Annotated in this window: 42 protein-coding genes; 29 read left to right on the forward strand and 13 right to left on the reverse strand. The window is 70.9% G+C overall.

Annotated features, from left to right (window positions below; genetic code table 11):
• The 4 genes from ispG to IG84_RS0134480 form a co-directional block, all read left to right on the forward strand.
• The coding region (ispG, locus tag IG84_RS0134465) for a flavodoxin-dependent (E)-4-hydroxy-3-methylbut-2-enyl-diphosphate synthase (RefSeq protein WP_245659706.1) at nt 1–1,081 on the forward strand (1,081 nt) is incomplete at its 5' end.
• A gap of 69 nt (nt 1,082–1,150) precedes the next feature.
• On the forward strand, nt 1,151–1,993 hold the full coding sequence (locus IG84_RS0134470) for a GNAT family N-acetyltransferase (RefSeq protein ID WP_031066445.1): 843 nt from the start codon (nt 1,151–1,153) through the stop codon (nt 1,991–1,993).
• Nucleotides 1,994–2,112: 119 nt separating this feature from the next.
• Nucleotides 2,113–2,646, forward strand: coding sequence for a GNAT family N-acetyltransferase (locus IG84_RS0134475; protein ID WP_031066447.1), 534 nt, complete (start codon nt 2,113–2,115; stop codon nt 2,644–2,646).
• Nucleotides 2,647–2,801: 155 nt separating this feature from the next.
• Complete coding sequence (locus IG84_RS0134480; protein WP_031066449.1) at nt 2,802–4,502, forward strand: proline--tRNA ligase; 1,701 nt, start codon at nt 2,802–2,804, stop codon at nt 4,500–4,502.
• Between the two features lie 131 nt (nt 4,503–4,633).
• On the opposite strand, the gene IG84_RS0134485 is transcribed toward IG84_RS0134480, so the two are convergent.
• The 3 genes from IG84_RS0134485 to IG84_RS0134495 all read right to left on the reverse strand — a co-directional run bounded on the left by IG84_RS0134485 (nt 4,634) and on the right by IG84_RS0134495 (nt 6,737).
• Nucleotides 4,634–5,548 (reverse strand): aminoglycoside phosphotransferase family protein, encoded by a 915-nt coding sequence (locus IG84_RS0134485; protein WP_031066452.1) that lies wholly within the window; start codon nt 5,546–5,548, stop codon nt 4,634–4,636.
• An 80-nt stretch (nt 5,549–5,628) separates the two neighbouring features.
• Nucleotides 5,629–6,126 carry a ferritin-like domain-containing protein gene (locus IG84_RS0134490; RefSeq protein ID WP_031066453.1) on the reverse strand — a complete coding sequence of 166 codons (498 nt, stop codon included), beginning with the start codon at nt 6,124–6,126 and terminating at the stop codon, nt 5,629–5,631.
• On the reverse strand, nt 6,126–6,737 hold the full coding sequence (locus tag IG84_RS0134495; protein WP_382467315.1) for a hypothetical protein: 612 nt from the start codon (nt 6,735–6,737) through the stop codon (nt 6,126–6,128). The genes IG84_RS0134490 and IG84_RS0134495 overlap by 1 nt, the downstream gene beginning before the upstream one ends.
• Before the next feature lie 118 nt (nt 6,738–6,855).
• Here IG84_RS0134495 and rimP point away from each other — a divergent pair, with 118 nt between their 5' ends.
• From rimP to IG84_RS0134535, 9 genes are all read left to right on the forward strand, one after another.
• Entirely contained in the window at nt 6,856–7,395 is a 540-nt protein-coding gene (rimP, locus tag IG84_RS0134500) for a ribosome maturation factor RimP (protein ID WP_031066457.1), read from the forward strand.
• A gap of 2 nt (nt 7,396–7,397) precedes the next feature.
• Nucleotides 7,398–8,390, forward strand: coding sequence for a transcription termination factor NusA (gene nusA / locus IG84_RS0134505; protein ID WP_030266413.1), 993 nt, complete (start codon nt 7,398–7,400; stop codon nt 8,388–8,390).
• A 120-nt stretch (nt 8,391–8,510) separates the two neighbouring features.
• The gene (locus IG84_RS40295) at nt 8,511–8,789 is read left to right on the forward strand and encodes a YlxR family protein (protein WP_078601110.1); all 279 of its coding nucleotides are present in this window, start codon (nt 8,511–8,513) and stop codon (nt 8,787–8,789) included.
• A gap of 149 nt (nt 8,790–8,938) precedes the next feature.
• On the forward strand, nt 8,939–12,007 hold the full coding sequence (infB, locus tag IG84_RS40300) for a translation initiation factor IF-2 (protein WP_078649790.1): 3,069 nt from the start codon (nt 8,939–8,941) through the stop codon (nt 12,005–12,007).
• A 123-nt stretch (nt 12,008–12,130) separates the two neighbouring features.
• Nucleotides 12,131–12,427 carry a DUF503 domain-containing protein gene (locus tag IG84_RS0134515; RefSeq protein WP_030266404.1) on the forward strand — a complete coding sequence of 99 codons (297 nt, stop codon included), beginning with the start codon at nt 12,131–12,133 and terminating at the stop codon, nt 12,425–12,427.
• 88 nt (nt 12,428–12,515) lie between these two features.
• Nucleotides 12,516–12,968: a 30S ribosome-binding factor RbfA gene (rbfA, locus tag IG84_RS0134520; protein WP_031066459.1), complete on the forward strand. Its 453-nt coding sequence runs from the start codon at nt 12,516–12,518 to the stop codon at nt 12,966–12,968.
• Nucleotides 12,965–13,891: a tRNA pseudouridine(55) synthase TruB gene (gene truB / locus IG84_RS0134525; RefSeq protein WP_031066461.1), complete on the forward strand. Its 927-nt coding sequence runs from the start codon at nt 12,965–12,967 to the stop codon at nt 13,889–13,891. Before rbfA ends, truB begins: the two co-directional genes overlap by 4 nt.
• A gap of 256 nt (nt 13,892–14,147) precedes the next feature.
• Nucleotides 14,148–18,158: a hypothetical protein gene (locus IG84_RS41735; RefSeq protein WP_063761909.1), complete on the forward strand. Its 4,011-nt coding sequence runs from the start codon at nt 14,148–14,150 to the stop codon at nt 18,156–18,158.
• A 183-nt stretch (nt 18,159–18,341) separates the two neighbouring features.
• Nucleotides 18,342–19,295, forward strand: a complete 954-nt coding sequence (locus tag IG84_RS0134535) for a bifunctional riboflavin kinase/FAD synthetase (protein WP_031066464.1) — start codon at nt 18,342–18,344, stop codon at nt 19,293–19,295.
• Between the two features lie 91 nt (nt 19,296–19,386).
• Here IG84_RS0134535 and IG84_RS0134540 read toward each other — a convergent pair whose 3' ends face one another.
• The 3 genes from IG84_RS0134540 to eccE all read right to left on the reverse strand — a co-directional run bounded on the left by IG84_RS0134540 (nt 19,387) and on the right by eccE (nt 25,126).
• A complete protein-coding gene (locus tag IG84_RS0134540) occupies nt 19,387–22,506 on the reverse strand; it encodes an SCO5717 family growth-regulating ATPase (RefSeq protein ID WP_031066466.1) in 3,120 nt (1,039 codons plus the stop codon).
• 557 nt (nt 22,507–23,063) lie between these two features.
• The gene (locus tag IG84_RS0134545; protein WP_031066469.1) at nt 23,064–23,777 is read right to left on the reverse strand and encodes a hypothetical protein; all 714 of its coding nucleotides are present in this window, start codon (nt 23,775–23,777) and stop codon (nt 23,064–23,066) included.
• Nucleotides 23,777–25,126: a type VII secretion protein EccE gene (eccE, locus tag IG84_RS0134550; protein ID WP_078649793.1), complete on the reverse strand. Its 1,350-nt coding sequence runs from the start codon at nt 25,124–25,126 to the stop codon at nt 23,777–23,779. The genes IG84_RS0134545 and eccE overlap by 1 nt, the downstream gene beginning before the upstream one ends.
• A 300-nt stretch (nt 25,127–25,426) precedes the next feature.
• On the opposite strand from eccE, the gene eccB reads away from it, so the two are divergent.
• From eccB to IG84_RS0134585, 7 genes are all read left to right on the forward strand, one after another.
• The gene (gene eccB / locus IG84_RS0134555) at nt 25,427–26,959 is read left to right on the forward strand and encodes a type VII secretion protein EccB (protein ID WP_031066479.1); all 1,533 of its coding nucleotides are present in this window, start codon (nt 25,427–25,429) and stop codon (nt 26,957–26,959) included.
• A gap of 27 nt (nt 26,960–26,986) precedes the next feature.
• On the forward strand, nt 26,987–28,270 hold the full coding sequence (gene mycP / locus IG84_RS0134560) for a type VII secretion-associated serine protease mycosin (protein ID WP_031066481.1): 1,284 nt from the start codon (nt 26,987–26,989) through the stop codon (nt 28,268–28,270).
• A gap of 166 nt (nt 28,271–28,436) precedes the next feature.
• On the forward strand, nt 28,437–28,904 hold the full coding sequence (locus tag IG84_RS0134565; protein ID WP_078649794.1) for a hypothetical protein: 468 nt from the start codon (nt 28,437–28,439) through the stop codon (nt 28,902–28,904).
• Nucleotides 28,905–28,922: 18 nt separating this feature from the next.
• Nucleotides 28,923–30,614, forward strand: a complete 1,692-nt coding sequence (locus IG84_RS0134570; RefSeq protein ID WP_031066488.1) for a hypothetical protein — start codon at nt 28,923–28,925, stop codon at nt 30,612–30,614.
• A gap of 65 nt (nt 30,615–30,679) precedes the next feature.
• Entirely contained in the window at nt 30,680–31,888 is a 1,209-nt protein-coding gene (locus IG84_RS0134575; protein ID WP_245659707.1) for a S8 family serine peptidase, read from the forward strand.
• Between the two features lie 55 nt (nt 31,889–31,943).
• Nucleotides 31,944–32,306 carry a hypothetical protein gene (locus IG84_RS0134580; protein WP_037801267.1) on the forward strand — a complete coding sequence of 121 codons (363 nt, stop codon included), beginning with the start codon at nt 31,944–31,946 and terminating at the stop codon, nt 32,304–32,306.
• Nucleotides 32,307–32,368: 62 nt separating this feature from the next.
• Nucleotides 32,369–32,668 (forward strand): WXG100 family type VII secretion target, encoded by a 300-nt coding sequence (locus IG84_RS0134585; protein ID WP_031066495.1) that lies wholly within the window; start codon nt 32,369–32,371, stop codon nt 32,666–32,668.
• A 144-nt stretch (nt 32,669–32,812) separates the two neighbouring features.
• On the opposite strand, the gene IG84_RS0134590 is transcribed toward IG84_RS0134585, so the two are convergent.
• From IG84_RS0134590 to IG84_RS0134610, 5 genes are all read right to left on the reverse strand, one after another.
• Nucleotides 32,813–33,442 carry a DUF6199 family natural product biosynthesis protein gene (locus IG84_RS0134590; RefSeq protein ID WP_031066497.1) on the reverse strand — a complete coding sequence of 210 codons (630 nt, stop codon included), beginning with the start codon at nt 33,440–33,442 and terminating at the stop codon, nt 32,813–32,815.
• Between the two features lie 90 nt (nt 33,443–33,532).
• The gene (locus tag IG84_RS0134595; RefSeq protein ID WP_031066500.1) at nt 33,533–34,618 is read right to left on the reverse strand and encodes a hypothetical protein; all 1,086 of its coding nucleotides are present in this window, start codon (nt 34,616–34,618) and stop codon (nt 33,533–33,535) included.
• A gap of 69 nt (nt 34,619–34,687) precedes the next feature.
• Nucleotides 34,688–36,904 (reverse strand): hypothetical protein, encoded by a 2,217-nt coding sequence (locus IG84_RS0134600; RefSeq protein ID WP_031066503.1) that lies wholly within the window; start codon nt 36,902–36,904, stop codon nt 34,688–34,690.
• Between the two features lie 86 nt (nt 36,905–36,990).
• Nucleotides 36,991–37,515, reverse strand: a complete 525-nt coding sequence (locus IG84_RS38440) for a hypothetical protein (RefSeq protein ID WP_051862802.1) — start codon at nt 37,513–37,515, stop codon at nt 36,991–36,993.
• 174 nt (nt 37,516–37,689) lie between these two features.
• A complete protein-coding gene (locus tag IG84_RS0134610) occupies nt 37,690–41,667 on the reverse strand; it encodes a type VII secretion protein EccC (RefSeq protein ID WP_031066509.1) in 3,978 nt (1,325 codons plus the stop codon).
• A gap of 199 nt (nt 41,668–41,866) precedes the next feature.
• On the opposite strand from IG84_RS0134610, the gene eccD reads away from it, so the two are divergent.
• The 6 genes from eccD (at nt 41,867) to IG84_RS0134640 (ending at nt 49,152) form a co-directional block, all read left to right on the forward strand.
• Nucleotides 41,867–43,321 carry a type VII secretion integral membrane protein EccD gene (eccD, locus tag IG84_RS0134615; protein WP_031066512.1) on the forward strand — a complete coding sequence of 485 codons (1,455 nt, stop codon included), beginning with the start codon at nt 41,867–41,869 and terminating at the stop codon, nt 43,319–43,321.
• Between the two features lie 201 nt (nt 43,322–43,522).
• The gene (gene rpsO / locus IG84_RS0134620) at nt 43,523–43,810 is read left to right on the forward strand and encodes a 30S ribosomal protein S15 (protein WP_030266343.1); all 288 of its coding nucleotides are present in this window, start codon (nt 43,523–43,525) and stop codon (nt 43,808–43,810) included.
• A 470-nt stretch (nt 43,811–44,280) separates the two neighbouring features.
• The gene (locus IG84_RS0134625) at nt 44,281–46,500 is read left to right on the forward strand and encodes a polyribonucleotide nucleotidyltransferase (protein ID WP_031066515.1); all 2,220 of its coding nucleotides are present in this window, start codon (nt 44,281–44,283) and stop codon (nt 46,498–46,500) included.
• Complete coding sequence (locus tag IG84_RS0134630; RefSeq protein ID WP_031066518.1) at nt 46,497–47,876, forward strand: M16 family metallopeptidase; 1,380 nt, start codon at nt 46,497–46,499, stop codon at nt 47,874–47,876. Before IG84_RS0134625 ends, IG84_RS0134630 begins: the two co-directional genes overlap by 4 nt.
• A 52-nt stretch (nt 47,877–47,928) precedes the next feature.
• Complete coding sequence (dapB, locus tag IG84_RS0134635; protein ID WP_031066527.1) at nt 47,929–48,681, forward strand: 4-hydroxy-tetrahydrodipicolinate reductase; 753 nt, start codon at nt 47,929–47,931, stop codon at nt 48,679–48,681.
• Nucleotides 48,682–48,696: 15 nt separating this feature from the next.
• Nucleotides 48,697–49,152 (forward strand): tetratricopeptide repeat protein, encoded by a 456-nt coding sequence (locus IG84_RS0134640; protein WP_031066530.1) that lies wholly within the window; start codon nt 48,697–48,699, stop codon nt 49,150–49,152.
• A gap of 96 nt (nt 49,153–49,248) precedes the next feature.
• Here the strand turns inward: IG84_RS0134640 and IG84_RS0134645 are convergent, their stop codons facing one another.
• Together IG84_RS0134645 and IG84_RS0134650 are read right to left on the reverse strand one after the other, a co-directional pair.
• A complete protein-coding gene (locus IG84_RS0134645) occupies nt 49,249–49,800 on the reverse strand; it encodes a PH domain-containing protein (protein ID WP_031066532.1) in 552 nt (183 codons plus the stop codon).
• 146 nt (nt 49,801–49,946) lie between these two features.
• The gene (locus tag IG84_RS0134650; RefSeq protein WP_030266330.1) at nt 49,947–50,192 is read right to left on the reverse strand and encodes a hypothetical protein; all 246 of its coding nucleotides are present in this window, start codon (nt 50,190–50,192) and stop codon (nt 49,947–49,949) included.
• Nucleotides 50,193–50,478: 286 nt separating this feature from the next.
• Here IG84_RS0134650 and thyX point away from each other — a divergent pair, with 286 nt between their 5' ends.
• The 3 genes from thyX (at nt 50,479) to IG84_RS0134665 (ending at nt 54,157) form a co-directional block, all read left to right on the forward strand.
• Entirely contained in the window at nt 50,479–51,228 is a 750-nt protein-coding gene (gene thyX, locus IG84_RS0134655) for an FAD-dependent thymidylate synthase (RefSeq protein ID WP_031066535.1), read from the forward strand.
• A gap of 196 nt (nt 51,229–51,424) precedes the next feature.
• Nucleotides 51,425–52,324 (forward strand): 4-hydroxy-tetrahydrodipicolinate synthase, encoded by a 900-nt coding sequence (gene dapA / locus IG84_RS0134660; RefSeq protein ID WP_030266324.1) that lies wholly within the window; start codon nt 51,425–51,427, stop codon nt 52,322–52,324.
• 147 nt (nt 52,325–52,471) lie between these two features.
• Nucleotides 52,472–54,157 carry a ribonuclease J gene (locus IG84_RS0134665; protein ID WP_031066537.1) on the forward strand — a complete coding sequence of 562 codons (1,686 nt, stop codon included), beginning with the start codon at nt 52,472–52,474 and terminating at the stop codon, nt 54,155–54,157.
• Nucleotides 54,158–54,575 lie beyond the last annotated feature (418 nt).

The raw sequence follows: 54,575 nt of genomic DNA on the forward strand, positions 1-54,575 counted from the left end.
GCAGTCGATGACGACGACGCGTACGGCGGACATTGGGGCGACGCTGCAGCAGATCGCGGAGCTGACGGCGTCCGGCTGCCAGATCGTGCGGGTGGCGTGCCCGACGCAGGATGACGCGGACGCGCTGCCGGTGATCGCGAAGAAGTCGGGGATCCCGGTGATCGCGGATATTCACTTCCAGCCGAAGTACGTGTTCGCGGCGATCGATGCGGGCTGTGCGGCGGTGCGGGTGAATCCGGGCAACATCAAGCAGTTCGACGACAAGGTCAAGGAGATCGCCAAGGCGGCCTCCGACGCGGGCACCCCGATCCGGATCGGCGTGAACGCCGGGTCGCTGGACCGCCGCCTGCTGCAGAAGTACGGCAAGGCGACTCCTGAGGCGCTGGTGGAGTCGGCGCTGTGGGAGGCGTCCCTCTTTGAGGAGCACGGCTTCCGGGACATCAAGATCTCGGTGAAGCACAACGACCCGGTCGTCATGGTCAATGCCTACCGGCAGCTGGCCGCGCAGTGCGACTACCCGCTGCACCTGGGCGTGACCGAGGCCGGTCCGGCCTTCCAGGGCACGATCAAGTCGGCCGTCGCTTTCGGTGCGCTGCTGTCGGAGGGCATCGGCGACACCATCCGTGTCTCCCTCTCCGCGCCGCCGGCGGAGGAGATCAAGGTCGGTATCTCCATTCTGGAGTCGCTGAACCTGCGGCAGCGGCGGCTGGAGATCGTCTCGTGCCCGTCGTGCGGGCGGGCGCAGGTGGATGTGTACAAGCTGGCCGAGGAGGTCACCGCGGGGCTGGACGGCATGGAGGTGCCGCTGCGGGTCGCGGTCATGGGCTGTGTCGTGAACGGTCCCGGTGAGAGGGCCCCTCCCTCTCCCCACCACCCGGCGCGAGGCCCCTCCCCCACCTCCACCGCACTCCCCCCGAAGCTAGCCCCCACCCCCGCCCCGCCGCGCCCCCTGTGGACAACCACGCCACATGCGACGCACCCCCTGTGGACAACCGCAGCGGCCGCCCTTCCGGGCCACCGCAGCACACAGGATGCGCCCCCTGCCCCCCTCTCCGAGCCGGGCAGGGGGCGCATCGCGTGAACGCGAGGTATCGTGCCTGGACCTGCTCTCTTACGGCCCCGGCCCCGTCACGGTGAGGCAATCCGACACGTGCTGACGACCACCACCAAGGTCCTGGAGCCCGGGGAACTCGACGACGCCCTCGCGGTCCTCGACCGCGACCCGGTCGCCAACGCCTTCGTCGCCGCCCGGGTACAGGTCGCCGGGCTCGACCCCTGGCGACTCGGCGGCGAGATGTGGGGCTGGTACGAGAACGGCCGGCTGGAATCCCTCTGCTACGCGGGAGCCAATCTCGTCCCCGTCTGCGCCACCCCCGACGCCGTACGCGCCTTCGCCGAGCGCGCCCGCCGCCAGGGCCGCCGCTGCTCCTCCATCGTCGGCCCCGCCGCCCCCACCGCCGAGCTGTGGTCGCTGCTGGAGCCCTCCTGGGGGCCCGCCCGCGAGGTTCGCGCGCACCAGCCGCTGATGGTCACCACCCGGCCCGCCGCCGAGGTCGCCCCCGACCCGTACGTCCGGCGCATCCGCAAGGACGAGATGGACCTGATCATGCCCGCGTGCGTGGCCATGTTCACCGAGGAGGTCGGCATCTCGCCGCTGGCCGGCGACGGCGGGCTGCTCTACCAGGCCAGGGTCGCCGAACTGGTCGGCGCGGGCCGCTCCTTCGCCCGGGTGGAGAACGGCCGGGTCGTCTTCAAGGCCGAGATCGGCGCCGCCACCCTGCGCGCCTGCCAGATCCAGGGCGTCTGGGTCGCGCCCGAGTACCGCGGCAAGGGCCTGTCCGAGACCGGCATGGCGGCCGTACTGCGCTACGCCCTCGCCGACGTCGCGCCCATCGTCAGCCTGTACGTGAACGACTTCAACACCGCGGCGCGGGCCGCCTACCGCCGGGTCGGCTTCGAAGAGGTCGGCGCGTTCATGAGCGTGCTGTTCTGACCGGAGCCGCCGGTCAGCGGCACCGTCACGTTCCGGCCATCGCGGACCCCTCCGGCCACTCCCGGCCCCGCTGTCCGGACCGATCGTGTTCACCGCCCGCGCTGTGTACGCTCCCGACCATGGATGACGTCGCGGTCGGCCCGCTCGACCTCGCTGCCCGCGTGGACGACGCGCTGGCCGTACAGGCGCTCGCGTTCGGCCTGACCGACGACGAGATCGGCGTACGGCGCCACATCGTGCTGCGCCACCTCACCACCCCCGGGGCCCGCGCCCTGGGCGCCACCACGCCCGAGGGGCGGCTGGCCGGCTTCGTGTACGGCCTGCCCAACGACCGCTCCCACTGGTGGTCCAGCGTCGTCGAGCCGTATCTGCGCAGCACCGGCCTGGACTTCTGGCTGGACGACTCCTTCGTCATCACCGAGCTGCACGTCCACCCCGCGTACCAGAAGCGCGGCATCGGGCGGGCGCTGATCACGCGGATCACCGACGAGGCGCCGTACCCGCGCAGCATCCTGTCCGCGATCGACACCGAGAGCCCGGCCCGCGCGCTGTACCGCTCGCTCGGCTACCAGGACCTCGCCCGCCGCGTGATCTTCCCGAGCGCGCCCGCGCCGTACGCCGTGATGGGCGCGCCGCTGCCACTGGCCCGCTGACGAGGCGCGCCTACGGGGCGATTCGAACGCCCCGGACCCCCTGGTTGGGGGTTACCCGACTACGTTGCGTCACAAGCGCGCGATACGCATTTCCGTGCGCGATGCCCGGCCCGATAACCTCGCCCCAGAACCCTTTCTTACGCAGGAGAATCACCATGGCCCAGGTCCAGCGCATGTCCCGATTGATGATCAAGACGCTGCGCGACGACCCGGCCGACGCCGAGACCGCCAGCCACAAGCTGCTCGTCCGCGCCGGGTACGTCCGCCGCACCTCCGCCGGCATCTGGACCTGGCTGCCGCTGGGCAAGAAGGTGCTGGAGAACGTCTCGCGCGTGGTGCGCGAGGAGATGGACGCCATCGGCGCCCAGGAGGTCCTGCTCCCCGCGCTGCTCCCCAAGGAGCCGTACGAGGCGAGCAACCGCTGGGAGGAGTACGGCGACCTGCTCTTCCGCCTGCAGGACCGCAAGGGCGCCGACTACCTCCTCGGCCCCACCCACGAGGAGATCTTCACCCTCACGGTCAAGGACCAGTGCACGTCCTACAAGGACCTGCCGGTCATGCTGTACCAGATCCAGACGAAGTACCGGGACGAGGCGCGGCCCCGCTCCGGCGTGCTGCGCGGCCGCGAGTTCCAGATGAAGGACTCGTACAGCTTCGACACCACCGACGAGGGTCTGGCCGAGTCCTACGCGCTGCACCGCGCGGCGTACCAGAAGATCTTCCAGCGCCTCGGCCTGGACTACCGCATCGTTTCGGCCGTTTCCGGCGCGATGGGCGGCTCCGCGTCCGAGGAGTTCCTCGCCCCCGCGGCGGCCGGTGAGGACACCTTCGTCGACTGCCCGCAGTGCGACTACGCGGCCAACACGGAGGCCGTGACCGTCAAGGTCGCGCCGGTGGACGCGGCCGGCGTCGGGGAGATCGAGGAGCTGGACACCCCCGACACCCCGACCATCGAGACGCTGGCCGAGTACCTGGGCGTCCCGGCCTCCGCCACGCTGAAGAACCTCCTGGTCAAGGTGGACGGCGAGATCGTCGCGGTGGGCGTCCCCGGTGACCGCGAGGTCGACCTGGGCAAGCTCGGCGAGCACCTGGCGCCGGCCGTCGTCGAGGTCGTCACCGCCGAGGACTTCGTCGGCCGCGAGGACCTGGTGCGCGGTTACATCGGCCCGCAGGGCCTGGCCGGCAAGGCGTTCAAGTACATCGCCGACCCGCGCGTGGCACCCGGTACGTCCTGGATCACCGGCGCCAACAAGGACGGCAAGCACGCGCGCAACGTCGTCGCGGGCCGCGACTTCGAGGTGGACGACTACCTCGACGTGGTCGTCGTCGAGCCGGGCGACCCCTGCCCCAAGTGCGGTGCCGGGCTGGTCATCGACCGGGCCATCGAGATCGGCCACATCTTCCAGCTCGGCCGCAAGTACGCCGACGCGTTCGAGCTGGACGTGCTCGGCCAGAACGGCAAGCCGGTCCGGGTCACGATGGGTTCGTACGGCATCGGCGTCTCCCGCGCGGTGGCGGCGCTCGCCGAGCAGACCCACGACGAGTCCGGTCTGTGCTGGCCGCGCGAGGTCGCCCCGGCGGACGTGCACGTCGTCGCGGCGGGCAAGGCCAAGCAGACGGAGCTGGCGCTGGAGGTCGGCGAGAAGCTGGGCGCGGCGGGGCTGCGCGTGCTCGTCGACGACCGGGCCGGGGTCTCCCCGGGCGTGAAGTTCACCGACGCGGAGCTGCTCGGCGTCCCGACGATCGTCGTCGCCGGCCGCCGTGCCGCCGAGGGCGTCGTCGAGGTCAAGGACCGGCGGACGGGTGAGCGCGAAGAGCTGACGGTCGAGGAAGCGGTTGCGCGCCTGAGCGCGTAGCGCGACTTTCCGAGGGGGCGGCCCGCGCCGTGAGGTGCGGGAGCGTCCCCTCGGCCCGTGTATCTCGGCCTGGCGGCCGCTCGTCCTCAAACGCCGGACGGGCTTGTTCTGGCGGATGTACGTCCTCGGCTCTACAGCCAGGTCCCGAACTCCAGCAGCAGTTCCCCCCGGGGCCGGTCGCCCGCCGCCAGCGCCCGGAGGCCCCCCTCCACTGCCCCCACCAGCACCCACCCGCGCAAGCGATCGCGGTCGACGTCCAGGGAGTCGGCGAGTTTGGCGACCCGGCGGCGGGCCGCGGCCGCGGCGCCCGTGCCGGCCGCCAGGTCTTCCATGCGGTCCAGGACCAGCCCGACGAGGTCGTACGCGCGTTCGCCGATGACCGGTCGCGGCCCGACCGCGAGCCACGGTGTGCGGTGGCCGGCCAGTACCTTGCCCTGACGGAACGCGCCGTGCAGGAGTACTTCTTCGGGTGCGTCGGCGGGCAGTGCGCGGCGCAGCTCCGTGGCCTCGTCGACCAGCGGGGCGGCCGAGGGGACCGTGGCGGCCCCGGCCCGCAGCGCCGCCACGGCGGCCTCCGTGCGGGCGGCCAGCGTCTCGAAGGGGTGCTGCTCCGGGGGAGAGACCCAGAGGCGGCGGACCGTGCCCGCCGCTTCCAGGAGCGCCTTTGCCTCGGGGAGCGAGCGCAGCGACACGGAGCTGCGGAGGCGCTCCAGCAGGAGCGCGCCGTTGTCCGGGTCGGCGCGCAGCAGCCGTACCGCGCCCCAGCCGTCCCAGCGCGTCAGTGCCGCCGCCTCGGCCTCCGCGCCCGGCTGCTCCGGGAGCGGGAACTTCAGCGCGGCCGGCGTGCCGTCCCGCTGTGTGACGAGGACGAGGAGGCTGGCGCGGCCGCCGGGCTCGTGCACCCGTTCCGGGGTGAGTTCCCAGGCCGCCAGCCGCTCCGCGACGCGGTCCGGCAGTGTGTCCAGCCAGGCGCGCGCGGGGCTCGCGGGGTCGTCGCCGATCGCGCGCACCAATCGTCTCGGCGGTTCGATGGGTGCCGTTGCCATGCTGGAGCTGTCCCTTTCGTCGGCGGTGCCGGGGTGGCCGGCGGGGCCTGCGGCCGTCCGGGCCGGTGGCCGCCGCGCGCTCAGAGCGCGTCGGCGGATCCGGTCGCGGTGGGCGACGGGCCGCCGGCCGTGGTCCGTTCGGCGAGCCCAGGGAAGGCTACGCCGCTGCCGCGCCAGCGCACCGCACGGACCGCTGCCTCCCGGAGCGATCCGGCCGCCGTGCGCCGCCGGGCACCCGAAGAGGCGCGTACGAGGTCCGCGTACGCCCCGGCCACCCGGTCCTCCAGTTCGGCCGCGAGCCGTACGGCGGCGGCCGCGTCGGGCACGGGGAAGGGCAGCGCGTACGCAGCCGCCGCGGCCTTCGGTTTGCCGCCGAGCGCCACCACCCGGCGGCTCAGCTCGTCCCGGCGCGCACGATGGGCGTCGTAGCCGTCCTGCGCCTCCGCGCGCCGTCCGTCGCCGACGCGCGCGCCCACCACGCCGTAGCCGTAGAGTGCGGCGTGCTCGGCGGCCAGCGCGTTCTGCAGGGCCTTCAGTTCGGCGGCCCGCTCGGTGTTCTCGTGCTTCTCCGCCGGCATCAGGCGTTCTTCCCGTCCTTCTCGTCCGTCCCGCCGTCCGTGCCGTGCGAGTCGAGTACGTAGGCGTGTGCGGCGCCGGCCGCCGCGACCGAGGCGAGCAGCCGGGCGACCTCGGGCGGGGCGCCGACGAGGGCCGCGGTGCGCCGGTCGGCGGTGTCGCGCTCGGCGTCGGCCAGCACGGTGAGTGCCTGCCGCGCGCTGCCCGGCACCTTCGGGGCGCGCGGCCGTTTCCCCGGCGTGCGGGACGGCGACGCGGTCGCGGAGGGCGTGCGGGACGGGGTGCCGGTGGCGTCCGGCGCCTCGAACGCCGAGATGTGGACGGCGACTTGGTCCCGCAGCGGGCGCAGTTGCTTCTCCAGTGCCGGGTGGGCGGTCAGCGTCGCGTCGTACCGGGCCAGCAGTGCGCCGCTGTCCTGTGAACCCTTTTCGAGCAGGGACCGTCCGGCTGCGCTGTCCATGTCGTCGGACGCGTCGGACTGCTCGGAGCAGCCGGTGAGCAGCGCCGCGCTTCCGAGCGCGGCGCCGGTCAGCAGGATGCTTCTCCTCGTGTGCGTTCCAGGCTGCGGCACTGTCCTCTTTCCCGGGGGCTGCGGTGGTGATCCGGTGATCATCGCAGGCGAGCGTAACCGCGGCGGCGCACGGAATCGTCAGTACCCCGCCGGAACAGATAGGCTTTGGCCAGACACGCGACCATCCCACAACAGCACACGCGGCCGAGGAGTCACCCGGATGAGCACCACCCAGAGCGAGAGGCTGCGCGGACTGCTTGAACCGCTGGTCGCCGCGCGAGACCTGGATCTGGAAGAGATCGAGGTGACGCCCGCAGGCAAGCGGCGTGTGCTGAGGATCGTGGTGGACTCCGACGACGGCGTCCAGCTGGACGAGTGCGCCGCACTCAGCCGCGAGATCTCGCAGGCCCTGGACGACGCGGACGCCATGGGTGACGTCGCGTACACCCTGGAAGTCACCTCTCCCGGCGCCGACCGCCCGCTGACCGAGCCGCGGCACTACTGCCGCGCCACCGGCCGCCTGATCAAGGCCCAGCTGACCGACGAGGCGGGGGCCGGGGAGCTGGTCGCCCGGATCATCGCCGTCGACGACGAGGGCCTGGACCTCGAAGTGCCGGGCGTGAAGGGGCGCAAGCCCACCGCCCGCCGGGTCGCCTTCAGCGAGATCGCCAAGGCGCGCGTGGAGATCGAGTTCAACCGCAAGACCGCTCCGGCTCCCGCCGCGGGCGACACCGACGACGAGAGCCAGGAGGAGGCGTAGCCGTGGACATCGACATGAGCGCCCTGCGGGGTTTGGTGCGGGAGAAGGAAATCTCCTTCGACCTGCTGGTGGAGGCCATCGAGTCGGCCCTCCTCATCGCGTACCACCGCACCGAGGGCAGCCGCCGCCACGCGCGCGTGCAGCTGGACCGCAACACGGGCCATGTGACCGTGTGGGCGAAGGAGGACCCGGCCGACCTCGAGGAGGGCCAGGAGGCCCGCGAGTTCGACGACACACCGTCGGGTTTCGGCCGGATCGCGGCGACCACCGCCAAGCAGGTCATCCTGCAGCGGCTGCGGGACGCCGAGGAGGACGTGACCTTCGGCGAGTACGCCGGGCGCGAGGGCGACGTCGTCACCGGCGTGGTCCAGCAGGGCAAGGACCCCAAGAACGTCCTGGTCGACATCGGCAAGCTGGAGGCCATCCTGCCGGTGCAGGAGCAGGTCCCCGGCGAGGACTACAAGCACGGCACGCGGCTGCGCTCGTACGTCGTCCGCGTCGTCAAGGGCGTCCGCGGCCCGTCGGTCACCCTCTCGCGCACCCACCCGAACCTGGTGAAGAAGCTCTTCGCGCTGGAGGTCCCGGAGATCGCGGACGGCTCGGTGGAGATCTCCGCCATCGCCCGTGAGGCCGGTCACCGCACGAAGATCGCGGTGCGTTCGACCAGGTCGGGGCTGAATGCCAAGGGTGCCTGCATCGGTCCGATGGGCGGCCGTGTCCGCAACGTCATGGCCGAGCTGAACGGCGAGAAGATCGACATCGTCGACTGGTCGGACGACCCGGCGGACCTGGTCGCGCACGCGCTGTCACCGGCCCGTGTCTCCAAGGTCGAGATCGTGGACCTGGCCGCGCGCTCCGCGCGGGTCACCGTCCCCGATTACCAGCTGTCACTGGCCATCGGCAAGGAAGGGCAGAACGCCCGGCTCGCCGCGCGGCTCACCGGCTGGCGCATCGACATCCGCCCGGACACCGAGGCCCCGGACCCGCGGGACTGACTTCCGGACGCCGGCGGCCCGGTGCCGCCGGCGTCGATTGTCAGCCACGAAGGAATATGAGCAGCCGTTCGGTCCTTACCCCATAGGGGTGAGGCCGCTACGGGGAGGTAGACTTAAGCAGTGTCTGGCCGGACGCATGCCCGCGCATGCCCTGAGCGATCCTGTGTGGGATGCCGGGAGCGAGCGGCCAAGGGCGATTTGCTGCGCATCGTGGTGATCGATGGTGAGTGCACCCCCGATCCTCGCGGTACGCTGCCCGGCCGGGGTGCTTACGTGCACCCCACACTGGTCTGTTTCGACCTGGCGGTCCGCCGCCGGGCGTTCCCCAGGGCCTTCAGAGGACCGGGACCGCTCGACACCACGGCCTTGCGCCAGTACGTCGAGCAGGCAACACCGTAAGACAGCACGTCGCACGGAAAACCGTGCGGTCAGGTACCTCGCGAGTCGGAAGTAGGTCGAGATTGCGATGAGCACTCGATGAGTACGCGATGAGTACGCCCATGAAGTAGCGACGGTCCGGTGGACAACCCGGACCTAGAAGGAGCGAAGTGGCTAAGGTCCGGGTATACGAACTCGCCAAGGAGTTCGGCGTTGAGAGCAAGGTCGTCATGGCCAAGCTCCAAGAACTTGGTGAATTCGTCCGTTCGGCGTCCTCGACGATCGAGGCGCCGGTTGTTCGCAAGCTGACCGACGCTTTCCAGGCAGGCAACGGCAACGGCCGTGCCGCCGGCAAGCCCTCGGCGCCGCGCAAGTCTGCGCCCGCCAAGCCGTCCGCGCCGTCCCCGGCGCAGGCGGCCCGTCCTGCTGCTCCGAAGCCGGGTGCCCCCAAGCCGGGCCCCGCGGCTCCGGCCGCCCCCGAGGCGCCGAAGAGCAGCACCCCCTCCTCTCCCGCGGCGCCCGCTCCGGGCCCGCGTCCCACGCCCGGCCCGAAGCCGGCTCCCAAGCCCGCTCCGGCCGCGCCCGCGCAGCCCGAGTTCCAGGCTCCGCCGGCCGCGCCGCAGGCTCCCAAGCCCGGCGGTGCCGCCCCCGGCCCGCGTCCGGGCCGTCCCGGCCCCGGCCAGGAGCGTCAGGACCGCGGCCAGGGCCGCGGCGACCGTGGCCCGCGTCCCGGCGGCGACCGCCAGGGTGCTCCGCGCCCCGGTGGCAACCGCCCCCAGGGTCCGCGTCCGGGCAACAACCCCTTCACCTCCGGCGGCTCCACGGGCATGGCCCGTCCGCAGGCTCCCCGTCCCGGTGGCGCGCCGCGCCCCGGCGGTCAGGGTGGCCCCGGCGGCGCCCCGCGCCCGCAGGGTGCCGGCCAGGGCGGTCCCCGTCCCCAGGCTCCCGGTGGTAACCGTCCGACTCCCGGCGGTATGCCTCGTCCGCAGGGCGGCGGCGCAGGCCAGGGCGGTCCCCGTCCCGGCGGCGGCGCCCGTCCGAACCCGGGCATGATGCCGCAGCGTCCGGCTGCCGGCCCGCGTCCCGGCGGTGGCCCCGGCGGTGGCCGTGGTCCCGGCGGCGGCGGTCGTCCGGGTGGCGGCGGTCGTCCGGGTGGCGGCGGCGGCTTCGCCGGTCGTCCCGGTGGCGGTGGCGGCGGCTTCGCCGGCCGTCCCGGTGGTGGCGGCGGCGCTCCGGGCCGTCCCGGTGGCGGCGGCTTCGGCGGCCGTCCCGGCTTCGGTGGCCGTCCCGGCGGTCCCGGTGGCCGTGGTGGCACGCAGGGCGCCTTCGGCCGTCCCGGCGGTCCCGCGCGTCGCGGTCGCAAGTCGAAGCGGCAGAGGCGTCAGGAGTACGAGGCCATGCAGGCCCCGTCGGTCGGCGGCATCATGCTGCCGCGCGGCAACGGTGCGACGGTTCGCCTGTCGCGCGGTGCCTCGCTGACGGACTTCGCGGAGAAGATCAACGCCAACCCGGCGTCGCTCGTCCAGGTCATGCTGAACCTGGGTGAGATGGTCACCGCGACCCAGTCCGTGTCCGACGAGACGCTGCAGCTCCTCGCCGACGAGATGAACTACGTCGTCGAGATCGTCAGCCCGGAGGAGGAGGACCGCGAGCTTCTCGAGTCCTTCGACATCGAGTTCGGCGAGAACGAGGGCGGCGAGGAAATGCTCGTCTCCCGTCCGCCGGTCGTGACCGTCATGGGTCACGTCGACCACGGTAAGACCCGACTGCTGGACGCGATCCGCAAGACGAACGTCATCGCGGGCGAGGCCGGCGGCATCACGCAGCACATCGGTGCGTACCAGGTCGCGACCGAGGTCAACGACGAAGAGCGTCGCCTCACCTTCATCGACACCCCGGGTCACGAGGCGTTCACCGCCATGCGTGCCCGTGGTGCGAAGTCGACCGACATCGCGATCCTCGTGGTGGCGGCCAACGACGGTGTGATGCCGCAGACCATCGAGGCGCTGAACCACGCCAAGGCGGCCGAGGTGCCGATCGTCGTCGCGGTCAACAAGATCGACGTCGAGGGCGCCGACCCGACCAAGGTGCGCGGTCAGCTCACCGAGTTCGGTCTGGTGGCCGAGGAGTACGGCGGCGACACCATGTTCGTCGACATCTCCGCCAAGCAGGGCGAGAACATCGACAGCCTGCTGGAGGCCGTGGTCCTCACCGCGGACGCCTCGCTCGACCTGCGGGCCAACGCCGAGCAGGACGCGCAGGGTATTGCGATCGAGGCCCACCTCGACCGCGGCCGCGGTGCCGTGGCGACCGTGCTGGTCCAGCGCGGCACCCTGCGGGTCGGCGAGACGATGGTCGTCGGCGACGCGTACGGCCGAGTCCGCGCGATGCTGGACGACAAGGGCAACAACGTCCAGGAAGCGGGTCCCTCGACCCCCGTCCTGGTGCTGGGTCTGACCAACGTGCCGGGCGCCGGCGACAACTTCCTGGTTGTCGACGAGGACCGCACCGCCCGTCAGATCGCCGAGAAGCGCGCGGCGCGCGAGCGCAACGCCGCCTTCGCCAAGCGCACCCGTCGGGTGTCCCTCGAGGACCTGGACAAGGTGCTCAAGGCCGGCGAGGTCCAGCAGCTCAACCTCATCATCAAGGGCGACGCGTCCGGTTCGGTCGAGGCCCTGGAGAGCTCGCTGCTCCAGCTCGACGTGGGCGAGGAGGTCGACATCCGCGTGCTGCACCGCGGCGTGGGTGCGGTCACCGAGTCCGACATCAACCTGGCGTCCGGCTCCGACGCGATCGTCATCGGCTTCAACGTCCGCGCCGAAGGCCGCGCGACGCAGATGGCCGAGCGCGAGGGCGTCGACGTCCGGTACTACTCGGTCATCTACCAGGCGATCGAGGAGATCGAGGCGGCCCTGAAGGGCATGCTGAAGCCGGAGTACGAGGAGGTCGAGCTCGGCACGGCGGAGATCCGCGAGGTCTTCAAGTCGTCCAAGCTGGGCAACATCGCCGGTGTCCTCATCCGGTCCGGCGAGGTCAAGCGCAACACCAAGGCCCGCCTGGTCCGCGACGGCAAGGTCATCGCGGAGAACCTCAACATCGAGGGTCTGCGCCGCTTCAAGGACGACGTCACCGAGATCCGCGAAGGGTTCGAGGGCGGTATCAACCTCGGCAACTTCAACGACATCAAGGTCGACGACGTCATCGCGACGTACGAGATGCGCGAGAAGCCGCGCGGCTGATCTGCATCACTCGACCCGGGGCCGGTCGGCGGGAGGAATTTCCGTCGATCGGCCCCGGCCGTTGCGTGTACGGTGCCAGTGACCGCGACACCTCAGGCCCCACGGGTGGCTTACCCGGACTGCATGTACGTAGGGACGCTGTCCTTCGACCTCCTCCTCGGCGACGTACGCTCGCTGAAGGAGAAGCGCTCCGTCGTCCGCCCGATCGTCGCCGAACTGCACCGCAAGTACGCGGTCAGCGTGGCGGAGGTCGGCGAACAGGACCTCTACCGCCGGGTCACGATCGGCCTGGCGGCGGTCTCCGGCGACGCGGGGCACCTCACAGACGTACTGGACCGCTGCGAGCGACTGGTCGCCGCACGTCCCGAAGTGGAGCTGCTGTCGGTACGGCGGCGGTTCCACGGCGACCACGACGAGTGACGCGACGGCCTGCCGGGTGACCGGCAGGCCGTGCGGGCCGTCGGCGCCGCAAGCACCATGGTGGAAAGAAACCAGAAGGAGAAGACCAGTGGCCGACAATGCGCGGGCGAAGAGGCTGGCGGACCTCATCCGGGAGGTGGTCGCCCAGAAGCTGCAGCGCGGTGTCAAGGACCCCCGGCTCGGCACCCACGTGACCATTACGGACACCCGGGTCACCGGCGACCTGCGGGAGGCGACGGTCTTCTACACGGTCTACGGCGACGACGAGGACCGGGCCAGCGCCGCCGCCGGACTGGAGAGCGCCAAGGGCATCCTGCGCTCCGAGGTCGGGCGTGCCGCGGGCACCAAGTTCACGCCGACCCTGACGTTCGTGGCGGACGCCCTCCCGGAGAACGCCCGGACCATCGAGGACCTGCTGGACAAGGCGCGGGCCTCCGACGCCAAGGTCCGCGAGGCGTCCTCGGGCGCCGACTACGCCGGTGAGGCCGACCCGTACCGCAAGCCGGGCGAGGACGACGACGAGGACACCGCCGCCGAATGAAGCAGAAGGTCACCCCGCCGGACGGTCTTGTCATCGTCGACAAGCCGGCCGGCTTCACCTCGCACGACGTCGTGGCGAAGATGCGCGGCATGGCCCGCACCCGCCGCATCGGGCACGCCGGCACGCTGGACCCGATGGCGACCGGCGTGCTCGTCCTCGGTGTCGAGCGCGCCACGAAGCTGCTCGGTCACCTCGCGCTGACGGAGAAGGAGTACGTCGGTACGGTCCGGCTCGGCCAGACCACCGTCACCGACGACGCCGAGGGCGAGATCACCGAGTCCAAGGGCGCGAAGGACGTGGACCGGGCCGCCATCGACGCCGGGATCGCGGAGCTCAGCGGCGCCATCATGCAGGTGCCGTCCAAGGTCAGCGCCATCAAGATCGACGGCAAGCGGTCCTACGCACGGGTGCGCGGCGGCGAAGAGGTGGAGATCCCGGCCCGCCCGGTCACCGTCTCCTCCTTCGTCCTGCACTCCGTCCACGAGACGGAGGCCGAGGACGGCACGCCCGTCACGGACCTGCTGGTCTCCGTGGAGTGCTCCTCCGGTACGTACATCCGCGCGCTCGCCCGTGACCTGGGCGCGGGCCTGGGCGTCGGCGGGCACCTCACGGCGCTGCGCCGCACCCGCGTCGGCCCGTACAAGCTCGACAAGGCGCGCACGCTGGAGCAGCTCCAGGCGGCCGTGGACGAGCCCGAGGGCGGCGGCCTGCCGATCATGCCGATCGGCGAGGCGGCGGCCGCGGCGTTCCCGCGCTGGGACGTCACCGCGCAGCAGGCCAAGCTGCTCGGCAACGGCGCGCGCATCCCGATGCCGCTCTTCGACACGGACGGCGCGGTCGCCGCGTTCGCGCCGGACGGCACGTTCCTCGCGCTGCTGGAGAACAAGGGCGGGAAGGCGAAGAGCCTGGCGGTCTTCGTCTGACGTCCCCGTGACGTGCCGTGTCCGCGTCCCGTGAGCTCGAGGGCTCACGGGACGCAGTCATTTTCGGGGCGCACGCGTATTCACCCCATCGGACGGGCGCTCGGAGCGAACCGCGGGCGTGGACGGGGGCGCGTTCGCCATGCGCCCTGTCCAGGACGATCACCGGCTGCCTACGGTCGAAATGACCCGGTACGCGCGTCGCCCGAGGTGAGCGGCGCGCGGACCCGGATCTTCGGCGACGGCGGGAGGTACGGCGATGGTGGTGCAGGCGGCCGACGCGGCGGGGGCGCTGGTGCGCATCCGCGACCTGGCGGGGCGGCCGCGCGGCACGGGCTTCCTCGCCGACCCCGACGGCACCCTGCTGACCAGCCACGAAGCGGTCGACGGGCTGGCCCGCCTGGTTCTGGAGGGCGCGGCCGGGCGGACCTGTGCGGTCGGCGCCGACGCCGTCACCCCGCTCCCGGAGTCCGGCCTCGCCCTCATCCGGACCACCGGCCTCGGCCTGCCGCCGCTGCCGGTCGCCGCGGGGCGCCCGGGGCCGGGGACGGAGGTACGGCTGTACGTCGACGGGGAGCGGGACGGCCCGCCGGGGGAGCGGGCCGGGGAGTCGGCGGAGCGGGCCGACGCGCTGGTGGCGCGCGTCGTGGGGCGCGCTGCCGTCGTCTACACCGCGACCGATCGCCGCCATCACCTGCCCGACGCGGTCGAGCTGGCCGTGCCCGGGCCGGCCGGCGAGGCACTGCGGCTGGGCGGCCCGGCCGTCGGCGGGCTGGTCACCGACGCCGGAACGGGGGCGGTACTGGCCGTGGTGGGCACGGCACTGCACTGCGGGCGGCCGGCGGGCAGTACGGGGGCCATGCTGCCGCACGTGTCGGGCGCTTCTCCATGGCCGGGGGAGGCCGTGCCGCGCGGGTTCGCGATGGCGCTGCACGCCGCGGCGGCGGCCGATCCGCGGGGGCCGCTCGCCGCGCTGCTGGCCCGTAACGCCGCGACCGTTCCCGCGTACGGCCCGGACCTCAACCTGGCCGGCGTGCTGGCCCTCACCACGACCGCCATGGGAACGGCGGGCGGCCCCGGGCCGTGGCGGGAACCGGTCGAACGGCCCGGCGTGGCCGAGGAGTTCGCCGCGTTCGGGGCGTGTGCCGCGGTGGCCGAGCCGGGGGCCCGTGCGGTGGGTGCTTCGGTCGGTACTCCGGTGGGCGGCCCGGCGGCGCGGGTCCTTGCCCTCGTCGGCGAGCCCGGCACCGGGCGCAGCACGGAACTGGCCGCGCTCGCCGCCCGCCGCGCGCGGGCGGAGGCGCCCGCGCCCACCGTCCGGCTCCGCGGCGCCGATCTGCGGGCCGCCGACCGGGGGCTGCGGGACGCGGTCGGGCGGGCGCTGCGTGCGGCGGGCCGGGTGCTCAGCGCCTCGGGGCCCGCCCCGGGCGATCCCGCGGCCGCCACGCCCGAGGAGGTGGCCGGGCTCGCGCGGGCGGCCGGGCGCCCCCTCCTGGTCCTGCTCGACGGCCCCGAGGAGCTGCCGCCGGACCTCGCGCGGCGACTCGCCGACTGGACCCGCGACACCGCGGAATGGCTGCACGGCGCCGGGGCCCGGCTGATCGTCGCCTGCCGCCCCGAGTACTGGGAGACCGCCGGGGCCCTCTTCCCCGCCGCCTTCCTGCACCGGCCGCGCCACCCGGCGGTGACCCCGCCCGGCGCGCCGGCCGGCGCGCTGCCGCCCTGCGTACGCCTCGGCGACCTGGCGCCGCGCGAGGCGGCCCGGGCGCGCGCCCGGTACGGTCTGCCGGCCGGCGCGCTGACCACCGCGGACGCCGGCCACCCGCTGGCCCTGCGGCTGCTGACCGAGGTACGGACGTCCCTGGTCGCCGCGGGCGAGGACGCGCGGGGGATGGGCACGCCCCACCGCCACGAGATCTTCGGCGGCTACCTGGACCTGCTGTGCCTGCGCGTCGCTCAACGGCTGGCGCGGCCTGCCACGGAGCCGGCCAGGGCGCCAGGGGCCGGGCGGGCACCGGGGGCGCGCGGCACGGACGTACGCCGGTCGGCCGCGCGGGTCGCAGGCCGCGCCCACGAGGCCGCCCGCCGCTGCCTCGGCCCCGGCCGCGGCGAACTGGACCGCGCGTCGTTCGACGAGCTGTTCCCGTGGCGTACCGGGTGGGCGTCCGCAGTACTCGCCGAAGGGCTGCTCGTGCCGGCCGGCGCCGGCTACCGCTTCCCGCACGAAGAGTTCGCCGACTGGCTGCAGGGCACACACCTCGACGTGGACGAGACGCTGGACGCGCTGGTGCACGGGCCGGCCGGGGGACGCGTCGGCCGGCCGGCCGACGCCGCCGCTCCGCCCGCCGTGCCGCGGCACCGCATCGGGCCGGTGGTCCAGGCCCTGCTGCTCCTCGGCCGCCGCGCGGGCCCCGAAGCGCTGGGCCGCAGGCTGGAGGGGCTGGTCGAGGTGGTCACGGCGCCGGCGGGAAGGAGCGGCGAGCGGACGGGGACCGGCGGGGGAGGGGCCGGTGCCTCGGCGCCGGACGCCCGGTGGTGGGCCGAGCACCTGCTCGGCGAGGTCCTGCTGCGACTGCCCGACGCCGCACCGTACGCCCGCGTGCTGCACCTCCTCGCGGCCCGGGTGACGGACCGTTCGGCGCTGGCGGGCGGCTTCGACCGTACGGGCCTCGACGCGTTCGGGCCCTGGTTCTGGCGGCGGCTGCCGCTGGACCCTGCGACCCGCCTCGACCTCGTCCGCCGCCTGCTGCCGGCCGACGGCCCGCCCTCGGAGAACGCGGCGGCGTACGAGGGTGGGACAGCCTCCGTCGAATGCGTCGTCGCGCCGGGCCCCCGCTTCCTCGGACTCGCGGCGGAGCTGCTGTGTGCCGATCCCCGGCGCGTACAGCCGCTGCTGTGCCGCTGGTTCGACGACGAGCGGCCCTTGCAGCGCGGCCGGAGCGTCGTACGGCCCGGTGCCGACGCCGGGCCGCCCCAGGAACCCACCGTCGCGGCCGCCGCCCAGGCCCTGCTGCACACCCACCGCCGGCGCGCCACCGACGGCCTCACCGAGGCGCTCGCCGCCGCCGCGCACCCACGCGCCGACGAGCTCCTCACCGCGCTCGCCGAGGACGAGCCCGCCGCGCTCTGCCGCGCCGTGGACCGCTGGGCGCGCGACGACCGGCCCGCGCGCCGGGCGGCCGCCGCCTCGTACGCGCTGGTCGTCGCGGCCCACGCCACCACCGACGCGGACCGTGAACTGCTGCGGGAGGCCGCCCGTACCCTCCTCGGCCGCCCGGGAGCCCCGGGCGTCCACGGGTCCGCGCTGGCCCTGCTGGTCGGCGACCGGGCCACCCGTTCCCGGTACCTGGACCGGGCGCTGGCCGGCTTCATGGCGGGCGACCCCGCGCTGCCGCCCGCCGCCTTCACCGCCGCGCTCACCAGCCACCCGGAACCGGTACTCGCCGCCTTTCAGACCCGGCTGCGCCGGTCTCCGACGAGCGCCGGACACTCCCTGGCCACGGGCGGCGAAGCGCCTGGCGGATCCGGCGACGCCGAGGCCGGGCGCGCCGAGCCCGATGCCGCCGAAGCCGTGCTCCGTACGCTCGCCGGCGTCTCGACCCCCGGGCTCGCCCGGCGCGCCGCCGCGCTCGTGGACGAGTACGCCATCCGCTTCCCCTGGACGGCCGCCCGCCACGTCGCGGACTTCGTCGACCACCGGCTGGAGGCCGGGCCCGGCGCCCGCTCCGTGCTCCACCCCCTGGCCGTACGGCTGCTGACCGCGCACGCCGCGCCGGTGCGGTGCGCGCTGGTGCCCGTACTGGCCGGGGCCGGCAGCACGGCCTCCCGCCCGCTCCGCCAGGAACTCCTGGACGTCCTGCTGGAGCGTGAGCGCAAGCCGGCCGCGCCCGACGCCACCGTGCTGGACGCGCTGCTGTGCGCGGCCGCGCAGGGCGCGGCGCGCCGCCCCGAGGCGCAGACCCGGGACCTCGTGCACCGCACCGGCCTGCTCCACGTCCGGACCCTCGAAGGCGCGGCCCGCTTCGACCGCCGGCTGGTCGAGCTCGGCCGTCTGCTGCCGGACTTCGCCGCGATGGTACGGACATGGCTGGCCGCGGCCCCCGCGGAGTGGGCCGCGATCGTCGGCCCCAGCGCCCGCGCCATGCTCGCCCCCCGCCCCCCGGCCTCGATCCCCGCCCCCGCTGTTCCCACTAATCCCACCGCTCCCACGCGCCCCATGGCGCACGGCGCCGTCCGTACGCCCTCCCAAGGCGCTCCGCATCCGGCTTGAGCCGTGTTCCGCGTCCGTCCGTGCGCCCGGCCCCGCCTGCGCTCATCGGCCGCTCCCCGCGCGGGCGAGCGAGGTGAGCCCACCCTTCGCGCGAACCACACCGTCCGGCATGGCAGTCTTAGACCTGCGCAATGCCGTATCGGTGTAGTGAACAGTCAAGAGTTCGGGCAAGGAGCGGGCACAGTGCAGCGCTGGCGTGGCTTGGAGGACATCCCCGAGGGCTGGGGGCGCAGCGTCGTCACCATCGGCTCCTACGACGGCGTACACCGCGGTCATCAGCTGATCCTCGGCAAGGCCGTGGCGCGCGCCCGCGAGCTGGGCGTACCGGCCGTGGCGGTCACCTTCGACCCGCACCCCAGCGAGGTCGTGCGGCCCGGCACGCACCCGCCGCTGCTCGCGCCGCACCACCGGCGGGCCGAGCTGATGGCCGAACTGGGCGTGGACGCCGTGCTGATCCTCCCCTTCACCAAGGAGTTCTCGAAGCTGGCACCCGCCGACTTCGTCGTGAAGGTACTGGTGGACAAGTTGCACGCCCGGCTTGTCGTGGAAGGCCCCAACTTCCGCTTCGGGCACAAGGCGGCGGGCAACGTCGAGACGCTGGCCGAGCTCGGCCGGACGTACGACTACGACGTCGAGGTCGTCGACCTCTTCGAGCGCGGCGAGGCGGGCGATGGCGAGCCGTTCTCCTCCACGCTCACCCGCCGCCTGGTCGCGGCCGGTGACATGGCCGGCGCTGCCGAGGTGCTCGGCCGTCCGCACCGCGTCGAGGGTGTCGTCGTACGCGGCGCCCAGCGCGGCCGCGAACTGGGCTTCCCCACCGCCAACGTGGAGACGCTGCCGCACACCGCCATCCCCGCGGACGGCGTGTACGCGGGCCATCTGCACGTCGAGGGCGAGGCGATGCCCGCCGCGATCTCGGTCGGCACGAACCCGCAGTTCGACGGCAAGGTCCGCACCGTCGAGGCGTACGCCATCGACCGCGTCGGGCTCGACCTGTACGGCCTGCACGTCGCCGTCGACTTCGTCGCGTACATCCGCGGCCAGGAGAAGTTCGACACCCTGGACGCGCTGCTGGAGCGCATGGCCATAGACGTGAAGCAGGCCCGCGCGCTGGTCAGCCAGGAAGGACCCCGGTAAGACCCGCCGCGCGCCTCCTGAGACGTCGTGAACGAGTGAACCCCCTTGCACCGCAAGGGGGTTCACTCATGTCCGCGCTACCGCGCCGCTCCTACTGCGGCTGCTGCGGGGGCTGTTGCTGCGGAGGGTGCTGCTGCCACCCCGGCTGCGGACCGGGCTGCCCCGGCTGAGCGGACTGCTGCGGGTAGCCGTAGCCGTACTGGTCGCCGGGCTGCGGCTGTTGCTGCTGCGGGTACCCCTGCGGGGGCTGCTGCTGCCAGCCCGGCTGCGGACCGGGCTGTCCGGGCTGGCCGGGGTACTGACCCGGCTGTCCCGGCTGACCGGGGTACTGGCCCGGCTGGGGCTGGCCCGGGACCTGCTGGCCGGGAATCTGCTGGCCCGGAGCCTGCTGATACCCGCCCGGCATCGGCGGCGCGGAGTTCGGCGGCTGGTGGCCGACGCTCTCCTGCTGCGTCCACAGCCCCTGCGCCGACTGCGCCCGCGCGAAGTCCTCCGCGACCATCGCCGAGAGGTTGAAGTACGCCTCCCGGGTCTTGGGCCGCATCATGTCGAGGTCGACCTCGGCGCCCGCCGACAGGTGCTCGTCGAACGGCACGACGACCACGCCGCGGCAGCGCGTCTCGAAGTGCGACACGATGTCCTCGACCTTGATCATCTTGCCGGTCTCGCGCACCCCGGAGATGACGGTGATGCTGCGCGAGACGAGATCGGCGTAGCCGTGCGCGGAGAGCCAGTCCAGCGTCGTACTGGCGCTGCTCGCACCGTCCACCGACGGCGTGGAGATGATGATGAGCTGGTCCGCGAGGTCCAGCACGCCACGCATGGCGCTGTAGAGCAGGCCCGTACCGGAGTCGGTCAGGATGATCGGGTACTGCTGGCCCAGGATGTCGATGACGCGGCGGTAGTCCTCGTCGTTGAACGTCGTCGAGACGGCCGGGTCGACGTCGTTGGCGAGGATCTCCAGACCGGACGGCGCCTGCGAGGTGAACCGCCGGATGTCCATGTAGTTGTTGAGGTATGGGATCGCGGTCACCAGGTCGCGGATGGTCGCGCCGGTCTCCCGCCGCACACGGCGCCCGAGGGTGCCGGCGTCCGGGTTGGCGTCGATCGCGATGACCTTGTCCTGCCGCTCCGTCGCCAGCGTCGCGCCGAGCGCGGTGGTGGTCGTGGTCTTGCCCACGCCGCCCTTGAGGCTGATCACCGCGATGCGGTAGCAGGAGAGCACGGGCGTACGGATCAGGTCCAGCTTGCGCTGGCGCTCGGCCTCCTCCTTCTTGCCGCCGAGCTTGAACCGCGAATTGCCCTGCTGGTTGCTCCGTGCCTTCTGCTTGCCCTTGATCAGCCGCTCGGAGGACAGCTCGACGGCAGCGGTGTACCCGAGGGGCGCACCGGCCGGGCCCTGTACGCCCTGCTGCGGGCCGGGCTGCCCGGGCGCCTGACCGGACCAGGCATCGGCGCCCTGCGGCGCGGCGCCCTGTCCGCCGGGGTAGCCCTGGGGGCCCGGCTGCTGCGGCTGGCCGGGCTGGCCGTACGGGGTGGGCTGCGGTCCGGGGTGGCCCTGCTGGGCGTGGGGCTGGGCTCCGGGCTGGGCCTGCTGGGGGTTCGGCTGACCCGGCTGACCGGGCCCGGCCGGCTGCTGCTGCGGGTAGCCGTAGCCGGACTGCTGGGGGTAGCCGTACCCGGACTGCTGCGGATATCCGTAACCGGGCTGGGGGCCGGGTGCACCGGGGACGGGTGCGGGACCGGGCTGAGCACCGGGTACGGGTGCGGGGCTGGGCGCACCGGGTACGGGTGCGGGACCGGGCTGCCCGGCCTGCTGGCCCTGGGGCGCGGGCTGCTGCTGACCGGGCTGTCCCTGCGCAGGCTGCGGCTGAGGGCCGGGCTGACCCGGCTGCGCGGCCTGACCGGCTGCGCCGGGCGCACCCTGCGCGCCCGCGGCCGGCGGCCATCCCTGACCGGACTGCGGCGACGGGGTCGGCGCACTCGGCGGCACGGGCTGCCCAGTGGCGGGCGCGGGCTGTCCCTCGGGCTGCGCTCCCGGCTGAGCACCGGGCGCGGTCTGCGCGGGGGCCTGCCCGGGTGTCTGTCCAGGGGCCTGCGCGGTCTGTGCGGGGGCGGCCTGTGCAGGGGCGGCTTGTGCGGGGGTGGCCTGTCCCGGCATCGGCTGCTGCGGAGCAGCCTGCTGCGAGGGCGCCTGCTGCGGAGGCACCTGTGCCGGAGCCGGGTAGCCGTAGCCTCCCTGCTGCGCGCCCTGGTTCGGCGCGGACGGCTCCTCGCTGCCCGGCGCGGGCTGCGCCCCGCCCTGCTGCCCCGGCACAGCACCCGCTGCCGGCGGCAAGCTGTAATCGCCCTGGGGCGCGGCAGGTGCCTGGGCCGGCCCCTGGCCGGCCGAGGACCACGCACCGGACTGCGGTACGTCAGGGCCAGGGCCCGCGGGAGCGTTCTGCTCCTGCGGCTCGGCGGGCCGGAACTCCGGCGGCAGCGGCGGCAGCGAAGGCGCGGGAGCCTGCGGCGGGGCGGGCGACCATGCGCCGGCGGCCGACTGACCGTGCGGAGGCGTCATGGGCGCCGCGTCCTCGCTCAACGGCTCGGGCTGCTCGACCACCGGCTCAGCGGCGCCCGGCGCGCCCTGGCCACTGCCGACACCGGCAGCGCCGCTCGAACCGGCCCCTGCGGCATCCCGGTCAGCGTCCTGCGCGTCCCCGGCCGCGGACCCGGAACCCTCCGAAGCCGCCGCACCGGCAGCGTCACCGGTCTTCTCCGTCGCGTCGGCCCGCTCCTGGATCTCGGCGCGCAGCGCGCCGGACGAGAAACGCATGCCCGACCCGTCGGCCGAATCCCCGCCCGGGCTCGCCGGGCCTTCGGGCCCGCCACCGGTCGAGGACGGTCCCTCGCCCCCGGTGTTCGACGCGGCAGGCGCCGACGGCGTCACCACCGGCGGGAACAGCGGCTCACCCAACGGCGGCGGAGGCGGCGGCAAGGTACCACTCACACCGACTCCGGCTCCGGCACCGACTCCGGCTCCGGCACCCGCACCGGTCCCGACACTCGCACCGGTCCCGGCACCCGCCCCCGAATCGGCGTTCTGCGTGTACCAAGCAGGCGGGGTGTAGTCGATGGTGAACTCACCCGTCATTTCGGGATCCGCGTCGGACTGATCCTCGCCGGGGGTGATGCCGCCCGTGCGGATCTCGTCCCGATCGCTGCTCACTACGCCTCCTGCTGTGGTCTGGTACCTCTGAACCCCGCGACGCGACACCGTTCACGCGCATCGCTGACACACGTACGCCGAATCGCCGGATCCCCCTGACACGCCGGGCGTTCCCGTGGGTTCCCCTGTCGCTTGGACCCAAGCCTAAACGCCATCGCCGACAGCCCGGCAGGCCCGCCTTCGCCCGATACCTGTCTGTTGCCTCAGGTTACGCATGTCCCCCCCCCACGTCGTAGCAGCAAAGAGGCCACCCCTCCCCAGCCGCCTCCCGACCCACCTCAACCCTCTTCACCCGGTAGCAGGCCAAGCGCCCCAACCACCGAAGCGCTACCGATCGCACCAACTACCCCGACCGCACCAACTATCCGGAACGTCCCGACAGTCCGAAATCGCCCCCTGCTCGACACCTTCCGAACCTTCGGAACCTTCCGACCGGCCTTCAACCACCCGCCCGATCGCCATTCCCGACCACCGGCCCCACAGGCGCAGGCCAGCCAGTCAGCCCCAGAGAGAGTCCAACGGAAGTTCAGCCCACCGGACCCCGCAGTCCCCGACCCTCAGTCCACCCGACGAGGATTCCCCAGCAGCCCTGTCTCCGCTTCCGTCGGCCGAGTCATGACGTACTGCCGCGCCTGATTGTCACCGCACCAGAGCGTGACCCCGTCGCCGATCGTCGACAGCGCGGCGACATCGGTCTGCGAGAGCCCCAGAATGCGTGCGGCGTGCGCGGCCTCATCGGGAGAGATCCGCTGCAGGCCGACGAGGCCGGCGGCGTTCATCAGCCGAGGGGCCACCGGGCTCATGTACGGCAGCAGCGTCAGCACCGACTGCCAGGGCGCCGAGGAGACCCGCCCGCGCGGCGGCCGCATCCCGCAGTCACGCACGACCAGTACAGGGCTGCCGACGGTCGCGCCCATCGGCGGCACCCGCCCGACATCGTGCAGCGTCAGGCACTCCTGCCCCGCACCCGCCGCATGCGCCAGGTTCGTCCACAGTTGGGGCCGGCCCGTCTCGACGGCGACTCGCGCCCCCGTACCGGCAGCACGCAACGCGAGTGCCTGGGCCGTCCACACCCCGCCGACCAGCAGGATGTCGAACGGCGCGGGGTGGTAGAGCCCCAGCACCGCCGGGCGGTTCTCCGCGTCGTGGCCCACCGTCAGGCCGTCGTCGCCGAGCGGCAGCGTCAGCGCACCGAGGTCGTCGACCGGCACCACATGCCGTTCCCTGCGAGGTCCGTACAGGCCCCGCAGGGCCGAAGTCGCGGAAGGCATCAGCGCGCACCTCCCAGCGGCAGCGTCGCCACCGCACCGGGCAACTGCTCCCGGTCCAGCCGGACCAGGCCCAGCTTTGCCTCGCGCGCCGCCGCCTCCAACTGCTGCCGCGCCCGCGAGAGCTCGGCGTCCGAACGCCCGGTGAGCCGTACGTGGCCGCTCACCCCGGCCGCGCCGTGCCGGTCGCCGGCCGTCACGGTCAGGCTGAACGTCGAGGCCAGCGCCGGTACGGACGTCAGTACCGACACCAGGCGCGGCAATGGCGTCGCCGAGCGGCCCAGCTCAGGCCAGCGCCCGACCCCGTACGTCGTGTGCAGCCGGTCGTCGCACTTCCACACCCGGGAGGACTCCTGCGTGCGGCGGGCCGGAGCCGCGTCGGGCAGGCCGGCCCGCGCGGTCGCGACCGGATTGGCGCAGGCCGAGGTCGCCAGGGCCGCTATTAGCTCCTGCTCGTCGAGGACCGTGGCCAGGAAGCCGGCGCCCGTGAGGCGACTGGCCAAGTGGTCGGTCGCGCGGGTCAGGCAGCGCTGCGCGCCCGGCAGACCGCCACCACGCGCCTCGACCGCCTCCCGGCACAGCTCGGGATCGAACTTCAGCGCCACCCACATCAGCCGCAGCGCGGGCGCCCCGGTCTGCTGCTGGAGGGGCAGGTAACTCTGGCGGGCCACCGCATGCTCGGGCAGATGCGGCGCGGGCGCGGGCTGCACGTGCTGGACCACCTGGACGGACTCCAGCTTGATCCCGTCCACGTCCAGCGCGTCGTGCAGCAGCGTGAGCGGCAGCGCCCGCGCCCCGCCCGGCGGCCGCAGCGCGCTGCCCTTGGCCTCGACCCGCACGACGGCCGTCAGGAACGTCCCGTCCCCGACCATCCCGACCGTCCGCCGGTCCCGGTCCAGATATCCGTACGTCCGCAGCCCGGGCACCGCCTCGGCGGCCGGCGCGAGACTCGGATCCACCCGCTGGTCGAGCGGCCGGGCCGCGCTCTTCCGCGCCCGCAGCGCGAGCACCGTGGACAGCCAGTCCCGTATCGACAGCCGCCGCCGGCGCAACACCGCGAGCAGCACGAGCGCCACGGCCACCACGATCGCGGGCACGAGCAACAACATGCTCACCGCAGCAGCCGCCAGCACCACGGCCAACGCCAGCTCGATCAGCACGAGTTGCTGAAGCTTCACGGGACCGATGCGATTGGTCCGCCGCTCGGTTCGCAGGGTCGTCGAAGCGGGGGCGGCAGGCCGTGTGCCGGAGGGCAGGGGCGTGTCCCGGTCGGCCGCGCGCCGTCCGCGGTTGCGGCTTCCGCGATCACCGCGGTGGTCCGCGGAGGGGTGCACCCGTGTCGCCGTTCCCATCCCCCGGAAGCCCCCTAGTGTCCGCGCTCGTCCCTTTCGCAGAAGGGCCGTGAATCAGGGCGACCACACTACTACTTGAGCGACACTCCGAGATCACCCGTCACTGCCGTCTCGGCCGGGCGAGTTGGCCGCGTGTACCGCTCGACGGCTGCCCGCGATGTCAACTCAGTGTCGTGAGGAACGGCCCCCATGGGCGAGTACTCGCCATGATTCGGCATAGTGGTCTCCCTCGGTGTCACGCGTCGCATCGAGAGGTGGAGATAACGGGGCAGTTGGCGCAGTGGGGAGAAACGGGCGGACATGGCATCACGGCGGGACGAGCTCAACGCCTACACGTTCGCGAAAAGGCGGCTGGTCGCGTCGTTCCTCCAACCGTCACCGAGCGGCACAGAGGAGGGCGCCCCGCGTCCGCTGCAGGCCGTCGTTCCCGGGATGATCGCGGCCGCGGTCCTCGTCGCGGGATTCGGCGCGTGGGGGATGTTCAAGCCCACAGCGCCGGTGGGCTGGGACAAGCCCGGCGACAAGGTGATCATCGGCAGCGATTCGACCACGCGGTACGTCGTCCTGAAGACCAAAAAGCACAAGCAGCTCCACCCCGTGCTCAATCTCGCCTCCGCCAAGCTCCTCCTCACGACGGACAACTTCCAGGTCGTCAACGTGGACGAGAAGGTCCTCGACAGCGGCAAGATCCCGCACGGCCCCACGCTGGGCATCCCGTACGCGCCCGACCGGCTGCCCAGCTCGGACGAGGCGAAGAAGGCCAAGCGGTGGGCGGTGTGCGAGCAGCAGGGCGAGGGCGGCGACGTGCAGAAGGCCACCTTCGTCTTCGACGACAGGGAAGCCAGCAGGGTCGACGGCCGGCAGCGTCTGAAGCGCGGCGACGTCATGTACGTACGGGGCCAGGGCGGCAAGCTGTACATGGTCGACCACCGGGGCTACAAGTACGAGCTGGCGAACAACGAGAAGCTGCTCCGGCCGCTCATGGGGACGGAGGGGACGGACAAGCCGCAGCGCGTCAGCAACGACTGGCTGGACACTCTCAAGCCCGGTGACCCCATCGACTTCCAGTCCGTGGGGCCCGGAGTCGGCAACGTGCCGAACATCCCGGGCGACACGCTCCCGCAGGAGATCAACAAGATCGGCACGGTGCTGAAGGCGCCCTACAACGGCTCCATGCAGCACTACGTCGTCCTGAAGGACCGGATCGCGCCCATCACGGACTTCATGGCGTACCTACTGCTCGCCAGCCCCGAGCTGGGCACGCTGCACCAGGCGGCCAAGCCCGTACAGGTCGGCAGCCAGTCCTTCACTCCGGGGGCCGAGTTCGGGGGCAACCTCCGCTGGCCCGAGACGAAGACGCACCGGGTCAACTTTCCGGCCGGTACGTACGGCGGCCGCGACACGGTCTGCAGCGTGCTGCGCGGCGTCGACTCCCAGGACGCCGACACCACGCTCAGCACGTGGGCGGGCACCAACTACCCGCAGAAGATCGTCAACGACACGACGAGCGCCTACGTGACGCCCGGCTCCGGGCTGCTCTTCCGCCAGGTGCAGGGCTCGGACACCAGCACCGGCTCGGTCTTCCTGGCCACCGACTCCGGACTTCGGTACGGCGTACAGACCAACGGTGACAGCGGCACGGCCACGTCCGAGATCGGCACGGACGGCGGGAAGAAGTCGAAGGAGCAAGCGCAGCAGGAAGCCATGAAGGCGCAGAAGCGTCTCGGGTACGGCGGCATCAAGCCGGTGCCGGTCCCCCTGACATGGTCGAAATTCCTGCCGACGGGGCCGCGCCTGGACACCAACAGCGCCCGGCAGCCGCAGGGTTCGTAAGGCCGCGAGGCGGAGGAGAAGCAACCCATGGCCGTAAGGGACCTGACCAGGCGCTGCCTGACCGTACTGGCGGCGACGGCGCTGACCGCTGTCGGCACGACCGCCGTCGGCGCGCCCACGGCGAGCGCCGCGGACACCACGCAGTGCACCTTTCCCTCGAAAACACCGATCAAGAGCCTGCCTTGGTCCCTCCGGCGCCTCCGGCTCGAACAGCTCTGGCAGGACACCAAGGGCGAGGGGCAGCGGGTCGCCGTCATCGACACCGGCGTCGACAACACGAACAGTCAGCTGACGGACGCCGTCGACGCGGCCGGCGGCAAGAACCTGCTCCCGCTCAAGCCCAAGAAGGACCGGTACGGGGACGCGACCCCGCGCGGCAAGGCGAACGGCACGTCCGACTACGTCGGCCACGGCACGAAAGTCGCGGGCATCATCGCGGCACGCCCGTCCAAGGACAACGCGTTCGTCGGCATCGCCCCGAAAGCGACGGTCATCCCGATCAAGCAGAACGACGACAAGGGCAGCGGCAATGCGGAAACGCTCGCCGCCGCGATCAATTACGCCGTTCAAAAGCGCGCCACCGTCATCAACATCTCGCAGGACACGGAGAAGGCCCTCCCCGACGACAATGTGCTGAAGCGCGCTGTCGACAACGCCCTGAACAGCGACGTCGTGGTCGTCGCTTCGGCGGGCAACGACGGCCTGGGCGGCAACGTGAAGGAGACCTACCCGGCCGCGTACCCCGGTGTCCTGGCGGTGGCCGCATCGGACCGCAACAACGAACGCGCCGTCTTCTCGCAGTCCGGTCCCTTCGTGGGCGTGGCGGCGCCAGGCGTCGACATGGTCTCCACGGTGCCCAAGGGCGGCCTGTGCGTCGACAACGGAACTAGCTTCTCGGCCCCGTACGTCGCCGGCGTCGCCGCCCTCATCCGGGCCAAGCACAAGGACTGGACGCAGCATCGCGTCGTGACCCAGATCGAACAGACCGCGGAACGCTCCATCCCCGGCCGCGACAACCACGTCGGCTGGGGCGTCGTGGACCCGGTCCGTGCCATGAACGAGGAGGGCGGCCCGACCGACCGCCCCGTCGCCCAGGGCGGCGTCAGCAAGGGGGCGCTCCCCGACGTCCCCGACCTGCCGATCGGGGAGACCCCGCAGCAGCGCGACGAACGTCTGGGCACGTACGCGGTGGCCGGTGGCGGCGTGCTGGTAGCGGTCATCGCGGGAGCCGCGCTCGTCCACCGCGACTGGCGCCGGCGTCGCCCGGTCGGGTGGTCCGCTCGTCGTGACAATGTTGACCATCCGGTGTGACGGGGGATGTCAGTGGGGGGTGAGAAGCTGTTCTCCGGTGGGAAACCGGGGCGGGTGTGGCAGTCGTTTCGTGTGATACGCGACTGTGCTGACTGACTGAATTGACTAGTGTTACGGCAGACGTTGCAGACGTCGAGAAGAACGTAACGGGGGATGGGGAGAGGACATGGGGGTTCCCGAGTCGGAGTTGGGCAAGGCGCCGCAACCGTTGTCGGCTGCGGGCCAGGACGCGCGGTCGCACGTCAAGCTCGGACCGGGTGAGCTGCGCTCCCTCAAGAAGAGGGTCGACGACGCGCTGCGGGAGCTCGAATCGTCTGCGGGATCGAAGGACCAGCTCGGCCAACAGGTCCTCCCCAGCGCCTCGTTCGGCGCGAGCAGTTTCTCGGAGGCCGCGGACCTCAGCCGGATGTACGAGCGGGTGCACACGCACCTGACGAAGCTGTCGCAGACGCTCGGTGACCAGATCGAGGCCATGGGGATCGCCGTGCTGGGGACCCAGCACGGTTTCGAGGCGATCGACGAGGAACAGCGGCGCCGCTATCACGAGATCCGGACGCGGACTCAGGAGCGGTACGACGAGCAGCACGAGAAGCCGCGCGACAAGCGGGACGACCGCAAGCACACCGAGCTCTGATCGGAAGGGGGACAGAAGATGAGTGACGAAAGTACGTCGCGCGAGGTCAGGCCCGACTATCCGGCCGCGCTGGCCTGGACACGGCAGGGCTTGCGGGCCGCCGCCGGAACAGCGCCGATCATGCTCCCCGCGCTCACCAGGTTCGGCGGCACGAACTTCGAGAATCACGAGCTGGACGACATGCTCGACATGATCGAGTCCGCCAGGCCGAGCGACCTGGAACACACCGGCGACGCGCTCATCACGGCCGCCGACGCGATCAGAGGAGTCGGCGAGGAGCTGAAGAAGTACGCCGACCGGGCCGAGTGGGAGGGCGAGTCCGGCGACGCCATGCGCAAGTGGACCGCCAACCTCAGTAAGAACACGCTGAGGCTCGCCACCTACAGCGAGACCGCCGGCAAGCAGCTGAAGAACGCCGGCGAGGGCCTGGCGACGGTCAAGAAGTCCATGCCGAAGCGGGATGCGGACGGCGGCCTCGCCGAGGCCGTCAAGGACATCCCGACCCCGGCCCGCGTCGACACCAACCCGGCCTACGCCAAGGCCAAGAAGCGTGAGGGCGACCGCCAGGAAGCCATCACCCAGATGAACAAGCTCAGCTCCTACTACATCGTCTCCCACGACACGATGGCCACGCAGGAGGAGCCGGTGTTCACGCCTATGCCGGAGGTGGGGGTGCCGGCACCGCCGCCGACGTGGGACCCGGTCGAGTCCGGCCCCACTGGCAGCGCCGAGCACACGGTCACGCCGACCGTGGGAGGGCCAGCTCACCACGCTGCAGTTGATCAGCGAAGTGCTCCGCAGCTGCCGACTGCGCACCATCAGTCCTTCACACCGGCCGTCGAAGCCAGGGTTGGCATCGACAGTGTGGCGCCCCCGGCGCCTCCCGCTGAACCGACCACGCGCGTGCCGACACAGCCGCCGGGCCCGACGAATCCCCCTGCGGCCCCGGGGCCACTGCCGACCGGTCCCATCAGCACGGGGCCGATTCCCCGGGGTACGGGAAAGCTGCCGGGCGTTCCCGGCCCGCTGAGGCCCGGAGGCCAGCCGCCGGGTCTCACGGGCCGAGGCACGACAGGTCCCGTCTCGCCCATGCGACCGGGCACCACCGGCCGTTCCGGGCCGATGGTGCAGCCCGGTACGGCCGGACGGCCCAGCGGTGTGAGCCCTCGGGCCATCGGTCGCCCGGCGGGCCCGGGCACCGGTCCTGCTGTTAACGGTGCACGCCCGGGAGCCGCAGGGATGCCGCGCGGCAGCCGCAACGGCATCGTCGGTGGTACACCCAGCACACCCGGCCGTACGACCGCATCGTCGCCGAGTGCGCGAGCCATCACGCCCGGCGGCGAGCGGGGGGCGACCACGGGTCGCGGCATCATCGGGTCGGGCGCGCAATCTTCGGCGGAGTCGGCTGACGGCAGGGCCGCATCGGCCCGCAGGCTCGCCGCCAATCAGGGTGGCGTCGTCGGTGCCCCGCGCTCCGAGCCCGGCGCGCCGGGCCGCGGCCAGCGCGGATTCACCCAGGGCGGGACTGGGCTGGTCCGCAGCACCGGAGGAGAGGAGCGCCCAACGGGCGCGCCTCGCGGTGGTGCCGGTACACAGCAGTCACCAGGCGAATCCCAGAAGGAGAACCGCCGGCCGGGGCAGCCGACCGAAGACGAAGAGACGTGGAATACAGGGCGGCGGCGTGACACTGCCCCGCCGGTCATCGAGTGACTCAGGTGAGGCGAGGAATGACGGCTGGAGAGAACCGGACGGCGAGGCCGAGGAATACGCGGAGGATGCGTCGCCGCGCGCTCCCCGTCCTGGCGGCAACGGGCGCCTGGGCGGTGTGCCTCATGGGCGCGGCTCCTGCCGCCGTCGCGGAGGACGTCCAGTCGAAGCAGTGGTACTTGGACGCCATGCAGGCCCAAGACATGTGGAAGGTGAGCACGGGCAAGGGCATCAAGGTGGCCGTGGTCGACACGGGGGTGAATCCCTCCACGCCTTCTCTGCGCGGCCAGGTTTTGAACGGGCGTGATCTCGCGGGGGTTTCCGGGGGCGCGCATGACGACTATGACGGTCACGGAACGACAATGGCCGAGCTGATCGCGGGCACTGGTAAAGGGGGCGGCCTGAAGGGGCTGGCGCCCGACGCGAAGATTTTCCCTGTCCGGGCGGCTCTCAGCAGCCTGAAGAATAAGCCGGACGAAGACACCATTGCTCCTGCTATTCGTGCGGCAGCCGATAGTGATGCGCAGATCATCAATATGTCGATCAGTGGAGTAGACACCACCCCGCAGATTGAGAAAGCGGTCGAGTACGCAGCCAGCAAGGGCAAGCTGATGTTCGCCGGCACAGGTAATGACGGCGACGGCAAGAGCCGTTCGGAGTACCCTGCCGCGTACCCGGAGGTCATCGGCGTCGGCTCGGTGGATTCCACGGGAACTGTCTCGAAGTTCTCCACGCACGGAAACACTGTTTCGGTTGCCGCTCCAGGTTCCGACGTTCCCAAGTGGTGCGACAAGACGCTGAAGAGCTACTGCGACGGTCAAGGAACCAGTGCCGCCACCGCAATCGCCTCCGCCTCCGCCGCGCTCATCTGGGCCAAGCATCCCGAATGGAATGCCAACCAGGTCGCCCGGGTCCTCGTCGGGACGACTGACGGGGTCATGGAGAACCGCAATCCCAGCAAGTATGTCGGGTACGGCGCCGTCCGGCCCCGGCTCAATCTGCTGGAGGGCAAGGGGGAGCCGGGCAATCCGAAGCAGCCCGCCTTCCTGGGCAACGGCGATTTCGACACGTCGAAGGCCGCGTTCGAGAAGTCGGCCGGCGCGCCCGGCAAGGGCGAGGAGGCCGACTCCGGGAAGGCCGACGCCGGTTCGCAGGACGAGTCGGCCAAGGCGTCTTCCGGCGACAACAGCACGCTCTGGACGAGCCTCGGTATCGCTGCCGCGGTGATCGTCCTCGGGGGCGGCGCGTTCGCATTCCTGCGTGCGCGCCGGGGATGATCTTCATCCGACCGTCCCTGAACGCTCAGCACATCAACAGTAAAGGAAGGATGACATGGCAGGCGGCACGAAGCTTACTGACGCTCAACTGGCCAAGCTCGAAAAGGACCTGATCCAGCGTTTTGAGAACATCAAGACGCATGTCCGGAAGCTGAACACCGCGATCGACAGCGTCGAGGGCCGTTGGAAGGGCATCGGCGCGGGTGGATTCAACACCACGCAGACCGACCTCAACAACAGGCTCAACTCCATGGGCAAGCAGCTGGCCGGGTTCGTGGAAGCCATTGAGGCGACCCGGAAGCTCTCCGGCAACACCGACCACGCGGTCGAGCAGGCCATCAAGAAGCAGGCCAACGTGGTCGACGGCGGTGGGGTCGGTCCGGGGGGCGCGGTCCCCTCGAAGCTGAGCATGCTCTGAGCCCAGTCGGCCGATGACCATCAGCGATCGCTTATCGGTCGCAGCAGAAAGCGAGGGACCCCATGGCTCACAATGACGGCGAGATGCTCGTCGACTACGCGACTCTCGAATCCACCGCGAAGCAGATCGAGAATCAGTCGAAGCTGCTTCACGAGGACCTCGAGTGGATCATGCATGCGCTCAAGGGCGTCAGCGAAATGTGGGAGGGCGAGGCCAAGACCGCTTACCACACGGCCCAGACGAAGTGGAACCAGGACACCGCGGCAATCAAGGAAGCCCTTGACGCCGTGTCCACGGCGATCCGCCACGGCCGGGACGACTACCACCTGAGCGACAAGAAGGGCGCGTCCTTCTTCGACTAGGCGCGCGGGACCGAGGGTGGGCATGCGCGGGAGGCGCCCACCCTTGGCCGCAGGCGTGAGAACGCTTGAAGGCCGTCACCACAGATGACCTGTGGTGACGGCCTTCAAGCGTTCAGGCCGCGCCTCCGCCGGCCACCGCCAACGTCAGTCCTCGCAGCTCCCCTTGTGAACACTGACATCAAGCGTCGTTTCATGCATGACCAGCCCCCCAGAGGCATCCCCGGAGTCGCCCCCGGAGCCATGCCCGGAGTCATTGGCGACGTAGCCGTTCTCCACGACCTTGATGCAGTACGGGTATTGCTGGTCTTCATTGGTGACAGTGAAGTCTTCACCGCCGTCCTCCGTCCGACCCGCGGATTCCGCCTGGAGGCCCCAGGGCGATGGGCCGAGGGCCGGCGACTGAGATTTCATCGCCTGGTCGAGAGCGGCATCGACCTCGAGGCGATGGTTGGGCTCCATCAGGTCGCCGTTCGTGGCAGTCACCGATTCCGTCTCCAGAATGTGCACCGCCTTCATCACGGCGGTGCGGACCTCGTCGGCGTCGGTGGTGGAGGCTTCCTCCTGGTACCAGAGGAAGCCCCCGAGGCCGAAGAGAAACAGCGCCGCCACGGTGGCCTGTACCCGCTGCAGGGTGTAGGCGGCATCGGACGGTTCACCGGCCTTCGGGTTGCGGTATCTCCAGGATTGGAAAGCCCAGAAGAGACTGCGGGGATTGACACATGCCACTAGGAGGAAAACCGCCCCCATAGCCCACATGATGAAGGTGTACTTCATGCTGGTGTCGAAACTCCTGCTCCAGTGGGGGGCGAGGTACGGAAGGCAGGGCGGGCCGCATCGCCACGATCGACGTGGCAGCCCTGGCGGTCACGGTAGCCGGACATCGGTGCAACCGTGGCGATCCGCCGAGTCCTTGGCGAATGCCGTGAGTACATCCACCTCGGTCTGGGCGGGGAGATAGTGCCTCTTCCCCGCGGAGGTGTTGGCCGACGCGATCTGCCCCAGGGTGAAAAGCGCGCGGTCCGAGCTCCCCGGGCACTTGGCGGTAGCCCATGCCGTGTGGTTCTTCCCGGATTTACCGACGTTGCCGAATGCTGTGGTGTCGCCGGCATCGCGCACCATGCGGGGGTAGGGGCCGAAGAGCGCCAGGGCGCGATAGGAAGGGGTGCCGGGGTCATCGGCCGTACCGACGAAGCAGTCCTCTACGGGGGCGTTACGCGTAGCGGCAGTCTCGCGTACGGCGTCGAGGCCGGCTGCCTCGGCCTCCTTGCTGTATGGGCGGAGCGCCGCGCAGGTGCCCTTTGCATGCGACACACGCCGTTGCTCGTCGGAGAGCGGGTCGGCAATGTGTGTGATGCGAGTACCCGATGCGGCCTTGCAACCGAACCGCTTGGCGGCTCGTGCGGCTGTCTCTGTAGTGACGCGCGCGAAGGCGGCGCGGGCGCCGGCCCCGGCCGAGTGTTCCCCGCGCAGGAGGTTGCCGTTGACGAACAGGGCATCGTTCTTGCGGTTGCGGCACTCCATGACGAGGGAGACCTGGTACGCATTCGGGCCCTGGCTCGCCACGCCGGGCCAGCCGTGCTCCAGGGGGGCGACGGCGCCCTGGCCCGTGTGGCTGGAGGGATGCGGCGCGAGGCGGAAGTCCCGTCCGGGATCGCCGGCCCATCGGATGTCCAGAACGAGTCGGCTTTCCTCGGAGGTGCGGTCATGTACCTGGCAGGCGGCCAGGGCACCTTCACCCTCGTCCCCGGCGCCGCTTGCCCGTACCTCTTTGCTTCCCAAGGCGCTCGCCAGATCGCCGCGGGCGACGGTGCCGGCGCACGCATCGTCCAGCGACATGTCGTCACGCCAGCGGTCGTAGACACCGGTGGCGTAAAGGACCCCGGCGATGATGGCGAGACAGCAGAGGGCGATTGCCGTGGCGCCGAGAACTGGGCGATGTGTGAACTTCATCGATGCTTGGCTCTCATGGTTCCGGTAGTGCCGAAGCCCCGCCGACGGGGCACACGAAGTCGGCGATCGTCAGTGGGCCGGGCGAAGATAGTCGAGCGCGTCCTCGCGTCCCTCCCGGTACTTGGTCTGGTGGTGCCCGACCAGGGTCTCGGTGAAGTCGCTGTCCGGCTTTTCGCCGTGTGATCCGGCCCATGAAACGACCATGTCATCGACCGTTTGCTGACCGAACATGAACTCGTGGGAATTTTTATGGGTTGAGTCTGCGGTCGCCTCGGCGATCTTGTCCTTGGTGGCGTCGTACGCGACGAAGTCGACGACACGGTTGGCCACATCGCCCGCCGGAACGTAGTCGCCCATGAAGTTCAACACGACACCGCTCGATGCTGTGAGGTCGTGGTTGACATCACGGGCCTTCTGGATGTCGCCGTCGCGAATGTCGAACGTCACATCTGCGCGAACGCCGTCGTACATGCCCAGGGCAGTAGACGCCTTCTGAATGGGGTTGAGCGTTTCCGGGCTGGTGTTGCTCTTCGGCATGTCTGCGAAGGCGACCGCGTTGTACTGCCGCTCCGCGTCGTACATCTCACCGAAGGTCTTGTGGTCGTCCGCCACCCCGCGCATGACCTTGATCAGCTGTTCTTCGGTCACGGACATCTTGGCGTTGTTGTCGGGTCCCCAGATGTCGGCCTTGTGCGGGTCCAGGGCGCGGTCGCTGTACGTGGTGTTGACGCGCGCCAGGATCTCGTGCGTATCCGGCGTGTAGTCCTTGAGGGCCTGCCCGATGGGAGCGCGCAGCGCCGCCGGCATCTTCTCGGCCTGTCCCGTCTCGTTCAGAGTGGTGATCATGTCGTGCATGATCCGGGCCTGCTCCGTGGAATGGCCGCCCAGCACGTGCTCGGTGCCCGGCACATGGCCCGTGGCCGCTGCCTGCAGGGCCGCGCCGAGGCCGACGCGGTTGTCCTTGTCCTCCAGGGGCGAGGTGTGGTCGGCGATACCGACCTGCTTCGTCTCGTCCGATATCTCCCAGTCCCGATCGTCGAGCAGGTACTTGAGCATGTCGTTCTTATCGTGCGGACCAGGGTCGAGGAATTCCGTGGCGGTGTCGGGCTGGTGGCTCATGATGCCCAGCGTGGCGTCGAGGGGGTCATTGGCGAACCAGCCGTCGTTCTTCCCGGAGAACGTTCCGTGGGTGTCCCAGATGCCAGGGTCGCCGCCCTTCTTGGGGTCCTCCGCCGCCCTGAGGTCATGTCCGAGGTCCTTGAGCATCTGCGGCGAATAGTCCTTGGGATCGCCCTGCTCCATGAGCGTGAGCAGGGACTGGTAGCCCCGGTATTTGTCGAGTCGGCCCACGACGCCGGTGTCTTCGAAGCGCTTCACGCCCGTCTTCTTCATGTCCTCGCGCCACTTCTTGTAGAACGCGGAGTCCGTGTCCTTCGTGGCGGTGGCGAGGGTGGTGGCAAGGCCCTTTTCGAGGGCCAGGTAGCCCTTTTTGTGGTCGGTGTCCTTGAGCTGAGCGGCGTTATTCAAGGAGTTGACGAGCTTAATGGTGTTGTACGTGCCCAGACTGTTGAGCATCGTCTGGGAGTACGCCTTGTCGTGGGCGTTGTCGCGGTTCAGGCGGGCGAGCTCGGCCATTTCCCTTGGAGGGAGCTTGCCGTCGGAGTTGAGCTTCGTGGCGAGCTCGGAGGCCCGCTTTCCCTCCACCTTCTCGATGTCGCCCTCCGCCTTGGCGTTGAAGCCGTTCTTGATGCCGTCGAGCGGGGCGGAGTCGACGGTGACGGCGTCCAGCGCGAGCTTGACGCCGTGGTCTGCCTCGTCCATGTCCTTGACGACCTTGGCGATGCGCTTGGTCCAGTACTCCTCGCTCTCGTGGGAGCTGGGGTCGTGGACGATGGCGCGCTTGGTGTCCGCGTCGATGCGGTCCCAGTCCCAGCTGCAGACGCCCTTGTCCTCCGAGACCTTCATCTTGGCCTTCTTGGCGTCGGCGATCTCGGACTCGAGGTTCTTGCGGAGTTCGGTGAACTGGTGGTGGGCGTCGCGGAGGAGGGAGGCGATGGCCTTGGCCTCCTGCTGGGCGCCGGTGTACTGGCCCGAGGTGGTACCGGTGGCCAGGAGGCCCGCCTGGGCGTGCCGGCCGGACGCGGAGCCGTCCTCGAAGATGCCCTTGACCTGCTTGTCGTAGATCTTGGCGGCGTCCTTGAACATTCCCGCCGCCTTCTCCCACTTCTCGGCGGCGGTGGTGAGCGTGCTGAGATCGGTGTGCAGCGCGTCGTGGTAGCTGAGCATGAGTCCCCCGTGCGGCCTCAGGTGGTGGCTGGTGCGTCGAGGCGGCGATCAGTGCCGCGATGGTCCGGCGCCGGAGCCCGCGGTCGTCAGAGGCCCGAGATCTGTGACTTCGGGTAGAGGTACGGCGGCCCCTGCTGCTGGAGGAGCGGCGGCTGCTGCGGCTTCCCGGAGGGGTTCTCCGGCGTGCATTGCTGCAGGCCGTTGTACGCGGTGTGGTCGCCGTCCTGGAGGGCGGTGTTGGCGTTGCTGAGCGCCCGCCGCTCGTTGGAGAGTCGGTTCTGCAGCATCTTGGCCGACTTCTCCCAGCCGGTCATGACGCTCTTGAGGCCCTTGCCGGTCTCCCAGCCGTCGAACTCCTTCTGGGCCTTCGTCGTGTCCTCGTCCGCGTGCTTCCCTGCCTTCGCGGTGTCCGGCACGACGTCCTCGTCCAATGCCTTCGCCGCGGCCTTCTTCTTGGCCGGGTCGTTGGAGAGGACCGGCGGGGCGCCACCCGGCGGCAGCAGCAGCCCGTTGCCGCCGGGAGTCAGCGGCCCGGCGCTGTTGATCTGCGTATGCGTGCCGGCTGCGGTGCTCTGCGAGCGGAGACCCGCCCATTCGTCCTCGAACGACATTGCTTCCCCCGGAATGGCGTCGTTGTCTTGATTCAGGGCCTGCGAGCTATCGGTACATGTCAAGCTAGCAAGATCGCTGCTGCGCGCGCACCCGTGTACGCCGATTCCGGTACGGCACGACCGAGCGGCCGGAAACCGGTGCGGGGCTCGCCATGAGCCGAGCCCCGCACCCCACTACTTGAATTCCGGCAGCCACCCCAACTGCACCAGCGGCGTACCCCGCTTGCGGGAGACGAAGTAGCCGCGGCCCGGGGGCATCGGGCGGGGGCGGACGTTGCCGAGCAGATCGCCCTCGTTCGGGTCGCCGGAGAGGACCACGCCCTGGGCACCCAGTTCCTTGATGCGCTGCATGAAGGACTCGTACATGGACCGCGACGCACCGGCGGAGCTGCGGGCGATGATGAAGCGGATGCCGATGTCACGGGCGAACGGCAGGTTGTCGGTGAGGACGGCCAGCGGGTTGCCGCTGGAGGTGGAGACCAGCTCGTAGTCGTCCACGATGATGAAGATCTTCGGGCCCGACCACCAGCTGCGGTCGCGCAGCTGCTGCGGGGTGACGTCCGGCGCGGGGGCCCGACGTTCCATGAGACCGTGCAGGGCCTGCATGTGCGCCTCCATGGAGTTGGCCATGGGCGCGTACTCCAGCAGGTGCGACTCGGGGATCGCGCTGAGCAGGCTGCGGCGGTAGTCGCCGACGACGATTTTCGCCTCGTCCGGGTGGTACCGCTCGGAGATCTGCTTCGCCAGCAACCGCAGCACGCCCGTCTTGCCGGACTCGCTGTCGCCGAAGACCAGGAAGAACGGGTCGGTCTCGAAGTCGACGAAGACCGGCTCCAGGTTGTGCTCGTCGATGGCGAAGGCGACGCCGCGCTCCGGTTGGTCGCCGCCCTTCGGGAGCTGGTGCGCCGGCACTTCCCGGGGGAGCAGGCGGACCGCGGGCGCGGGCGCGTATGGCCAGTGGCTCGCGATCACGCGGTTCATCTCGGCGGTGGCGTCCGAGAGGTCACCGGACTGCGAGAGGCCGTCGATCCGCGGCAGCGCGCCCATGAAGTGGAGCTTCTCCGGCGTCTGGCCGCGGCCCGGCACACCTGCCGGGACGTTGGCCGCGATCTTGCGGTCGAAGTCGGAGTCCATGGTGTCACCGAGCCGCAGCTCCAGCCGGTTCATCAGCTGGTCCTTGAGGGCGGCGCGCACCTCCATGCTGCGGGTGGCCGTGATGACCACGTGGATGCCGTAGCCGAGACCGCGCGCGGCGATGTCGTTGACGACCGCCTCGGCCATCTCGTACTCGGCACGGAAGTTGCCCCAGCCGTCGATGACGAGGAAGACATCACCCCATGCCTGGTCGCCGGCCTCGCCGCGGGAGCGCATCCGCCGGTAGGTGGCGATGGAGTCGATGTTGTTGGCGCGGAAGTACTCCTCGCGGCGGGCGAGGATGCCGGCGACCTCGGCGACGGTACGGCGTACCCGGTCCGGGTCCAGACGCGAGGCGACCCCTCCGACGTGCGGGAGACCGGAGACCGCGGACAGCCCGCCGCCACCGAAGTCCAGCCCGTAGAACTGCACCTCGGCCGGTGTGTGGGTGAGCGCGAACGATGAGATGAGCGTGCGCAGGAGCGTGGACTTGCCGGACTGCGGGCCACCGACGATCAGCATGTGGCCGGCCGCACCGGAGAAGTCGCGGTACAGCGGGTCGCGACGCTGCTCGAACGGCTTGTCGACGAGCCCCAGCGGCACGATGAGCTGGCCGAGGTACGGGTAGTCCGGCATCGTCAGGCCGCGGCCCTCCACCGGGGCGAGGCCCGGCAGCAGCTCGTCCAGTGGGGCCGCGGAGTCCAGCGGCGGCAGCCACACCTGATGGGCGGGGGTGCCCCGGCCTTCCAGGCGGCGGACGATGACGTCCAGGACGGTGTCGGCCAGCGCGTCGTCCTGCGCCGGGCGCTGTTCGGGCACCTGCACGGCGGCCGGGTCGGGGGCCGCGTACTGCACCGGGACCGGGGCCGCGGTGAAGAGCACCGGACGGCGGTCGACGGGGAGCGGCCCGCTCGGGGTGCGGTCGGCGCCGGCGCCGTCGCGGTACACCCCGGAGACGTATGCCGCCTTGAAGCGGACCATCTCGTCCGTGCCGAACTTCAGATAGCCGGAGCCGGGCACGGACGGCAGGTGGTACGCGTCCGGGACACCGAGCGCCGCCCGGGACTCGGCCGCCGAGAACGTGCGCAGACCGACCCGGTAGGAGAGGTAGGTCTCCAGGCCGCGCAGCCGGCCCTCCTCCAGGCGCTGCGAGGCCAGCAGCAGATGGACACCCAGCGACCGGCCGATGCGGCCGATCTGGATGAACATGTCGATGAAGTCCGGCTTGGCCGTCAGCAGCTCGCTGAACTCGTCGATGACCAGGACGAGCGAAGCGATCGGCTCCAGCGGGGCACCGGCCAGCCGCGCCTTCTCGTAGTCGTGGATGTTGGCGTAGTTGCCGGCATCGCGCAGCATCTCCTGGCGGCGGTTGAGCTCACCGCGGATGGAGTCGCCCATGCGGTCGACGAGCGTGAGGTCGTCGGCGAGGTTAGTGATCACCGCCGCGACGTGCGGCATCTGGGACATCCCGGCGAAGGTGGCGCCGCCCTTGAAGTCCGCCAGGACGAAGTTGAGCGTCTCGGAGGAGTGGGTGACGGCCAGGCCGAGCACGAGGGTACGCAGCAGCTCGGACTTGCCGGAACCGGTCGCACCGACGCACAGGCCGTGCGGACCCATGCCGTCCTGCGCCGCCTCCTTCAGGTCGAGCATGACCGGCTGGCCGTCCTCGCCGACACCGATCGGGACCCGCAGCCGCTCCGCCTGGGAACGTGGCCGCCAGGTCCGCTGGGTGTCGACGGACGCTGCGTCGCCGAGGTTGAGGAGGTCGGTGAACTCCAGGTTTGCGAGCAGCGGTTCGTCGTCGTCACCGCCGCTGCCCATGCGCAGCGGTGCGAGCTGGCGCGCCAGCGCCTCGGCGGCCTCCAGGGAGAGGAAGTCCGGCACACCGTCGTAGACCATGCCGCGTCCGGCCGCCAGCTGGAGGGTCCCGGGGCGTACGAGTACCGACAGGTCGCCGCGGGGCGTGCTCAGCTCACCCGGGTCGACGTCCAGGACCGTGACGCCCTGCAGGCCCTCGGCCGAGGCGAGCAACGAGGTCGGCGCCACGTTCGTCCCGTCGAGGACGATCAGGAGGTGCGGCATGTCCAGCAGGGGCTGGCCGCCGGCGTTGAACCGCGGCCTGCCCTCCAGCTTCACGGACAGCAGCTGCTCCAGCTCCCAGGCGTCCGTCGTGATGAGCCGCGGCGAGCCCGCGCCGTCCGCCGGGCCCTGGGCCTGGACGTGCGGCAGCCACTTGGCCCATTCCCAGCGGTCCGCGGCTTCGCCGGGCGCGGCCGCGATCGCGATGATCAGGTCGTCGGGGGAGTGCAGCGCGGCGAGCGAGGCGATCAGCGACCGCGCGGTGCCGTGCACCGACTCGGCCTCGCCGGACACCGCCATGTGGTAAAAGGCGCGCAGCGAGACCGCCATCGGCAGTCCGTCCAAGGTGCCGTGCACGGCGAGGAACCGGTGCATCGCACCCGCGGTGAGCGGCTCCAGTTCGTCGACCGGCGCGGTGTCCGGGGCGACCAGCGGAGTCGCCAGCTGCTGGGCGCCGAGCCCGATGCGGACCTGCCCGAAGTCCTCGTCGCCCACGCGCCGTTCCCATACCCGGCTGCCCTCGGCCACCAGGGACCAGAGCTGATCGGGGGAGGGGTGCAGGTAGTACTGGGCGTCGCGCTGCTTGCGCGCGGTCCTGCGGACCGTGCGGCGGGTCTGCGCGAGGTACTTGAGGTAGTCGCGGCGGGTGTCCGCCATCTCTCCCTGGGTGCCGCGGCGGTGACGTACCACCATCGTCACGATCATGCCCAGGGTCGAAGCGATCATGAGAATGCCCATGATGCGCATGAACGGGTTCGCCTGCGGCATGAAGAAGTACACCATCGATCCGCCGCCCATACCCACGGTCGGCAGGATCTGCATCAGCATGCCTTCTTGCCGCCCCTTGGGCAGCTCCGGCGGGGCTTCGAGCTGGAGTGGGTCCGTGGGCACCTCCGGAGGCAGAGACCTCGGAGGACGCTTCACGACGATCTGACTCACCAGCGCACCAATCCCTTGTACGGGGAGGACTGTTCGCTGCCGACACCCCCGTGGCGACGGCTCCCACCCGTGCCGGGTGATCCTACTGGGATGTCAACGACCTCAAGAGCGCTAGGGTGGCGCACGGTAATTGCGCAGCCGCGACTGGACGTTGAAGGTCGGGAATGAGGGGGAACTGCCCGTGAGTGCGACGGCTTCCATGACGGCCACGGGGGCGGCCACCGGCTTCTGCCGGGTCACCATTGTCGCGCCGGACAGCCGCATTGACGTGGCGCTCCCCGAAGACATCCCCGTGGCCGACATCTATCCGGAAATTCTCCGGCTGAGCGGTCAGACCCCCGCCGACGGCGCACCCGTCGGGTACCACTTGGTCCGCCGGGACGGCACCGTCCTGGACGGCTCCCGGTCCTTCGCCGCCCAGCGCATCCTGGACGGTGACGTGCTGAGCCTGCGGCCGTTCTCCGTGTCGCTGCCGCCCGCGGTCTACGACGATGTCTCCGACTCCGTCGCGTCCGCCGTCACCCGCGACCGCACGCTGTGGAACGACGACCTGCTGCGCACCGCCGGGCTCGCCGGCTCTCTGGTGCTGCTGGTGCTGATGGGCTTCGTGCTGTGGTTCTCCGACCCGGCGCGGCACGACATGCACAGTCTGCCCGGCATCCTCGCCGCCGTCGCCGGTGTGCTGCTGGTCGCGCTCGCGGCGGTGCGGGCCCGGGTCTACGACGACCGGGCGTCAGCGATCATCCTCGGCCTCGGCGGCCTGCCGCACGTCATGATCGCCGGATCGGGACTGCTGCCGCTGCCGGACGGCCAGGGCGTCGGCCGCCTGCAGTTCCTCCTCGGCTGCGTGGCCGTACTGATCGCCTCCACGATCCTGATCGCCGTCACGCTCCATGGCGACGGACCGTTCGTCGCCGCGGCCTTCACCGCCACGATCGGTACCCTCGCCACGTTCGTTGCGATCCTCACCGACCTCCGCCCCGTGGAGACCGCCGCCCTCTGCGTGTGCGCCGTGGTCGGCGTCATCGCCTTCCTGCCCGGCCTCTCGGCCCGCTTCGCCCGGCTCCCCATCGGTTACGCCCCGCCGCGTCCCGGCAACTCCGGCTACGACGACCCGGACGCCGGCCCCGAGAGCGAGGGCCCGGTCGACGCCGAGCGCATCGCCGCCCAGGCCCGCCGCGGCCACGAGATGCTCGTCGGCCTGGTCGGTGGCTGCGCGGCGGTCGTCACCATCGCCACCGGCGTCCTCGGCTTCTCCGACTCCGTCTGGGGCCAGGTGCTCGCCTTCGCCGCCGGCCTGTCCATGCTGATGCGCGCCCGCCTCTTCCGCTACACCTCCCAGGTCACCTGCGCCCTGGCGGCCGGCCTCGCCGCCTTCGCGCTCCTGGGCCTCGGCCTGGCCCTGCACCCGCCGGCCGTCCTGGGCGACGGCGGTTTCGCCGCCGACCTCCGCATGATCTGGCTCACCGCCGCGATCGCCGTCGCGGCCGCCCTGGTCACCGGCATCGCCCTGATCGTTCCCCGTAAGGGCGTCACCCCCTTCTGGGCGCGCTTCGCCGAACTCTTCGAAAACCTCGTCCTGCTCTCGCTGATCCCGCTGTGCCTCGCGGTGATGAACGTGTACATGGCGGCCCGGGGGATGACGAGCAAGTAGTCAGGGCACGTCCGCGCCCCCGGCTACACCCACTCGCGCCCCGCCCCGCTACGCTGCGCCCCCGCAGGCCCCGCTACGGCCGGTCACGACCGGTCCCCGCCCCCTGCTACCCTGGCTACGCCCAGCCGAGTAATCGAAGCTCCTCTGTGAAGCAGACCAGAGGCGCTCGGTGGGGCTCAGAGGAAACTCAAGGAGTACCGCGTGTCGCTCGACGCCGCTACGAAGAAGTCGATCATGGCCGAGTTCGCCACCAAGGAGGGTGACACCGGTTCCCCCGAGGTTCAGGTTGCGCTGCTCTCCCGCCGCATCTCGGACCTGACCGAGCACCTCAAGACCCACAAGCACGACCACCACTCCCGCCGTGGTCTGCTGCTGCTGGTCGGCCAGCGTCGCCGCCTGCTGCAGTACCTGGCGAAGAAGGACATCACGCGCTTCCGTGCGCTGGTCGAGCGCCTCGGCATCCGCCGCGGTGCTGCGGGCGCCAAGTAAGACGTCGTGAGGGGAGCGGTTCCCGGGGCCGGGAGCCGCTCCCTTTGCCGTACGCGCGAAAACCCCGTGCGCCGCACACCCGTGCGCCACACACCGGACGCCTTCACCACCCCCTGGTGGACAGAAGCTTTGTAGTCTGGTCCCAGAACGCCATACCGACGGCGCGGTCACGACAGCGCCGCGGCCGCGCGCCGGGCTCACAGCCGGCGCGCCGTGCGGACACAACCCAATAGCGCGCAACACAAGAGCGCACAACGCAATAGCGAAGAGGTGGGGCGCCCCTCAGCCGCCGGTCCTCGGTAGTGGCCTCCGGTGACGCGCACGGCCTCCGTGCCGCACACCGGGTGCTTCGATCGAAGACCGGCCCGCACCAGGCGCTCCACCACCCATGATCCGCTGCCACACGGGCAGCGGGTCGCAGACGGTCCCCTGCCACACGGGCAGCGGACGCAGACGAGGAGATATTCCTGGTGGAGAACGAGACCCACTACGCCGAGGCCGTCATCGACAACGGCGCCTTCGGCACCCGTACCATCCGCTTCGAGACGGGCCGCCTGGCCAAGCAGGCCGCCGGCTCCGCCGTGGCGTACCTGGACGACGACACCATGGTGCTGTCGGCCACCACCGCTTCGAAGAACCCCAAGGACCAGCTGGACTTCTTCCCGCTGACCGTGGACGTCGAGGAGCGGATGTACGCCGCCGGGAAGATTCCCGGTTCCTTCTTCCGCCGTGAGGGCCGGCCTTCCGAGGACGCGATCCTCACCTGCCGCCTGATCGACCGGCCGCTGCGCCCCTCCTTCAAGAAGGGCCTGCGCAACGAGATCCAGATCGTCGAGACGATCATGGCGCTCAACCCCGACCACCTGTACGACGTGGTCGCGATCAACGCCGCGTCCTGCTCGACGCAGCTCGCCGGCCTGCCCTTCTCGGGCCCGATCGGCGGCACCCGCGTTGCCCTGATCAACGGCCAGTGGGTGGCCTTCCCGACCCACAGCGAGCTCGAGGACGCCGTCTTCGACATGGTCGTCGCGGGCCGTGTGCTGCCCGACGGTGACGTCGCGATCATGATGGTCGAGGCCGAGGCCACCGAGAAGACCATCCAGCTCGTCAAGGGCGGCGCCGAGGCCCCGACCGAGGAGGTCGTGGCCGCCGGTCTGGACGCCGCGAAGCCCTTCATCAAGGTGCTGTGCAAGGCCCAGTCGGACCTGGCTGCCAAGGCCGCCAAGCCCACCGGCGAGTTCCCGATCTTCCTGGACTACCAGGACGACGTCCTCGAGGCCCTGACCGCCGCCGTCAAGAGCGAGCTGGCCCAGGCGCTCACCATCGGTGGCAAGCAGGAGCGCGAGGCCGAGCTGGACCGCGTCAAGGCGCTGGCCGCCGAGAAGCTGCTCCCGCAGTTCGAGGGCCGCGAGAAGGAGATCTCCGCCGCGTACCGTTCGCTGACCAAGAGCCTGGTCCGCGAGCGCGTCATCAAGGAGAAGAAGCGGATCGACGGTCGCGGTGTGACCGACATCCGTACGCTGGCCGCCGAGGTCGAGGCCATCCCGCGCGTGCACGGCTCCGCGCTGTTCGAGCGCGGCGAGACCCAGATCCTGGGTGTCACCACGCTGAACATGCTCCGCATGGAGCAGCAGCTCGACACGCTGTCGCCGGTGACGCGCAAGCGCTACATGCACAACTACAACTTCCCGCCCTACTCGACCGGTGAGACCGGCCGCGTGGGTTCGCCGAAGCGCCGCGAGATCGGCCACGGCGCGCTGGCTGAGCGTGCGCTCGTGCCCGTGCTGCCGACCCGCGAGGAGTTCCCCTACGCGATCCGTCAGGTGTCCGAGGCCCTCGGCTCCAACGGTTCGACCTCCATGGGCTCCGTCTGCGCCTCGACGATGTCGCTGCTGAACGCCGGTGTGCCGCTGAAGGCCCCGGTCGCCGGTATCGCCATGGGTCTGATCTCGCAGGAGATCGACGGCGAGACGCACTACGTCACCCTCACCGACATCCTCGGTGCGGAGGACGCGTTCGGTGACATGGACTTCAAGGTCGCCGGTACGAAGCAGTTCGTCACCGCCCTGCAGCTCGACACCAAGCTCGACGGCATCCCCGCCTCGGTCCTGGCCGCCGCGCTGAAGCAGGCCCGCGACGCGCGTCTGCACATCCTGGACGTGATGAACGAGGCGATCGACGTTCCGGACGAGATGTCCCCGAACGCGCCGCGGATCATCACCGTCAAGATCCCGGTGGACAAGATCGGTGAGGTCATCGGCCCCAAGGGCAAGATGATCAACCAGATCCAGGAGGACACCGGCGCCGACATCACAATCGAGGACGACGGCACCATCTACATCGGTGCCGCCGACGGCCCGGCCGCCGAGGCCGCCCGTACGACGATCAACGGCATCGCCAACCCGACCATGCCGGAGGTCGGCGAGCGTTACCTGGGTACGGTCGTGAAGACCACCACCTTCGGTGCGTTCGTCTCGCTGCTCCCGGGCAAGGACGGCCTGCTGCACATCTCGCAGATCCGCAAGCTCGCCGGTGGCAAGCGCGTGGAGAACGTCGAGGACGTGCTCGCGGTCGGCGCCAAGGTGCAGGTCGAGATCGCCGAGATCGACCAGCGCGGCAAGCTCTCCCTGATCCCCGTGATCGAGGGCGAGGAAGGCGACGAGGAGAAGAAGGACGACGCCGCCAAGTGACGTCCCGTGCTTCCCGGACGACGGCCCGCACCTCTTCGGAGGGGCGGGCCGTCGCCCGTACCCAAACGCTTCTCAAGGGCGAGGGCGGCGCAGGCACCGTCCGCAGGACCGTCCTCCCCGGCGGCCTGCGCGTCGTCACCGAGACCCTGCCGTCCGTCCGGTCCGTCACCTTCGGGATCTGGGCGAACGTCGGCTCCCGTGACGAGACGCCGGCCCTGAACGGCGCCACCCACTACCTGGAGCACCTGCTCTTCAAGGGCACGGAGCGGCGCAGCGCGCTGGACATCTCCGCCGCGATCGACGCGGTCGGCGGCGAGATGAACGCCTTCACCGCGAAGGAGTACACCTGCTACTACGCGCGGGTGCTCGACGCCGACCTGCCGCTGGCCATCGATGTCGTCTGCGACATGCTCACCGGCTCGCTGATCCGCGAGGACGACGTGGACGTGGAGCGGGGCGCGATCCTCGAAGAGATCGCCATGACGGACGACGACCCGGGCGACTGCGTGCACGATCTCTTCGCGCACACGATGCTCGGGGACAGCCCGCTGGGCCGCCCCGTGCTGGGCACGGTCGACACGGTCAACGCCCTGAATTCGAGCCGCATACGCCGCTTCTACAAGAAGCACTACGACCCGACCCGCCTGGTCGTCACCGCGGCCGGCAACGTCGACCACGCCAAGGTCGTCCGCCAGGTCCGCCGTGCCTTCGAGCGGGCCGGCGCGCTGGACCGCACGGACGCGGTGCCGATGGACCCGCGCGGCGGTACGAAGGCGATCCGCACGGCGGGCCGCGTGGAGGTGCTGGGCCGCCCGGCCGAGCAGGCGCACGTCATCCTCGGCATGCCCGGGATGCCGCGCACCGACGAGCGGCGCTGGGCCATGGGCGTACTGAACACCGCGCTCGGCGGCGGCATGAGCTCGCGCCTCTTCCAGGAGGTCCGGGAGAAGCGCGGGCTGGCCTACAGCGTGTACTCCTACACCTCGGGCTACGCGGACTGCGGGCTCTTCGGGGTGTACGCGGGCTGCCGGCCCAGCCAGGTGCACGACGTGCTGAAGATCTGCCGGGACCAGCTCGAGGACGTCGCCGAGCACGGCCTGGCCGACGACGAGGTCGAGCGGGCCATCGGTCAGCTCCGCGGTTCCACGGTCCTCGGCCTGGAGGACACCGGCGCGCTGATGAACCGCATCGGCAAGAGCGAGCTGTGCTGGGGCGACCAGATGTCGGTGGACGACATGCTCGCCCGGATGGCGGCCGTGACCCCGGACGACGTCCGCGAGGTCGCGCGCGATGTACTGGGACGGCGTCCTTCGCTGTCCGTCATCGGACCGATGAAGGACCGGCAGACCGCCCGGCTGCACGAAGCGGTCGCCTGATCGCATCCGGCGGTCCCCGGACCGCGCCACAACCGTGAAGGAAGCAAGGACGATGAGCAAGCTGCGCGTGGCTGTGATCGGTGCCAAGGGCCGGATCGGCTCCGAGGCCGTCAAGGCGGTCGAGGCCGCCGAGGACATGGAGCTGGTGGCGGCGCTGGGCCGCGGCGACAAGCTGGAGACGCTGGTCGAGGCCGGTGCCCAGGTCGCGGTCGAGCTGACCCACCCCGGCGCCGTCATGGGCAACCTCGACTTCTGCGTACGGCACGGCATCCACGGGGTGGTCGGCACCACCGGTTGGACCGACGAGCGCCTCGCGCAGCTGCGGACCTGGCTGAACGCCGCGCCGCAGGTCGGCGTGCTCATCGCGCCGAACTTCTCGATCGGTGCCGTGCTGACCATGCAGTTCGCCCAGCAGGCGGCCCGCTTCTTCGAGTCCGTCGAGGTCGTCGAGCTGCACCACCCGAACAAGGCCGACGCGCCGTCGGGTACGGCGGCCCGTACGGCTCAGCTCATCGCCGACGCGCGGGAGAAGGCCGACTGCGCGCCGCAGCCGGACGCCACCGCGACCGCGCTGGACGGCGCCCGCGGCGCGGACGTGGCGGGCGTGCCCGTGCACTCCGTACGGCTGCGCGGCCTGCTGGCCCACCAGGAGGTGCTGCTCGGCGGTGAGGGCGAGACCCTCACCATCCGGCACGACTCCCTGCACCACTCCAGCTTCATGCCGGGCATCCTGCTCGGCGCGCGGCGCGTGGTGGACACTCCGGGGCTCACCATGGGCCTGGAGAATTTCCTGGATCTGGGCTGACGGGCAGTACGTACGGTGCGCGCAAAGATCACTTACTTCGTCCTCGCGGCGGTCCTGGTCGTCTACTTCGTCCTGGTCGGCGAGCGCGGTGTCCTGCTCATCCAGCAGGGCACCCCGGTCACGGTCGCCTTCGGGATCGCCGTCCTGGTGCTGCCGCTGATCGGTGCGTGGTTCCTCTGGCACACCACCCAGTTCGCCCGGAAAGCCGGGCTGCTGGCGAAGGAGCTGGAGGCCGAGGGCGGGCTGCCCGTCGACGAGCTGAAGCGGACGCCCAGCGGCCGCGTCGACCGGGACGCCGCCGACGAGGTCTTCGAACGGCGGCGGGCCGAGGCCGAGGCGGCGCCGGAGGACTGGCGGGCGTGGTTCCGGCTGGCGATCGCCTACCACGACGCGCGGGACACCCCGCGCGCCCGCAAGGCGATGCAGCGGGCGATCGCGCTGCATGAGGGGAAGCCGGTACGGGCCGCCTGAGGCGGGCACGTACGGGATCGCACAGCGCTGACGCGAACGGGGCGCGGGCTCTTCGGCCCGCGCCCCGTTCGCGTACGTACGCTCCTGCTGCGGCCGTCAGCCGCGATGGTCCGCGGCCCACGCCTCGACCGTGTTCGCCGCGCGGTTGAACGCCCCCGGGCGGGACAGAAAGTCGCCGTTGTGGTCGGTGAAGAGGATGCGCGGCTCGCCGTCGCCCGGGCCGCCCATCAGCAGTGCCTGGCCCTGGACCGTCCGCGGCAGCCCCAGCCAGCGGACCGGCTGCTGCACCGTACGGACCGAGGTGACGGCGCTCCACGGGAGCGTCCTCGTCCGTACCAGGTGTACCTGGCGCAGCCCCGCCGCGCTCACCCAGACGCCGATCCGCAGCAGCCGCAGCGCGCACGCGATGATCATGACGGCTACCGCCAGGCACACCACGGCACCGACCGGCGCCCCGGCCAGCCCGATGATCATGGCGGAGAGCAGGACGAAGGAGGCGAGCAGCAGAAACACCGCCGCCGCCCCCACCCGCCACGGTCCTGGGCGGTAGGGACGGCGCCAGTGATCACGCTCGTCGTACGGAAGGGGCGCCGGGTCTCCGGCATCCCCGTCGAGGTCGCGGTCGGCCGTCAGGAAGGGCAGGGGCACGGCAGATCCTCACTCACGGCCCGTGTTACGCACGGGCACACGGTCGAAAGCTGTGACCGGTGAGGCTAGCGGCAGCAGGACGGCCGGAACCAATCCTGTGCCGGACCGCCGGGCTGCCCGCCCGAACGGCGCAACGCACAGCCGGCTCAGCGGCCGTGCGCGACCTCGGACTGATGGGTCGTATTCGGCCCGCCGACCGTGTCCTGCTGCAGGGCGGGCACGCCGAACAGCAGGGAGCCGGTCAGACCGGCGACTACGGTGAGACCCAGCAGCGTGCGGCCGAAGATCTGCGAACGGCTCGCCCGCTGGCGCGGCGGGGGCGTGACATTGCTGCGGAACCGGTCTGCCTCGGCGACAAAGGCGAACGGGACGGGCTCTCGCCGGCGGAACATGAGCGGGCTCTCCTAGGAACCTCGAAGTGGGCAGTGTCACATGGTTCAACGTCACAGGCATCCGTGAGGTGCCCGTTTTCCGTGACTTCTGTGAAAAATATCAACTGCCGCGCGTGCAGTGTGCACCGGGGGTCCCTTTTGTCGCATCGCGCCGCATGACGGCGCATTTCCGGGCTTGTCAGTGGCGGGCCGTAGGCTGGGCGCGCCCGGGCGATGAGCAGCACGAGCGCCGCAGCAGACGGACGGCCGCACGCCGCAGCACGATGTACGAACGAAAGGACCGCCGGTGTCCCACACCCCCGCCGAGAGCCCCGAGAGCGCACCCCCCGCATTCCGCAGCGAGGTGACGGTCGAGCTGGTCAAGCACGCCGCCGGCGACAGCGACGTCCTGTGGGCCGCGCGGGTCTCCACCGCAGGTGAGCAGTCCCTCGAGGAGCTGCAGAAGGACCCCGAGCGCTCCAAGGGTCTGATCAACTACCTGATGCGCGACCGGCACGGCAGCCCGTTCGAGCACAACAGCATGACCTTCTTCATCAGCGCCCCGATCTTCGTGTTCCGCGAGTTCATGCGGCACCGCGTGGGCTGGTCGTACAACGAGGAGTCCGGCCGGTACCGCCGGCTCGAGCCGGTCTTCTACGTCCCCGCGACCGACCGCAAGCTCGTCCAGCAGGGCCGCCCGGGCAAGTACGAGTTCGTCCAGGGCACCGAGGCGCAGCACGAGCTGGCCACTCGGACGATGGAGGACTCCTACCGCCAGGCGTACGAGGCGTACCAGGAGATGCTGGCGGCCGGTGTCGCCCGCGAGGTCGCCCGTTCGGTCCTGCCCGTGGGCCTCTTCTCCTCCATGTACGCCACCTGCAACGCCCGCTCCCTGATGCACTTCCTGGGCCTGCGTACGCAGCACGAGCTGGCGAAGGTCCCGTCCTTCCCGCAGCGCGAGATCGAGATGGTCGGCGAGCAGATGGAGGCCCACTGGGCCAAGCTCATGCCGCTCACGTACGCCGCCTTCAACGCGAACGGACGGGTCGCTCCGTAAGGCGCGCGAGGGAGATCTCCGCGGCCCGACGGAGGGTCACGCCGGAAGGTGTCCGTATTGCGGCGTTTTGAGAAATTCCTCTACGCTGAAGACACGGATCCGGCACTGCCTGAACCCCCGAGCAGGCAGTGCCGGGTCCACATCCCGGCCTCCCCAGGGGAGCAACCAGCGGTGAGCTACGAGTAGCGTGGGACCCATGGCTCCGACTTCCACACCGCAGACCCCCTTCGGGCGGGTACTGACCGCCATGGTCACGCCTTTCACGGCGGATGGCGCTCTCGACCTCGACGGCGCGCAGCAGCTCGCCGCCCACCTGGTGGACGCCGGCAACGACGGCCTCGTCGTCAACGGCACCACCGGAGAGTCCCCGACCACCAGCGATGCGGAGAAAGCCCAGCTGGTCAGGGCCGTGGTCGAAGCGGTGGGGGACCGCGCCTTTGTCGTCGCCGGAGCCGGCACGAACGACACCCACCACAGCCTGGAGCTGGCCCGCGCCGCCCAGGCCGCCGGCGCACACGGCCTCCTCGCCGTCACGCCGTACTACAGCAAGCCGCCGCAGGAAGGTCTCTTCCGGCACTTCTCCGCGATTGCCGACGCCACCGACCTGCCGGTCATGCTCTACGACATCCCCGGCCGCAGCGGCGTGCCGATCAACACCGAGACCATGGTCCGGCTGGCCGAGCACCCGCGCATCGTCGCCAACAAGGACGCCAAGGGCGACCTCGGCCGCGCGAGCTGGGCCATCGCCCGCTCCGGCCTCGCCTGGTACAGCGGCGACGACATGCTGAACCTCCCGCTGCTCTCGGTCGGCGCCGTCGGCTTCGTCTCCGTCGTCGGCCACGTCGTGACGCCCGAGCTGCGCGCCCTCCTGGAAGCCCATGTGACCGGCGACGTCACGAAGGCGAAGGAGATCCACCAGAAGCTGCTGCCGGTCTTCACCGGCATGTTCCGCACCCAGGGCGTCATCACGACCAAGGCGGCGCTCAGCCTCCAGGGCCTGCCCGGCGGACCGCTGCGGCTGCCCCTGGTCGACCTCTCGCCCGAGGAGACGGACCAGCTCAAGGTCGATCTCGCCGCCGGCGGGGTACACCTGTAACACCAGACTTCACAACTGAATACGGCTCGCGCGACCGGACGGTCGTCACAGCTGAAGACAGAAACCACAGCCACAACAGCAAGTGCACGAATGTCATGCGCGCCACGTGCCTCAAGGGCCCGTGGCGCGTGTGGTGAGGAGAGTCTTTTGAGTCATCCGCATCCCGAACTCGGCGCGCCGCCGAAGCTTCCCGAGGGCGGCCTGCGCGTCACCCCCCTGGGCGGCCTGGGCGAGATCGGCCGCAACATGACCGTCTTCGAATTCGACGGCCGGCTGCTGATCGTCGACTGCGGAGTGCTCTTCCCCGAGGAGGAGCAGCCCGGAATCGACCTGATCCTGCCGGACTTCTCATCGATCAGGGACCGCCTCGACGACATCGAGGGCATCGTGCTCACGCACGGCCACGAGGACCACATCGGCGCGGTCCCGTTCCTGCTCCGTGAGAAGCCGGACATCCCCCTGATCGGCTCCAAGCTGACCCTCGCCCTGATCGAGGCCAAGCTCCAGGAGCACCGCATCCGGCCGTACACGCTGGAGGTCGTCGAGGGCGACCGCGAGCGCCTCGGCCCCTTCGACTGCGAGTTCGTCGCCGTCAACCACTCCATCCCGGACGCCCTCGCGGTCGCCATCCGCACCCCCGCGGGCATGGTCGTCCACACCGGCGACTTCAAGATGGACCAGCTCCCGCTGGACCGTCGGCTCACCGACCTCCCCGCGTTCGCCCGGCTCGGCGAGGAGGGCATCGACCTCCTCCTCTCGGACTCCACGAACGCCGAGGTACCGGGGTTCGTCCCGCCCGAGCGGGACATCTCCAACGTGCTGCGCCAGGTCTTCGCGACCGCCCAGAAGCGCATCATCGTGGCGAGCTTCGCGAGCCACGTGCACCGCATCCAGCAGATCTGCGACGCGGCGCACGAGTACGGCCGCCGGGTCGCCTTCGTGGGCCGTTCGATGGTCCGGAACATGGGCATTGCCCGTGAGCTGGGCTACCTGAACGTCCCCGCGGGCCTCGTCGTCGACGTCAAGACCCTCGACGACCTCCCGGACGAGGAGATCGTGCTGGTCTGCACGGGCTCGCAGGGCGAGCCGATGGCGGCCCTCTCCCGGATGGCCAACCGCGATCACCAGATCCGCATCGTCCCGGGCGACACGGTGATCCTGGCGTCCTCGCTCATCCCGGGCAACGAGAACGCGGTCTACCGCGTGATCAACGGGCTCACCCGATGGGGCGCCAACGTTGTCCACAAGGGCAACGCCAAGGTGCACGTCTCGGGCCACGCCTCGGCCGGCGAGCTGCTGTACTTCTACAACATCTGCAAGCCGAAGAACCTGATGCCGGTGCACGGCGAATGGCGCCACCTGCGGGCCAACGCCGAACTGGGCGCGCTCACGGGCGTGCCCAAGGACCACATCGTCATCGCCGAGGACGGCGTGGTCGTCGACCTGGTCGACGGCGTCGCACGGATCACCGGCAAGGTCCAGGCGGGATACGTGTACGTCGACGGCCTCTCGGTCGGCGATGTCACGGAGAGCGCCCTGAAGGACCGCCGCATCCTCGGCGACGAGGGCATCATCTCCGTCTTCGTCGTGGTCGACAGCACCACGGGCAAGATCACCGGCGGGCCGCACATCCAGGCCCGCGGCTCCGGCATCGACGACGCCGACTTCAACGGCGTCCTGCCGAAGATCGACGAGGCGCTCGCCAAGTCGGCCCAGGACGGCGTCATGGAGCCGCACCAGGTGCAGCAGCTCGTGCGCCGCTGTGTGGGCAAGTGGGTGTCGGACAACTATCGCCGCCGGCCGATGATCCTGCCGGTCGTCGTGGAGGTCTGACGGCCGGTCTGACGGCCTCTCCGACGCGTCGCCTGACGGCCTCTCCGACGCGTCGCCTGACGGCCCGTCGGATGCACGCGTGGAGCGGGGCGCCCGGATTTGCATCCAGGAGCCCCGCTCCAGTACGTTTACGGCTCCGCCTGAGGGGAACTGGGAACGCCTACGCGTCCCCAGACCATCGGGCGCCGGCCCCCGAAAGGGGGGTGGAAATCCGGCTCAGAGAAATCTGATAAAGTCGGATCAGCCGAAAGGCAAGGCCACTCCAAAGGCCACCGGAAACAAATTCGGACCACAGCTTCCAAGAAGCGGGAACGAAATCGGATCTGGTAAGGTTGGAACCGCGAAGAAGCCGAAAGGCCGAAACGCACCGGCGAAAATCGGGCCCGCAAGGATCTGATAGAGTCGGAAACGCAAGACC

This window comes from Streptomyces ochraceiscleroticus (assembly GCF_000720485.1).
Taxonomy (GTDB): Bacteria; Actinomycetota; Actinomycetes; order Streptomycetales; family Streptomycetaceae; genus Streptomyces; species Streptomyces ochraceiscleroticus.

What these genes read in the sequence shown, in the direction of transcription:
- IG84_RS0134475 (WP_031066447.1), top strand. Translation starts at nt 2,113, where the DNA reads ATGGATGACGTCGCGGTCGGCCCGCTCGACCTCGCTGCCCGCGTGGAC.
- IG84_RS0134480 (WP_031066449.1), top strand. Translation starts at nt 2,802, where the DNA reads ATGGCCCAGGTCCAGCGCATGTCCCGATTGATGATCAAGACGCTGCGC.
- IG84_RS0134485 (WP_031066452.1), bottom strand. Translation starts at nt 5,548, where the DNA reads ATGGCAACGGCACCCATCGAACCGCCGAGACGATTGGTGCGCGCGATC.
- IG84_RS0134490 (WP_031066453.1), bottom strand. Translation starts at nt 6,126, where the DNA reads ATGCCGGCGGAGAAGCACGAGAACACCGAGCGGGCCGCCGAACTGAAG.
- IG84_RS0134495 (WP_382467315.1), bottom strand. Translation starts at nt 6,737, where the DNA reads ATGATCACCGGATCACCACCGCAGCCCCCGGGAAAGAGGACAGTGCCG.
- rimP (WP_031066457.1), top strand. Translation starts at nt 6,856, where the DNA reads ATGAGCACCACCCAGAGCGAGAGGCTGCGCGGACTGCTTGAACCGCTG.
- IG84_RS0134515 (WP_030266404.1), top strand. Translation starts at nt 12,131, where the DNA reads ATGTACGTAGGGACGCTGTCCTTCGACCTCCTCCTCGGCGACGTACGC.
- truB (WP_031066461.1), top strand. Translation starts at nt 12,965, where the DNA reads ATGAAGCAGAAGGTCACCCCGCCGGACGGTCTTGTCATCGTCGACAAG.
- IG84_RS41735 (WP_063761909.1), top strand. Translation starts at nt 14,148, where the DNA reads ATGGTGGTGCAGGCGGCCGACGCGGCGGGGGCGCTGGTGCGCATCCGC.
- IG84_RS0134545 (WP_031066469.1), bottom strand. Translation starts at nt 23,777, where the DNA reads ATGCCTTCCGCGACTTCGGCCCTGCGGGGCCTGTACGGACCTCGCAGG.
- eccE (WP_078649793.1), bottom strand. Translation starts at nt 25,126, where the DNA reads ATGGGAACGGCGACACGGGTGCACCCCTCCGCGGACCACCGCGGTGAT.
- eccB (WP_031066479.1), top strand. Translation starts at nt 25,427, where the DNA reads ATGGCATCACGGCGGGACGAGCTCAACGCCTACACGTTCGCGAAAAGG.
- mycP (WP_031066481.1), top strand. Translation starts at nt 26,987, where the DNA reads ATGGCCGTAAGGGACCTGACCAGGCGCTGCCTGACCGTACTGGCGGCG.
- IG84_RS0134565 (WP_078649794.1), top strand. Translation starts at nt 28,437, where the DNA reads ATGGGGGTTCCCGAGTCGGAGTTGGGCAAGGCGCCGCAACCGTTGTCG.
- IG84_RS0134570 (WP_031066488.1), top strand. Translation starts at nt 28,923, where the DNA reads ATGAGTGACGAAAGTACGTCGCGCGAGGTCAGGCCCGACTATCCGGCC.
- IG84_RS0134575 (WP_245659707.1), top strand. Translation starts at nt 30,680, where the DNA reads ATGCGTCGCCGCGCGCTCCCCGTCCTGGCGGCAACGGGCGCCTGGGCG.
- IG84_RS0134580 (WP_037801267.1), top strand. Translation starts at nt 31,944, where the DNA reads ATGGCAGGCGGCACGAAGCTTACTGACGCTCAACTGGCCAAGCTCGAA.
- IG84_RS0134585 (WP_031066495.1), top strand. Translation starts at nt 32,369, where the DNA reads ATGGCTCACAATGACGGCGAGATGCTCGTCGACTACGCGACTCTCGAA.
- IG84_RS0134590 (WP_031066497.1), bottom strand. Translation starts at nt 33,442, where the DNA reads ATGAAGTACACCTTCATCATGTGGGCTATGGGGGCGGTTTTCCTCCTA.
- IG84_RS0134595 (WP_031066500.1), bottom strand. Translation starts at nt 34,618, where the DNA reads ATGAAGTTCACACATCGCCCAGTTCTCGGCGCCACGGCAATCGCCCTC.
- IG84_RS0134600 (WP_031066503.1), bottom strand. Translation starts at nt 36,904, where the DNA reads ATGCTCAGCTACCACGACGCGCTGCACACCGATCTCAGCACGCTCACC.
- IG84_RS38440 (WP_051862802.1), bottom strand. Translation starts at nt 37,515, where the DNA reads ATGTCGTTCGAGGACGAATGGGCGGGTCTCCGCTCGCAGAGCACCGCA.
- eccD (WP_031066512.1), top strand. Translation starts at nt 41,867, where the DNA reads ATGACGGCCACGGGGGCGGCCACCGGCTTCTGCCGGGTCACCATTGTC.
- dapB (WP_031066527.1), top strand. Translation starts at nt 47,929, where the DNA reads ATGAGCAAGCTGCGCGTGGCTGTGATCGGTGCCAAGGGCCGGATCGGC.
- IG84_RS0134650 (WP_030266330.1), bottom strand. Translation starts at nt 50,192, where the DNA reads ATGTTCCGCCGGCGAGAGCCCGTCCCGTTCGCCTTTGTCGCCGAGGCA.
- dapA (WP_030266324.1), top strand. Translation starts at nt 51,425, where the DNA reads ATGGCTCCGACTTCCACACCGCAGACCCCCTTCGGGCGGGTACTGACC.